Source organism: Pseudalkalibacillus decolorationis, from assembly GCF_024609785.1.
In the GTDB taxonomy this organism is placed as follows: domain Bacteria; phylum Bacillota; class Bacilli; order Bacillales; family Fictibacillaceae; genus Pseudalkalibacillus; species Pseudalkalibacillus decolorationis.
The window spans coordinates 1-57,671 of sequence record NZ_JANHJQ010000015.1 but is presented as its reverse complement, the minus strand read 5'-3'; the positions used below and the strand labels follow the sequence as shown (position 1 = coordinate 57,671).

At 37.8% G+C, this 57,671-nt stretch carries 50 protein-coding genes and 2 pseudogenes; 25 read left to right on the top strand and 27 right to left on the bottom strand.

What is annotated here, in order from left to right; translation table 11 throughout:
- Positions 1 to 160: 160 nt before the first annotated feature.
- Positions 161 to 2,029, bottom strand: coding sequence for an LTA synthase family protein (locus NON16_RS15175; RefSeq protein ID WP_257350237.1), 1,869 nt, complete (start codon positions 2,027 to 2,029; stop codon positions 161 to 163).
- Positions 2,030 to 2,762: 733 nt separating this feature from the next.
- Positions 2,763 to 3,842: an acyltransferase gene (locus tag NON16_RS15170; RefSeq protein ID WP_257350236.1), complete on the bottom strand. Its 1,080-nt coding sequence runs from the start codon at positions 3,840 to 3,842 to the stop codon at positions 2,763 to 2,765.
- Positions 3,843 to 4,228: 386 nt separating this feature from the next.
- On the opposite strand from NON16_RS15170, the gene NON16_RS15165 reads away from it, so the two are divergent.
- Complete coding sequence (locus NON16_RS15165; protein ID WP_257350235.1) at positions 4,229 to 5,362, top strand: IS30 family transposase; 1,134 nt, start codon at positions 4,229 to 4,231, stop codon at positions 5,360 to 5,362.
- A 105-nt stretch (positions 5,363 to 5,467) separates the two neighbouring features.
- On the opposite strand, the gene NON16_RS15160 is transcribed toward NON16_RS15165, so the two are convergent.
- The 10 genes from NON16_RS15160 to NON16_RS15115 all read right to left on the bottom strand — a co-directional run bounded on the left by NON16_RS15160 (position 5,468) and on the right by NON16_RS15115 (position 17,305).
- Positions 5,468 to 6,025, bottom strand: a complete 558-nt coding sequence (locus NON16_RS15160; RefSeq protein ID WP_257350304.1) for a cell wall-binding repeat-containing protein — start codon at positions 6,023 to 6,025, stop codon at positions 5,468 to 5,470.
- Between the two features lie 44 nt (positions 6,026 to 6,069).
- Positions 6,070 to 6,846: an NlpC/P60 family protein gene (locus NON16_RS15155; protein ID WP_257350234.1), complete on the bottom strand. Its 777-nt coding sequence runs from the start codon at positions 6,844 to 6,846 to the stop codon at positions 6,070 to 6,072.
- Between the two features lie 409 nt (positions 6,847 to 7,255).
- Positions 7,256 to 7,744, bottom strand: coding sequence for a VanZ family protein (locus NON16_RS15150; protein WP_257350233.1), 489 nt, complete (start codon positions 7,742 to 7,744; stop codon positions 7,256 to 7,258).
- Positions 7,745 to 7,965: 221 nt separating this feature from the next.
- Positions 7,966 to 9,402, bottom strand: coding sequence for a hypothetical protein (locus NON16_RS15145; protein WP_257350232.1), 1,437 nt, complete (start codon positions 9,400 to 9,402; stop codon positions 7,966 to 7,968).
- Complete coding sequence (locus NON16_RS15140; RefSeq protein ID WP_257350231.1) at positions 9,395 to 9,955, bottom strand: sigma-70 family RNA polymerase sigma factor; 561 nt, start codon at positions 9,953 to 9,955, stop codon at positions 9,395 to 9,397. The genes NON16_RS15145 and NON16_RS15140 overlap by 8 nt, the downstream gene beginning before the upstream one ends.
- Positions 9,956 to 10,370: 415 nt before the next feature.
- A complete protein-coding gene (locus NON16_RS15135; RefSeq protein ID WP_257350230.1) occupies positions 10,371 to 12,035 on the bottom strand; it encodes a DUF4091 domain-containing protein in 1,665 nt (554 codons plus the stop codon).
- A 42-nt stretch (positions 12,036 to 12,077) separates the two neighbouring features.
- On the bottom strand, positions 12,078 to 12,908 hold the full coding sequence (locus NON16_RS15130; protein WP_257350229.1) for a carbohydrate ABC transporter permease: 831 nt from the start codon (positions 12,906 to 12,908) through the stop codon (positions 12,078 to 12,080).
- A 28-nt stretch (positions 12,909 to 12,936) separates the two neighbouring features.
- Positions 12,937 to 13,881 carry a carbohydrate ABC transporter permease gene (locus tag NON16_RS15125; RefSeq protein WP_308216619.1) on the bottom strand — a complete coding sequence of 315 codons (945 nt, stop codon included), beginning with the start codon at positions 13,879 to 13,881 and terminating at the stop codon, positions 12,937 to 12,939.
- A 121-nt stretch (positions 13,882 to 14,002) separates the two neighbouring features.
- Positions 14,003 to 15,262: an ABC transporter substrate-binding protein gene (locus tag NON16_RS15120; protein WP_257350227.1), complete on the bottom strand. Its 1,260-nt coding sequence runs from the start codon at positions 15,260 to 15,262 to the stop codon at positions 14,003 to 14,005.
- A gap of 228 nt (positions 15,263 to 15,490) precedes the next feature.
- Complete coding sequence (locus NON16_RS15115) at positions 15,491 to 17,305, bottom strand: bifunctional metallophosphatase/5'-nucleotidase (RefSeq protein ID WP_257350226.1); 1,815 nt, start codon at positions 17,303 to 17,305, stop codon at positions 15,491 to 15,493.
- Positions 17,306 to 17,699: 394 nt separating this feature from the next.
- On the opposite strand from NON16_RS15115, the gene NON16_RS15110 reads away from it, so the two are divergent.
- From NON16_RS15110 to NON16_RS15085, 6 genes are all read left to right on the top strand, one after another.
- Positions 17,700 to 18,026 (top strand): hypothetical protein, encoded by a 327-nt coding sequence (locus NON16_RS15110; protein WP_257350225.1) that lies wholly within the window; start codon positions 17,700 to 17,702, stop codon positions 18,024 to 18,026.
- Between the two features lie 96 nt (positions 18,027 to 18,122).
- A complete protein-coding gene (locus NON16_RS15105; RefSeq protein WP_257350224.1) occupies positions 18,123 to 18,485 on the top strand; it encodes a DUF4870 domain-containing protein in 363 nt (120 codons plus the stop codon).
- A gap of 631 nt (positions 18,486 to 19,116) precedes the next feature.
- Entirely contained in the window at positions 19,117 to 20,757 is a 1,641-nt protein-coding gene (locus NON16_RS15100; RefSeq protein ID WP_257350223.1) for a DUF6583 family protein, read from the top strand.
- An 85-nt stretch (positions 20,758 to 20,842) separates the two neighbouring features.
- Positions 20,843 to 22,042 (top strand): ABC transporter permease, encoded by a 1,200-nt coding sequence (locus NON16_RS15095; protein WP_257350222.1) that lies wholly within the window; start codon positions 20,843 to 20,845, stop codon positions 22,040 to 22,042.
- Positions 22,039 to 23,199, top strand: a complete 1,161-nt coding sequence (locus NON16_RS15090) for an ABC transporter permease (protein ID WP_257350221.1) — start codon at positions 22,039 to 22,041, stop codon at positions 23,197 to 23,199. Before NON16_RS15095 ends, NON16_RS15090 begins: the two co-directional genes overlap by 4 nt.
- On the top strand, positions 23,192 to 23,896 hold the full coding sequence (locus tag NON16_RS15085; RefSeq protein ID WP_257350220.1) for an ABC transporter ATP-binding protein: 705 nt from the start codon (positions 23,192 to 23,194) through the stop codon (positions 23,894 to 23,896). Before NON16_RS15090 ends, NON16_RS15085 begins: the two co-directional genes overlap by 8 nt.
- 206 nt (positions 23,897 to 24,102) lie before the next feature.
- Here the strand turns inward: NON16_RS15085 and NON16_RS15080 are convergent, their stop codons facing one another.
- Entirely contained in the window at positions 24,103 to 24,885 is a 783-nt protein-coding gene (locus NON16_RS15080; RefSeq protein WP_257350219.1) for an SGNH/GDSL hydrolase family protein, read from the bottom strand.
- Positions 24,886 to 25,169: 284 nt separating this feature from the next.
- On the opposite strand from NON16_RS15080, the gene NON16_RS15075 reads away from it, so the two are divergent.
- On the top strand, positions 25,170 to 25,334 hold the full coding sequence (locus tag NON16_RS15075; RefSeq protein ID WP_257350218.1) for a hypothetical protein: 165 nt from the start codon (positions 25,170 to 25,172) through the stop codon (positions 25,332 to 25,334).
- A 228-nt stretch (positions 25,335 to 25,562) separates the two neighbouring features.
- Here the strand turns inward: NON16_RS15075 and NON16_RS15070 are convergent, their stop codons facing one another.
- Positions 25,563 to 26,417, bottom strand: coding sequence for a LysM peptidoglycan-binding domain-containing protein (locus tag NON16_RS15070; protein ID WP_257350217.1), 855 nt, complete (start codon positions 26,415 to 26,417; stop codon positions 25,563 to 25,565).
- A 793-nt stretch (positions 26,418 to 27,210) separates the two neighbouring features.
- Between NON16_RS15070 and NON16_RS25855 the strand changes: the two genes are divergently transcribed.
- The 14 genes and pseudogenes from NON16_RS25855 to NON16_RS15005 all read left to right on the top strand — a co-directional run bounded on the left by NON16_RS25855 (position 27,211) and on the right by NON16_RS15005 (position 34,444).
- Positions 27,211 to 29,028 carry a T7SS effector LXG polymorphic toxin gene (locus NON16_RS25855; RefSeq protein ID WP_257350216.1) on the top strand — a complete coding sequence of 606 codons (1,818 nt, stop codon included), beginning with the start codon at positions 27,211 to 27,213 and terminating at the stop codon, positions 29,026 to 29,028.
- A gap of 22 nt (positions 29,029 to 29,050) precedes the next feature.
- On the top strand, positions 29,051 to 29,629 hold the full coding sequence (locus NON16_RS15060; protein ID WP_257350215.1) for a suppressor of fused domain protein: 579 nt from the start codon (positions 29,051 to 29,053) through the stop codon (positions 29,627 to 29,629).
- A 363-nt stretch (positions 29,630 to 29,992) separates the two neighbouring features.
- Positions 29,993 to 30,199: a hypothetical protein gene (locus NON16_RS15055; RefSeq protein ID WP_257350214.1), complete on the top strand. Its 207-nt coding sequence runs from the start codon at positions 29,993 to 29,995 to the stop codon at positions 30,197 to 30,199.
- A gap of 183 nt (positions 30,200 to 30,382) precedes the next feature.
- A pseudogene (locus NON16_RS15050) lies at positions 30,383 to 30,541 on the top strand (pre-toxin TG domain-containing protein); the annotation flags it as partial.
- Positions 30,542 to 30,555: 14 nt separating this feature from the next.
- The gene (locus NON16_RS25685) at positions 30,556 to 30,759 is read left to right on the top strand and encodes a DNA/RNA non-specific endonuclease (protein ID WP_372508821.1); all 204 of its coding nucleotides are present in this window, start codon (positions 30,556 to 30,558) and stop codon (positions 30,757 to 30,759) included.
- 11 nt (positions 30,760 to 30,770) lie between these two features.
- Positions 30,771 to 31,247, top strand: a complete 477-nt coding sequence (locus tag NON16_RS15045; RefSeq protein WP_257350212.1) for an antitoxin YezG family protein — start codon at positions 30,771 to 30,773, stop codon at positions 31,245 to 31,247.
- 119 nt (positions 31,248 to 31,366) lie between these two features.
- Entirely contained in the window at positions 31,367 to 31,783 is a 417-nt protein-coding gene (locus tag NON16_RS15040; RefSeq protein WP_257350211.1) for an antitoxin YezG family protein, read from the top strand.
- Positions 31,783 to 31,935, top strand: a complete 153-nt coding sequence (locus tag NON16_RS15035) for an antitoxin YezG family protein (protein WP_257350210.1) — start codon at positions 31,783 to 31,785, stop codon at positions 31,933 to 31,935. The genes NON16_RS15040 and NON16_RS15035 overlap by 1 nt, the downstream gene beginning before the upstream one ends.
- A complete protein-coding gene (locus NON16_RS15030) occupies positions 31,905 to 32,261 on the top strand; it encodes an immunity protein YezG family protein (RefSeq protein WP_308216618.1) in 357 nt (118 codons plus the stop codon). Before NON16_RS15035 ends, NON16_RS15030 begins: the two co-directional genes overlap by 31 nt.
- A 121-nt stretch (positions 32,262 to 32,382) precedes the next feature.
- A complete protein-coding gene (locus NON16_RS15025) occupies positions 32,383 to 32,856 on the top strand; it encodes an antitoxin YezG family protein (protein WP_257350209.1) in 474 nt (157 codons plus the stop codon).
- Positions 32,857 to 32,980: 124 nt separating this feature from the next.
- The gene (locus tag NON16_RS15020; RefSeq protein ID WP_257350208.1) at positions 32,981 to 33,442 is read left to right on the top strand and encodes an antitoxin YezG family protein; all 462 of its coding nucleotides are present in this window, start codon (positions 32,981 to 32,983) and stop codon (positions 33,440 to 33,442) included.
- 59 nt (positions 33,443 to 33,501) lie between these two features.
- The gene (locus NON16_RS15015; RefSeq protein ID WP_257350302.1) at positions 33,502 to 33,696 is read left to right on the top strand and encodes a DNA/RNA non-specific endonuclease; all 195 of its coding nucleotides are present in this window, start codon (positions 33,502 to 33,504) and stop codon (positions 33,694 to 33,696) included.
- 25 nt (positions 33,697 to 33,721) lie between these two features.
- Positions 33,722 to 34,132 (top strand): antitoxin YezG family protein, encoded by a 411-nt coding sequence (locus tag NON16_RS15010; protein WP_257350207.1) that lies wholly within the window; start codon positions 33,722 to 33,724, stop codon positions 34,130 to 34,132.
- A 123-nt stretch (positions 34,133 to 34,255) separates the two neighbouring features.
- Positions 34,256 to 34,444 carry an immunity protein YezG family protein gene (locus NON16_RS15005; RefSeq protein ID WP_257350206.1) on the top strand — a complete coding sequence of 63 codons (189 nt, stop codon included), beginning with the start codon at positions 34,256 to 34,258 and terminating at the stop codon, positions 34,442 to 34,444.
- 68 nt (positions 34,445 to 34,512) lie between these two features.
- On the opposite strand, the gene bioC is transcribed toward NON16_RS15005, so the two are convergent.
- The 5 genes from bioC to bioA are packed head-to-tail and all read right to left on the bottom strand — an operon-like array spanning position 34,513 to position 39,332.
- Positions 34,513 to 35,382: a malonyl-ACP O-methyltransferase BioC gene (gene bioC, locus NON16_RS15000; protein WP_257350205.1), complete on the bottom strand. Its 870-nt coding sequence runs from the start codon at positions 35,380 to 35,382 to the stop codon at positions 34,513 to 34,515.
- A complete protein-coding gene (locus NON16_RS14995) occupies positions 35,379 to 36,122 on the bottom strand; it encodes an alpha/beta fold hydrolase (protein ID WP_257350204.1) in 744 nt (247 codons plus the stop codon). The genes bioC and NON16_RS14995 overlap by 4 nt, the downstream gene beginning before the upstream one ends.
- Positions 36,119 to 37,315, bottom strand: a complete 1,197-nt coding sequence (gene bioF, locus NON16_RS14990; protein ID WP_257350203.1) for an 8-amino-7-oxononanoate synthase — start codon at positions 37,313 to 37,315, stop codon at positions 36,119 to 36,121. Before bioF ends, NON16_RS14995 begins: the two co-directional genes overlap by 4 nt.
- A gap of 30 nt (positions 37,316 to 37,345) precedes the next feature.
- Positions 37,346 to 38,041 (bottom strand): dethiobiotin synthase, encoded by a 696-nt coding sequence (bioD, locus tag NON16_RS14985; protein WP_257350201.1) that lies wholly within the window; start codon positions 38,039 to 38,041, stop codon positions 37,346 to 37,348.
- Entirely contained in the window at positions 38,034 to 39,332 is a 1,299-nt protein-coding gene (gene bioA, locus NON16_RS14980; RefSeq protein WP_372508824.1) for an adenosylmethionine--8-amino-7-oxononanoate transaminase, read from the bottom strand. Before bioA ends, bioD begins: the two co-directional genes overlap by 8 nt.
- Before the next feature lie 634 nt (positions 39,333 to 39,966).
- Here bioA and NON16_RS14975 point away from each other — a divergent pair.
- Complete coding sequence (locus NON16_RS14975; protein WP_257350198.1) at positions 39,967 to 40,299, top strand: hypothetical protein; 333 nt, start codon at positions 39,967 to 39,969, stop codon at positions 40,297 to 40,299.
- A 251-nt stretch (positions 40,300 to 40,550) separates the two neighbouring features.
- Here NON16_RS14975 and NON16_RS14970 read toward each other — a convergent pair whose 3' ends face one another.
- Positions 40,551 to 41,657, bottom strand: a complete 1,107-nt coding sequence (locus NON16_RS14970; RefSeq protein WP_257350197.1) for an N-acetylmuramoyl-L-alanine amidase family protein — start codon at positions 41,655 to 41,657, stop codon at positions 40,551 to 40,553.
- A 592-nt stretch (positions 41,658 to 42,249) separates the two neighbouring features.
- Here NON16_RS14970 and ppc point away from each other — a divergent pair.
- Positions 42,250 to 45,009, top strand: a complete 2,760-nt coding sequence (ppc, locus tag NON16_RS14965; RefSeq protein WP_257350195.1) for a phosphoenolpyruvate carboxylase — start codon at positions 42,250 to 42,252, stop codon at positions 45,007 to 45,009.
- A 120-nt stretch (positions 45,010 to 45,129) separates the two neighbouring features.
- Here the strand turns inward: ppc and NON16_RS14960 are convergent.
- Together NON16_RS14960 and NON16_RS14955 are read right to left on the bottom strand one after the other, a co-directional pair.
- Positions 45,130 to 45,549 (bottom strand): annotated as a pseudogene (locus tag NON16_RS14960) (M15 family metallopeptidase); the annotation flags it as partial.
- A gap of 463 nt (positions 45,550 to 46,012) precedes the next feature.
- Entirely contained in the window at positions 46,013 to 47,098 is a 1,086-nt protein-coding gene (locus NON16_RS14955; RefSeq protein WP_257350194.1) for an acyltransferase family protein, read from the bottom strand.
- A 543-nt stretch (positions 47,099 to 47,641) separates the two neighbouring features.
- Between NON16_RS14955 and NON16_RS14950 the strand changes: the two genes are divergently transcribed.
- Positions 47,642 to 49,324: a NucA/NucB deoxyribonuclease domain-containing protein gene (locus NON16_RS14950; RefSeq protein WP_257350192.1), complete on the top strand. Its 1,683-nt coding sequence runs from the start codon at positions 47,642 to 47,644 to the stop codon at positions 49,322 to 49,324.
- Between the two features lie 953 nt (positions 49,325 to 50,277).
- On the opposite strand, the gene NON16_RS14945 is transcribed toward NON16_RS14950, so the two are convergent.
- The 5 genes from NON16_RS14945 to NON16_RS14925 all read right to left on the bottom strand — a co-directional run bounded on the left by NON16_RS14945 (position 50,278) and on the right by NON16_RS14925 (position 57,430).
- Complete coding sequence (locus NON16_RS14945; RefSeq protein ID WP_257350191.1) at positions 50,278 to 51,735, bottom strand: glycoside hydrolase family 1 protein; 1,458 nt, start codon at positions 51,733 to 51,735, stop codon at positions 50,278 to 50,280.
- Between the two features lie 30 nt (positions 51,736 to 51,765).
- Positions 51,766 to 53,646: a beta-glucoside-specific PTS transporter subunit IIABC gene (locus tag NON16_RS14940; RefSeq protein ID WP_257350190.1), complete on the bottom strand. Its 1,881-nt coding sequence runs from the start codon at positions 53,644 to 53,646 to the stop codon at positions 51,766 to 51,768.
- A 413-nt stretch (positions 53,647 to 54,059) separates the two neighbouring features.
- The gene (gene licT / locus NON16_RS14935) at positions 54,060 to 54,896 is read right to left on the bottom strand and encodes a BglG family transcription antiterminator LicT (RefSeq protein WP_257350189.1); all 837 of its coding nucleotides are present in this window, start codon (positions 54,894 to 54,896) and stop codon (positions 54,060 to 54,062) included.
- A gap of 381 nt (positions 54,897 to 55,277) precedes the next feature.
- Complete coding sequence (locus NON16_RS14930) at positions 55,278 to 56,351, bottom strand: AI-2E family transporter (RefSeq protein ID WP_257350188.1); 1,074 nt, start codon at positions 56,349 to 56,351, stop codon at positions 55,278 to 55,280.
- A gap of 260 nt (positions 56,352 to 56,611) precedes the next feature.
- Entirely contained in the window at positions 56,612 to 57,430 is an 819-nt protein-coding gene (locus tag NON16_RS14925; protein ID WP_257350187.1) for a purine-nucleoside phosphorylase, read from the bottom strand.
- Between the last annotated feature and the right edge of the window lie 241 nt (positions 57,431 to 57,671).

The following is a 57,671-nucleotide window of genomic DNA, read 5'->3' as shown; positions in this document are numbered from 1 at the left end:
ATATATTATCGACAGGGTTTTCCATATATTTATTAAAATATTATCTTTTTAGTAATTTCCCCTTTAAAACATCAACCTGAACTGGTTAAGTTATCTGTATTTCCACTATTTAATAAAAAAAGTGACCCGGAATACCGGGCCACAAAAATAGATTTAAGCATTATAACTTACCGTCTCTTAAAATTTTTATCAAATCATTTTCTAATAGACGGTCTGACATCTTAATTCCTTTCTTGATCCGTTCATAACCTTCCCGGCAATTTTGAACATCAACTTCTTTTCCACTACTAACTTTAATACAACTTCCTTGCTCAAACTCCCCAGTTGGAGACATGGTGAAGTCATAGTTATCCGAAAAGTAACTGTAAGTTGGAAAACCATGTCTAAATCCTACAAAGCCTTGTTCTTTAGAATTCAGATCAACTCCCACCTGGTACAAATCTTGTTTAATCCCTAATAAGGAGATAACAGTAGGAGCAATATCAACCATCCCCCCAATAATATCCTTCGTTTCTCCAACCTCTTGACCAGGATAGTGAATAATCAATGGTATGTTAAACATTTCTTTACGGTCAAATTTCACCCCAAGGAGATTCTTTAACTGTTTGGATTTATCAGGCAGTAAACCATAGTGATCGCCATAATAGACAAAAACAGTCTCTTCCCACAATCCACTCTCCTTAAGTTTCTTTATAAAATCACCTAAAGCGTCATCAGCATACTTTGAACTTTGTAAATAGTCCCCAACTGCTGTGTCATTAAACTTATTTGGCAGGTCTAAATATTGATATTCATCAGGTAACTCAAAAGGCCTGTGCTGACTTAGAGTAATAATAAATCCAAAAAAATTACCCCTTTCAGATTGCTTTTTATAGATATCAGTCATTTGGGAAAATATACTTTGATCTGATATTCCCATTCCCAGCTTGTGACTTGCATCAATATCAGGGTGGTTAGTGCTATAAAATTCTTCAAACCCTTGTGCTGGATAAGCTGCTTTTCTATTCCAAAATTCCGGCCGGTTCCCGTGAGAGGCAGTAACATAATATCCAGCCGTATCTAATATTTGAGGTAAAGACTGAAACACACCGTCTACATAACCCTTATATCCGCTTGTATCCTTAGGAGGAAAAAGGGAATTATTAACGACAAACTCTGCATCAGAGGTATTTCCTTTGCCAATTTGGGTGTAGATATTATTATAATAAAAGCTATTCTTTATTAACTTGTTTAAATTTGGAGTTATCTCCTGACCAGCAATTTTTTTATTTATAACAAAATCATTTAATGATTCCGCTTGAACAATAATCAGGTTTTTACCTTTAGCAATTCCGTAATAGGGTGACCTCAATTGACTTTTCTGTTTTTCGTTAAAATAAGTTTTAATTTCATCTAATTCTTTTATACTAGTATCTTTACTAAGTACTGGAGCTACCCTATTTTCATCTAGTGTTTTCGTAGCATTAAAGATATGTGCAGGGAGCATTCCTGCTTTAGCTACTTTATATTGGTTACTATATTGGGCTTCAATAGTAAAAATAGTCAAGCTACTAATCCCTAATATTCCTGTACAAAAAGCAGCTGTTGCTAATTTAATCGACTTTCGCTTAGGTTCTTTATTGGTGAGAAGTAATATTGAAAGTAGGATTATGAGAAGAATAAGATCCATAAAGTAAATAATATCTTGGCTTTGTATTAGAGTAACTATAGAGTTACCAACTTCCGCAGCTTGACCAGCTTGCTCTAATAATTTGATAGATAATATGTCATTATAATACCTTTCGTATACAACATCACCATATAAAAGAATAGATACTAATGCATAGAGGAATATAGAAAATATATAATTAATCTTCCGGGAAGAAAATAGAAAGATACTAGCTAATAGCATTGTTAAACCTAATCCCGATAAAGCCTGTAAAAGAATATTAGATTCATTCAACATTTCATATGAAAACCAAATATTTTTAAAAGTCCATGCAGTAAATATAATAAACATCATTAAAGACGATATAAGCCATTTACTCATAATAAAATCCCTTCCTATTGCTGAATGATTCAGTTACTATTGTAACAAAATCTTTACAAAAAAGTAACAATTCAAATATAGAAAGGGAAAAATATTTAATTTTTTGAATTAATTGGTGTTTTGAATTCATCCACACGAACTAGTTGAACATCTTAAATCTCATGAATAGAAATTGATATCCCTTAATTTCTATCAAGGAGGAGCATCCTATTTTCCAATCCTAATCTGTTTGGGAAAATAGGTATTACGGTATGAAAGACCTCAACACTGCTCACGGCCACTCATCCTCCCATAATATCACTTAATTGAGATCCAAAAATTCCTTCGATCTACGTATCCAAGAGAAAGTGGGGAATATCTCCTTAGCTGGATATCTTATCCCCGTATGGAAAAAGCAGCACCAATCCGCACCACGTACTTCACCATTGCCAGTACCTTTTTCATTCCACTTAGTTACAGAACACAATATTAAAGCAAATTTATATAAGATAGAGATGAGATGCTGGTCCCAAATGAAAGGCAACCGCGGTAATTTATATAAGCAGTAGTTGACAGGTAATTAGTATGTCTACATTAACAAAGATAATGGTTACTTGATTGAATCTGCCCAAACGTTAAAAATAAATATGAAAATTAATGAGATGAAAGATCCCTTTGCTTATTAAATGTTAGGCCGCAAGTGACTGGAGCCTTTTCTATGGAGAAATGATTTTTCTTGTACCTTCATTATCTACTAAACTCTTACAGGTTTATTGCTAGACTGCATTCGAGGTACTGGTATTATATACTGAACTATTGATAGCCGCCTTAATACTTGAACAATTCCTATCGATAGAAGTAAAACAACCATAAACATCAATGGGAATCCGTAAGTAGTCCAAAATGATCTTGGTAATATATTTTGAAGAACCAATAATACCAAAGGATGGACAAGATAAATTCCCATGGATAACGTACCAATTATTTTAAAAGATTCATAAAATAGGGGAATCTTTTTTATTAATGGAAAAAGGCCGATTACCGCAATAGTTAATAGCGGTATATTAATTAAATTAGACATTCTATTAGAAGGAATAGATCCTAACGTTTTGTATTCATAAACAGCCAATACATAGATAGTAAACAATGAGATGATCATTAGTCCTTGCTTTTTTGCTAGTCCCATAATCACATTCCAATTATAGGATAAAAATCCACCAAAAATGAAATAGAAGATCCATGTAAAAAAGAATACCCGGTTATTTAATAGAGCCCCTATCCCCTCTGTTACTGAAATAAAACTTGATAAATTGGTGAAAATAACACTTATAACAAAGGAACTAACTAGAGCAATAATCCATGATAGGTTCGAACGAATCAGTTGGAGAAGTGGGAATAAAATATAAAATTGAATAACAATTACCATAAAATATAAATGGTAGAAAGTCTCTCCAAATAGAAAACTCATCACAAAATCACTATTAACATGAATTTCTACATTAAGAAAGAATACTTTAACTAATAAATAAAACACACTCCATACAATGAATGGCATAACAATTTTTGTGAATCGGGATTGAACAAAATGGAACTGATCAAAACCTTTGGACTTTACTTGTTGAAACAGTAAAAATCCACTAATCAAAGCAAAGGTTGGAGTGCCGAAACGTCCTATTTGATTTAAGAAAAAGGTAAGCCAATTATAGGTTTCATTATGTTGGTAAAAGTAACTTGCACTAAGGTGTACAAGTAAAACTCCTACACATGCAAATGCACGTAAAAAGTGTATTTCCTCAAAAAATTGATTTTTAGACTGACCAAGCTTCTTATTCATCGATTACAACTCCCTAAAAGTTCATCTATTCTCTATTTCGTTCAGATTAGGAGCTTAATGACCATTGTTTTTATTACATATATTGTAAAGTGGGTCTGGTTCGTAAAAAAAAGAGCACAATATAGTTAATTTTCCCTTTTATACATGTATTACTACTCACTCTATTTACTCAAGCCGTACAAAAAGTTTATTAAACAACATCATAAGTAACATTTTCAATGTTTATAAACTTTATTCTGTTTTCGGATTAACCTTCTGTATATTTATAAAACAATATAAAAAAGCGGTTAATTGTAAAATGAAGTGCAACACATATAAATAGAAAAACCATAGTGAGACCGTGTATCATTAATGTCGACGAAAACGATTAACTCACGGAGGTCACTATGGCTCAAACTCATTCTAGCACAAAGGCTCGCTCCTTTAAACATCTTAGCGATTCCGAGAGAGGGGAAATCTCTGCCTATCTAAAATTAGGTCTCTCTCTTCGTGAGATTGCGAAAAGAACAAATCGCGATGTAAGTACCATCTCTCGGGAACGCAAACGGGGTTCTGTTACACAGCTTGATACCAATCGAAAGCCAAGTATGAACTATTTCTCTGATACCGGCGCCCGTGTCTACAAAGAAAATCGTCAGCACTGTGGAGCTCAATCTATCGTCATGAAAGCATGGGAATTCCTTCAGTTCGCAGGGAAGAAAATATTAGAAGATAAATGGTCACCAGACGCGATCGTTGGTTATGCGAAAAGAGCCACTACATTCAACGACACTTATATCCCGTCCACTAAAACGATTTATAATTTGATCGATCAAGGGAAGCTGTCTGTCAGAAACCTAGATCTTGCCATGAAAATGCGCCGATCCACTAAAAAGAAACCCTCTCGTAAAAACAAGCGTATTCTAGGGCAGAGCATTGAAGAACGATGTGACTCCGTTGAGTCCAGAGAAGAATTTGGACACTGGGAAATTGATACGGTTATTGGAAAGAAATCCAATGATGAAGCCTTACTTACCCTTATTGAGCGTAAAACACGTAAAGAACTTCTTTTACGGATCTCAAGCAAGAGTGCTTCCAGTGTAGAGTCTGCTTTAGACNTACTTACCCTTATTGAGCGTAAAACACGTAAAGAACTTCTTTTACGGATCTCAAGCAAGAGTGCTTCCAGTGTAAAGTCTGCTTTAGATACGATTTTTAAACCATACAAAGACTGCCTTCCTCAGATCTTTAAAAGCATTACGGCTGATAATGGATCTGAATTTAGTGAAATGGCAGCATTAGGGAAGAAAAAGGGGATTTCTATTTACTTTTCACACCCTTATGCTTCGTATGAACGTGGCACGAATGAGCGCCACAATGGAATCATTCGCAGGTTTATAAAGAAAGGACAACCGATTCACTCCTACTCAGATGAGACACTACAAGAAGTAGAAACGTGGATGAATGAATTACCGCGGAAAATTTTAGACTACCAGACACCGGATGAATTTTTCGCAAGTTGTGTAGCTTTGGTGGCCTAGGCCACCAAAGCTACACAACGGAGGTTCTCCCTATGGCCTTATAGGGTGTTGCATTTAATATTGCAATGTACGAATATAAAAAAGCTGCAGAAAGCAGCTTTTTTATTATTGACCATTCAATTTGCTATAAAGTTCTGGATTGATTGAACCTGTTCCACCTAACACGTTAAACGATGAAATTCTTTTTGCTTCAATAACATCTCTAGTAGCTTCAGGGAGACGATTAGGCCATGTTAATAACATCGGTGCATTTTGTTTAGCTGCCAACACAGATCCGGTTAGGGCATCAGCAAAAGATAACCCTGTCGCAACATATGCCTGTCCTGGTGTTTGGTGAAGTTGTGTGATTACATTAGCAGCGACTTCAAATCGATTTGCTCCACCGATACGTTGTGGTTCCGGTAGTTGGGAGTATACACGAGAGCTTACACTCGCAGTCCCGCCAACTACAATAGTACCGTCTACATTTTCTAAAGCCTTCTTTGTAATATCCGGTAATTCATTCGGATTTGTGAGTAAAATTGGATATCCATGTCTTGCCGCATAAGGTGCTATTGCAAGTGCATCGGGGTAATTTAATCCATTTGCCAAGATCCCTTTTTCAGCATTGCCTACGCGACTCGCAATGTTGAAAGAAACAGCAAATCGATCATCTCCACCAATTCACTCAACCTGTATGCTAGAATCGATACTCTTAATCTCGTTAATTACTGAATCGTTAATACTACCTTTCCTCCAATAATAACTACCCTTGAAGGGCTCAAGCGATTAATTTCATCCTTCGTTGCTGTAGCAAGTTTATCTGATAAAGACAATAAAATTGGTGCATCTTGTTCATATGCGAGTGGTGCAGCTGAAAGTGCATCAGCATAAGCATTGTATTTTGCTAAGAAAACTGTTGTTGCCCCATTTCTCCATCCATCCTGAGATACCTTGGCAGCAACCTCGAAACGGTTGGTCCCCCCAAATCGTTCAGCTGTAGTAGGAAATGATAACGATTTCACTTCTGGCTTCGGTTCAGGTTTAAGCGTAGATGGTGATATAACTCGACGTGCAGTTACATATCGAGAACCCCAATAATGAGGTGAAAATGCATCGGCATATTTTACTCCTGATGACTGAGCATTCAACATTCTTCCACTTCCAGCGTAAATGCCTACATGATTTATTCTACCGTCAAAGTCAGTATCATAGAATAATAAATCCCCAACCTGTAGATTGGATTTTGATACATATTTGCCTGATCCTGCCTGACCCCCGCTTGTTCTAGGTAAGTCTATACCGTGGCGACTAAAGACCCACTTCGTAAAGGATGAACAGTCGAAACTGCTCGTATCCCCATATGCTGCTCCGTAACTGTAAGGTGTTCCAATGTACCGTTCCCCTGTTCTAATAATATCAGATGCAACAGATGCAAATGCTATCTGGGCTGTTACTGGTATTATTAGTAGAAATGAAATCAGTACAGTAATTATTTTCTTCATTCGATATCCTCCAATTACGTTATACTTTATTTAGCAATTGGGAAAATGAAAGATTTAAAGAAAGTTTCGTATATTTTAATTTTAAAAGATTCGTAGAAATATGTATTATTTAGGTCCATAGTTATGTTTATGTTTCACCCTATTGCTAAGTAAAATGTTATCACAAACGAGAAAATTTCGAATGTTACAAAAACATTACAAATTCGACTTTATTCGTAATAAATCTGGTGAATTCTACAAAATACATAAAATTAAAAGTAAGGTGTCAGGCGAAATACTAGTTAATATAAAGAAAATAAGATATAGAAGGAGCGAAAATATCTGCTCGATTAATTCCATTTTTACAATCACTCCCGGTTAATCTAAGGTAAAAAGTGTATTAATGTATTTTTTCTCGTATTTAATCTACTTACTCCTTATCCTTGTTTACTTTCTGTACAAGTAAGTTGGCATTAAGTGCTCCGATAATAATTCCAACTGTATCCAAAAGAACATCCTCAGTATATGGTGAGCGATTGGCTGTAAATCCTTGATGAAATTCATCTGATGCAGCATAAATAAAGGATAGAAGTAATGCTGTTGTTTTTATATACTTTATCTTGGTAGTGCAAAAGATCGCCCGGTATATTAATAGGAATAGGATAAAATAAACAGAGAGATGTGCCAATTTACGAAGGAAAAATTCAACGAAACCAGCTTCCCCCAGCTGATCAACACTGACTTCTTCTCCAGCATAATCAAACTCTAAATTACCAAATAAACCGGATACCCAATCTAGTGGTATTTGATCGGAAAGGAAAGGTTTAATATCTTGTTCTTGATAGGGTTGGGAGGAGGAATAAAAGATTATACCCACCCATATTAAAACAGGTAGCCAATATAGAATGAATTTTTTCATGTATATCCACCTTTAATCAAACGTTTGTTTCTTCATTTTACCATATAGAAAGCATTATAAGGGTCTGGAACAGGGTTAAATGCAGTGTTTTGAGTTTTGGTTCCTAACACCACGAAGAATATATCAAGGGGTTGAATCTTAACGAAATAACAGAACCACCAAAGGGTAAAAAAAGAGGGTCAGGCACCGCAATGCTAAATGGTGGCTGATACCTCTCTCCATTATGGCCGTAGTTTGATAAATTGGAATTCTTTATCACGAAAGTGGAATTCTATTTTAAAGTTACGACCTTGGTAACTATAAGAATAAGTTCTTCCCAATCCTCCAGGGTCTATCTGTTTTTTGCCGAGCCTTTTCAATAATTCATTTTCGCTTATAGTTTTTACAGGTTGTAATATAATCCCCCTAACTTTCTCTCCTTTGAAGAAAATTTCGAATTGATTATACCTTAACGATGGTAAGTCGTCACTTTGAGGTGTTCCTGGATCATCCTCAATTGGCTCTCCTAATTCCTTGATGACATCTTCTTTTGATCCGGCTTTAATTGGGTTAAATATTTGCAAATTGATATTTGTCAGTTCAGCCGCTAATTTATCAGGAGATTCTGTTTCTAGTGGTGATTCTTCAGCTTGAGTATTACCTTCTTCTTTTTTCGTTATATTTTTTTCCTTTTTGTTATCCTCTTCGTTCGCTGATTCTACTCTTTCAAGTTCAGGATTCGTATACTCCTTTGGAATAGCTAAAGTGAATTGGCTTTCTTTAATCGATTCATTTAGAGTGAGACTATTCATTTCTACCGTTCGCATCATTTTCCTCTCACCATCTAACAATTCGAACTTCAACCATATGCCAGTCTCTCTATGCGCCCAAACCTTCACGAATCTTTTTTCGCCTTTTTCAGTTGTAAAACTTCCTTTGATTACAATTGAGTTTGCTCCATCCAACACCATTTGTTTTACAATTGACCATTCATCGAAATTTTTCAAGTATCTTTCAGCCAACCCCCTTGGATAAATGTATTCCAAGTCAAGAACGGTATGGGGTATAAACTCTCGATCATGCTGAGTCTCACTATATTCCTTCATTTCATGAAACAATTGTATCGTCTCTTTGCCTTTTCGAAGCGATTCTTCATTCAGAGCCTCACTTCTTTTGTGGACATAATAGGCAGGTTTTGCTCCATTTCGTACAGCAAAATCAATTTTGAATTCAGCGGGGTTTGGATATTTCACCGTATAAGTTCCACTTGCTGTATCAAAGTTTGTAGAAGCATTAAGCATTCTGTCATAGATTTCTTGTTTAGATATTTCAGGTTTCTTTTCATCCTCAGCTGGATCTTGGTCTTTTAGTTCTTCAACAGGTTTATTAGGTTGTTCCTTCGGAGTTTCTGATGGTGTATTAGGTTGTTCTGTTGGTTGTGTTGAATGTCGATTTTCATTAATCATCAAAAACAGAAAGGAGCAAAATACAAGCATCCCAATTACTGAAAGTGCTGGTTTGTATACCTTTCCGAACATGGAACTAGAAGAAATAGTTTGCTGTTGTTCTTCTTGTATCCGTTGTATAATTTTGTATTCAGATGATTGGGTATAAGGATTTTCACTAAATATGGTCGAGTCAAGTTTTTGTTTTAAATGTTTAAAATCGTCTTTATTCATAATAACCTTCGCTCCCTTCAAGTTTATCTTTTAACAGTGTTCTAGCTCTTCTTAATCTTGTCTTAATTGTGGATTCATTCATTTGCAGTAAGTTGGCTATTTGTTGGACGCCAAGTTCTTCATAATAATGCAGAATGATGACTTCACGATATTTGATTGGTAACTTTAAAACAAAATATGCTAGATCATCATCTGTCTCACCTTCTGATGATTTTTCCCTATTATTTTTTGTAGAGATAATGTTCGATAAAATGACCCTCTTAAAATAAGATGACTTCAAATAGTCCTTACTTTGATTTGCAGCAATTCTGTATAGCCAAGTTTTTAAGGATGAATCCCCTTTAAAAGAATCGTACTTACGGAAAGCTTTGATAAACGAATCTTGTACGACATCCTCCGCAGTGCTCCAGTCTTTAACATAACTAAAGACAAAATTCGTCAACTGTTTACCATACTTTCTAATTGCCTCTTCAATTACTGTGTTAGCGTCTGATTCTTGGTTATCTGTTACAACCTTTTTTAATTCAATCTCCCCATTAGAAAATTCCCCCATTTTTTGTTGCCCCCTCCCGTTAATCCTTTGACGATGATAATCACTGTTTTGGATTCATTAATAAAAATATTTTTTCATAAGTTGGTCCATTTTTATAGTAAGGACATTTTATTATTAACTTTCATATCCCATTTTTTGTTATACATGTTTTTCATATTGTAGCGCTTGTATATTCCAAGAAAGAAATTACGATTAGGATATATTTGATGAGATTGTATTTAATGTTAAGAAGAAATGGATGGATGTTGCTGAATTTGCTACTTGTTATGTACTACCTCTAAAAAGTGAAGATAATAATGTCTACATTCTTCCATTATATGAAATCGTTAGTGATGGATAGATAATTATCCAGTAATCACCAAAACCTGTGTGATAAATATCAACACAGGCTTTTTTAAAGAATTAACATTTCAAATTATTTGTTGACACTCTCTTCAGCTATTCTCCGATTGACCTCCTCCCGTATTTCCAATAACCATTCACTGTCACATGGATACTTACTGAAGGATATAGGCTGATCTAATTTGTCCTCTAGCAATTCTATAACTTCATTTTTCCCTATTAGTTTCTCTAACAATTGCAATGCCCTTAAGTCTTGAAGAGCTTCAAAAAACACTTCCATCCTTATTGATTCAATCGGTCCATCTTTTCCAGGGTAAACAAGAAAGGGATCTCCCGATGGAAATGCATAACCTGCATCCGTGTTGCGAAAGGGATCGATTTGCCTGCGAGAGAATTGTGAAAACCAAAAATTATAACCCCAATGGAGGAATCCTTCTATATTAAACTTGTACAGTTGCATTCCGATAATGCGATTTCTTGCTGATGGGAAATTAATAAAACGATTGGAAACGTGCTTGTATTGTGAACAGCAATAATATGTCCATAGGTTCGGGACTTGATTTTCTATAAATGGCTCAATGTGATTGTTGGCAGGAATAGGATTTCTTATAATACCTTTCTCATAAAATTGAAAGTCTGATAATGCATCAATAATCGGGAACTTAGATAAATACCGATAAATGATTTCACTTGCCTGTTGATAGGAATCCAATTGGTTCAAACTTGGCTCATCAGAAATATGGAAATAAACCCGATTCTCAAGATCTTGTTCCTCTATAAACATAATGAGTTCAGGGAAAAATTGTGAGAGGAACAGTTTGTAATCCTCTCCCGCTGCGTCCGTTTCCCATCCGAAAATTTTCTTTACGTCACCGTTTTCAGTTGCAACGATTTTCGGAGCGTGTTCGGCTCCCCACTGCGTAAAAAAGTGAGCGAATTCAAAGTATTTAATCCCCTTCTCTGTACAGAGATCAACCCATCTGATTAATTTATCAAAAGAAAAATAATAGTTCTCTCCGACTTTCTCAACGTCTATTAGCTGAACAGTCGGCCGCTCTCTTCCTACTTCTGTATCAAGAGGTGGCGTGAACAATGGTGTTAGGATCATGTTTATGCCGTGCTCTGCTGCAGTTTGCACATATCGTTCAATTAGACTCCAGTGTTCTTCACTGAAGATGTCAACATCATACTGAACTGCTATACAATCGGTATGAAACCATTCCGTATGGATAAGTTTTTGTTCAGGTAACTTCTCTGGTATCACTTCAAGTTCAAACGTTTCCTGAGCAAGACTTTTTCCAGCGTCTGTTTCAAAATTTATTTTTATCGTATGGACACCTGGTTTCATCTTTTCGCTAACATTTACGGTGATCCAAACGGAACGCCATTGATTTGGAAGACCTGTAATTCCATTATCATCAAGAGGATAAAGGGGGTCGGGATAGAGCCCTGGTGTCGATCGAAGTATGTTATCGTCAGGATCGTGATAACATGGTAATTCGCACGGGATTAGCCCTACCGATCTAATACTCAAAGATTCCTGAAAGTCGGTTTCAGCAGAAACTTTTATCGAACTCAATATGGTTCCGTCATTTCGATAGGCTACCTGGAAAGAATACACTTCATTGAGGAGAGCCGACCCTCTTTTTGAGGCCGGCTCCTGTAATTCTTCATCTGCAAACACTTTTACTAGAGAACTTAAACATCTAGTTTCCAATTCTTGGCCATTATTTATCATCTCGGTTCCCCTTTACTGTTAATGTTATTTTTCATATCGTTACTATCCTTTTGAACCCGTAAACGTAATCCCTTCAATAAAATGCTTTTGTAAAAAAACAAATATGAGAATGACAGGCCACAATGCAAGTAATGAACCAGCCATTAGTATTGAATAATCTGTTACGTGTTGACCTTTTAGATAGGCAAGGCCTGCTGATAATGGCATCATTTCCATTGAATTGTTTACAATTAGCGGCCACATTAAGGATTTCCAACTAAACAGAACAGTTGTAATCGACAATGCGATCAAGCCAGGCTTTGCTAATGGGAGCATGATCTTCCAGAAAATCTGGAAGTGATTACATCCATCAATCCTTGCCGATTCCTCCAACTCTTTTGGCAGTGTCATAAAGAACTGCCTCATAAGAAATGTGCCAAATGCGCTAAATACTCCTGGGGTAATTAATGCTTGCAAGCTATCTAACCAACCGATTTTTTCCATTAATAGATATTGAGGGATCAAGAAAGCTTGTGATGGAATCATCAACACCGACAAAAATAAAATAAATAAAATATTTCGCCCTGGGAAATTGATTCTCGCAAAAGCATAACCTGCCATCGAACAGAGCATTAATTGTCCTAATAAAATTCCACCTGTCATGATTACTGTATTCACATAAAAGTTAGTGAAAGGCAATGATGTAAATACTTCTACGTAATTTTCCCATTGGATTTTGGATGGAAAAATGACGGGAGGTACCTTCGTTGCCTCTCCTAATGTTTTTATAGACGTAAGTAACATCCAAATAAATGGACCTACCATAACAAGAGAACCGACTATTAAAATGATATGAACAGCGGACTTTTTATATTTTGATCTTGATGTAGCCATTGATACACCCCTCTCAACGAAGATTCATTTATTCGTAATGAACCCATTTCCTCTGTAATTTCACCTGAATAATGGTGATAGTAAAAATGACGACAAATATTAAGGACGCAATTGCCGATGCGAATCCTTTATTATTCAATTCAAAGGCTTGCTCGAAGAATAAAACAACAAGAGTACGTGTATCCTGAGCAGCAGGACTTGTAGGTTCAATCATCATAAATATTAAATCGAATATCTGAAGTGCTTCTATTAAAGATATAATTGTCACAAAGAAAATGGTCGGTGTCAGTAGTGGTAAAGTAATGGTGAAAAACTTTCTTATTGACCCAGCACCATCAATTGAAGCGGCTTCATATAAGGAGGAAGGTATTCCTTGAAGTCCTGATAAAAAGAAAATCATATAGTACCCAACTTGCATCCAAACACTCACTAATATAATGGATAATAAGGCAATGTCGGGATTTGTAAGCCAATTTGGACCCTCGATTGAAAAAAGGCTTAATATGTAATTGATAAGACCGTAATTAGAGGTATATAACCATTTCCAAACCATTGCAACCGCTGCTGGGATCGTTACAACAGGAAGAAAATAAAGGGTACGATAAAACGACATTCCTTTTATTTTTTGATTTAATAGTATAGCTATGAAAATCGCAATTGCTATACTAATAGGAACTGAAAGAGCTGCAAATATAAATGAATTCTTTATAGCCCCGATAAGATCTGGATCTTCTAACATTTTTTTATAATTTGATAACCCGCTCCACTCGTAATTCCCGAAAGCTTCCCAGGTTGTGAAACTAAAATAAAAGGTTTGAATACTCGGCCAGATATATAATGCTATAAGACCGATTAACGTAGGCCCTATCATTAAATATCCCCAAAAATAGTCGCTTCGTTTTAAAGGGCTTCTAGTCTTAAGCTGGGCCTTTGTACTAACCTTGACTTTGTTTTTACTTAATGACCTATTTATACTCAAACCCAGTCACCTCAATTTGTAAGATTAAGGTTGACCCAGCATCAGAATAATCAAAGCTCTCCACTACTAAATAAATTGGAGAAAACCAGACACTATAAGGTCAACCCATTTTAGTTTACTTTTCGAGTACTTTTTCCACTTCTTCATCTAATTTCTTTGCTGTCTTCTCTATACTTTCTTCCCCAGACCATGCTTTAGGTAAAATATCATATTCAAGTTTTTGCCATTCTGGAGTGTTTTCGTTTGCAGGATACGGTACCGCATAATCGAGCATGTCAATAAAGGCTTGTAAATTCATTTCAGGAATTGCTTCCACCCATTTTTCTTGAGTCCCATTATAAGCAGGGATAAATAATCCACTTTCAGAAAACATTTGGTTCGCCTCTTCAGACGCTAGAAATTCTAGCAGTTTCCACGCCTCATCAGGATGTTTGGAATTTGCAGCAATAGCATGTCCAACTCCATGAATGACGGTTGCTCGTTTCTCACCTTTTGGAAGTACAGCAACATCCACTTTTTCTTTTAGTGATTCATGATATACACCCGCCATCCAGGAACCATCATAAATCATCGCCACCTTTTCAGATTCAAAAAGCTGCTGAGGCTTGGTATCTGTCATTTGGGCCAATGTCGGTGAAACTTTGTGCTTATGGATCATATCTGTCCAAAATTTTAATCCTTTAATTGTGTTCGGGTCATCATAACCTGATTCTTTTTCGTCTTCAGACAGAACATAACCACCTGCTTGATAAATCGTGTTGTAGTATCCCGCTTGGTTGTTTAAAGTAGCAGTAATTCCATATGTACCTTCCTCTTTGTTCGTCAATTTTTTAGCCGCTTCAATAACCTTATTCCAGTCCCACGTATCATCAGGATATGCTACTCCTGCCTCGTCAAACATCTCTTTGTTGTAAAACAAAGCAATCGTATCAAAGTCTTTTGGTATCGCGTAATTTGTTTTCTCGTATGTGTAGAGTTCTACTAACGATTGTGGGTAGTTATTCAGATCAACCTTCCCTTTTTCAAGATACTTATCAAGCGGCAATAGGATTCCGTTCGAAGCATATTTGTTAAAGTTAGGTCCGTTCATCCAAAAAACATCTGGTAAAACGCTGCTACTTGCCGCGGTCTCTAACTTTGTCCAGTACTGATCCCATGGTGTAGGTTGTAATTTCACGTTGATATTTGGATTTTGTTCCTCGAACTTCTTAAGAACTGTTTCATATGCATTAGCTTGTGCCTCATCCCAAAAACCTAAGGTAATCGTAATACTCTCATCATTACTAGATCCATCTCCACTTGTATCTGTTTTGTATGCACACGCTGTCATTAAGAGCAAGAAAATAATCATTAATACCGAGAACAGTTTTCGCACTCTACATCTCCCCTTTTTAAAATAGTTTCAATTTACATTTCTTATCAATTGTTAAACGCATATTGTACTTTCCTTTACATTTCGAATTATACAGTTGGTAGGTTGTTGGGTCAACACTATTTTCGGAATATTTTAATTAGTTAGATTTGTGGGTTTGCACATAGAAAAAACACCCTCCGAAACATACGTAAAGAACATGATTCAGAGGATGCTTTTCTTACCTCATCTTTACTTAACCGATGTAACCCTATTCAAAGCAGGGGGTTGGATAGCCTTCTGTTGTTTCAAAAAGTCTAAGAACGCCCAATGGTCACTCTTTACTCGAACTGGGTCTTTATATTCTTTGAAACTTGGGTATCCATCGCTACCTCTGATCAGATATGCAAGTGCCGCAACACGATAAGAACGATTCGGATCAAGTGTCTTTCCATTAATGACGATATTCTCCGGGTCAACTCGCTGACCTACAGGTTTTGTATTGTCATAGGAATAGTGAACATTATACGATACAGCTAGGGGATGGAAACTTACACTTTCATCAGATTGGACTCTCCATTGTTCTTCAAGAATCTGATCTATTTGCTGACCAGTTAAAGATACTACAACGATAGGATTTACATAACCATGAGCTTGCCATTGCTCTCCGAAAAGGATTTGTCCATCACGATCAGCAGGGTTGTCGCCCTTAGCATATAGTAAATCACCACGGAGTGGACTCGAGGCTGTCAGAGCAAAATCAGCTGGTTTTTTTCGGGTTTTCTTCCCAGTAGCATAATGAGCATCAGCCGCGACGTTAGCTAATGTACTTTCCCCATCCTCACTACGAGCTCGAGTAAGGTCACCGGTAAGCTTAACTACTGGTTCTGCCCAACGTTCTCCGCCTCGCTCTACCCAGTAAGAGACCATCTTAGAGATTTGTGGATCTGCAGGTACGTCTCGAGTCACCGGGTGGTTTGTTGAGGTTGTTCTTTCTCGTACAACGTCCTTGCTGACCGGGTCAATCCATAAATTTATTTCACTTAAAAGCTTACCATGGTTTGCACCTTCCACCACGGGACGCGGGTCACCATTCGGATCGTTAATCGAGCAATTAAAAGATGCATGCCAATGTCCGGTTACGATTGCATCAATTGCTGGTGTGGCTTGTTTAGCAAAATCAATTACTGGACCATACGGATCGATGCATTGATTATAATAACCATAGTCTGATCCACCCTCATGGACTACCGCGACAATCGTTTCTACACCTAATTCTTGTAATTCCTTTGCGTAGCGGTTAGCTGAGTCTAACAATGGATCCGTCGTAAGTGCACCTTCTTGAAATGAGGTCGTACCCAGTATTGTAGTGGGTGTGGTAAGTCCGATAAAGCCAACTGGGATTGTACCACCGTTACCATCGGAAATTTCTTTAATCATGTAGGGCTTAAGTACGTTCTGTCCCGATTTAGCATCACGTACATTCGCACTAATATAATCGTAATCAGCTCCCTGGAACTGGTGTCCAGTCGAATCCTCAAAACAACTGTCAACTCCACGGGTACCAAAACACTTTCCTTTCATCATGTGTTTTACCAAGAAATCTTTCGTTATGTCGAATTCATGGTTACCTGCTACAGAAAGGTCGAGGTCAATTTCATTTAGGAACTCGATTGTTGGTTCATCCCTAAAAGCAGCAACTTCGAAAGGCCAACCACTAAAGTCATCACCAGCCGACAAACGTATTGAATTGCTATGACCTTCCTCTAATTGATTAAGATGCGTTGCTATATAAGCAGCCCCTCCAACAGTAAGAGGTCCATCAGGAGTATCAATTTGACCGTTTGACTTATCATTCATAGCCCGGATATATCCATGGAAGTCTGTCATTGCAAGTAACTGTAGGTTTACGAGATCGGATTCTTCTGATGATGCACTATCAGTACTAGTATTCTCAGTCTTAGATACACTTTCCACATTTGCAGAGGCCTCTAACGTAGATAAAATGACTCCACTAATCATGACAGCAAACAACAACATGAATAAACGCTCTAAAGCGATTTTCAACTCGATTCCTCCCAATTTTTAATTACCTAACCTCCGGACATTTTCGAAACCTCCACAAACTGATATAGCCAACATTCACCACCTTTTTACTGAACAAACTCTTTTCCAATCACTATTAATTTTCATAGATGTAACTATTTTATTTAGCAACCCAAATTATACTGTCGTCAGGTTGTTGGGTCAACACTATTTTCAGAAAATTTAATAATTAGTGCTTGAGGTTTATAAACCATCCATGAGATATATTTGTTTACATTTGGGCCAAAATAAAGTTATCCTACTACTCTCATTTTATTTTCAAAGAATTGTTTTATTATGAGACCTTTTTACTTGTGAAACGTATATAAGAAGTGAAAAGTTGTTTAAATAATAAGGAATGAAGGAGAATAAATGAATGAAAACGTATAAAATCTTGCAGTGGGTTACAGGGCTTTGTGAAGCATTTCTAGCTATCCCTATTATTGGAGGAGCATTTGTTTTCGGAAACTTTTATATACCGCTATTTGTAATGTTTGCGCTCCATATTGTCACGCTCATGTATGCAAAGAAGGAAGCACGCAGTAGCGCTCAAAGTGCGGGAAGTATTGTAGGGATCATCACTTCATGTATTGCTTGGATCCCTATCGTCGGTTGGATCATGCACTTAATTACAGCGGTAATCCTATTAATTAGCGCAGCGATTAAAGACAATAAAGAAGGAGAAGTTGAAGTTATCGACTAAGCGATCACTCAAGTGCTCCAAATGCCACCACCGATTAACAAGGTCGAAAATCGGTGGCTGGGCACTCATCTTCATCACTGACGGGAGGGATAAGAATTGGATTATCATGATGAGCATTTGTCGAAAGATGCAAAGAATTGGGGGATGTTTGCGCATCTGTCCGGATTTGCAGGGTATTTAACCTTTGCATTAGGATTTGTACTAGGACCGCTAATCATTTGGTTAATGAAACGGGACGAATACACGTATGTTAATTACCATGGAAAAGAAGCAATCAACTTTCAAATCAGCTTTTTAATCTATGGATGTATTGCAGGTGCACTGATGGTTGTCTTAATTGGATTTGTTTTGTTACCAATCGTTGGTATTCTCCACTTGATCTTTACGATTATTGGCAGCATTCGTGCAAGTGAGGGCAACTTTTATCGATACCCACTTACAATCCGTTTCATAAAATAAAATAAAATAAAGAAAACTCAGCGATTGCCGAGCCTTTAGGCGAAGTCAGAGCCGTAGTTGCGCTTATACTATAGAAAGTATTTTTATACTATAGAAAGTATTTTTATACTTTCTTAACGTGCGAAAAGCGGAAAGCGCCCTGTTTAGGTGCAACAGGCGTTGGAGATTTCTGGACAAGAATGCATTTTCCAGAGTGATACCCAGAAATTGAAACTGCCTCGAGCACCTGGACGCTGAAGCTAGAGGTTTAATCTACGTAACAGAATATTATACTTTATTACCTTTCTGAAAAGGGTCTTTTGAACCATTAAAATAGCTTGTATTAATTTATTTGACAATGAAGCATCTACTAGCTTGTTAATTCCTGTTGGAATGACTTTATTTAACCTATTAAACTCACGTTTCCAGAATGAAATCGCTTCCACTTTCGGTCAAGATATTTCGATTAATAGTAATATGTTCCCTACCTTACTATTTTTTCAAATATATGGTTGAAAAGGGTTTGGCAAAGGTGTAGGATAATAAAGGCATGAAATTTTTCCCTTTTAATACAAGGGATTTACTAGCTTGTCTGCATGTTTTAATAAGGAGTTTCATAATTTAATAATACCTACATAATAAGGAGGACAAAATGAACGAAACTAGAAACGAAACAAGTGCAACATTAGAACCATCACAATCACCGAAGAGAAGTAAAAAGCCACTAATTATATCCCTGGCTGTTATCTTTATTCTCGGTATCGGGGCAACTGCTTATGCTATGTTCTTTAACCATTCTGCCAAAGAAATGTATTTCCTTGCTGAGAGTAATACATTTAATGAAACATCTGAATCATTTAATGAAACCTTTGCAGTAAATAAAGACCTAGCAGAAAAAACATTAGAAGAGAAATCAAAATCAACTACAGATCTTGGGTTTAAAGTAGAGGGTCTTGAAACGATTGATCCATCAATGGGGATGGTCGCTCCAATCGTTAACCAACTTAAATTAAACACTACAACCATGATTGCTCCGAAAGAATCTAAAGGTTTAGTTGAGGTTAACCTTGGTTTAGAAGGAACGGACCTTGTTAAATTAGAAGCTTATCAATCTGATAAACTAACTGGATTAAGTGTGCCGCTTCTTTATGACAAGTATTTATATTTCAAAAATGAAGACTTCGGAAAGTTAATGAAGAGATTCGATCCATCCTACATGGGGCCAGAGAAGATGGATAACCTCATTCAAATGCAAGTCGAAGCGATGAAAAGTCAAGAAAAGCTTGCTGAATTCCGTGAAGAGTATGGAAAGTTCCTTCTTGAAAATATTTCGGAAGAAAGTGTTACTGAAGGTAAGGGTGAGCTTAAAGGTGAAACATACACGAAGCTAACACTTGAACTTTCTGAAAAAGAAGTGCAAGATCTTATGAAAAAGCTAATCGACAAAGTTCAAAAGGATAAAGAATTGAAAGAACTGCTCGTTGATATGTCCGCGGGTTCTGGTCTAGCAGCTAACCCAGCACTTGCTGTTAGCGAAGGTGAAACGGATAAAGATAAAGTTAAGGAAGAAATGGAAAAGGCTTTAAAAGACATGGAAGACAATCTTGATAAGTTAAAAATGCCTGACGGTTTCAAGAGCACAATCCTAGTTAATGATAAAGACTTAATTGTTAAGCGTGATATTGATTTTAAAATTGGCGAAAAAGAAGAACTTGTTACATTCGGATACTCAAGCCACGCTTTGCGTAAAGATGAAGTAATTACTGATGGAAAATGGGCGCTTCAAGTCTCTCCTAAGAAATCTGAAGGTGGAGATCTCTTTAAGGCTGTCGTTGAACTTAAGGGTGAACCGAGTAAGCGTGACATTAATGGAACTTTCTCGCTTTCTGAAAGTGGAGAACTTTCGGGCAGTGTTGATTTCGACGCTACAATGAGTGGAAAACCGGAAGATATGAAGATTGAGTTCGAGGTGGCTGTAAAAGGCTCCGACCAACCGATTCCTCCTGTTAAAGGTCATTTCACTCGAAAGGTGAAGGATGAACTTGATAAAGGGACCTATTCAGCTTCTGGAGAATTTGGTATTGAGGTAGATGCAGGCATAGGGAATCCAATTAGTGCTGTCATTGATTATAAGAACAAAACAGAATTCACAGACGAATTGAAGTTTCCAAAGCTTGAAGATGAAGGTGAAAACATCTCAGAACTAAGCGATGCAGAGCTTCAAAAGATCGCTGCAGAAATTCAAACAAAAATCCAACAGCTTATGATGAATAACCAACAGCTGTTTAACTAAAACGATTAAACGGAAGGATGACTTAACGGCGTAATAACCAATGAGTCATCCCTTCTCTTTTACATACTTAAGATAGGTGACAAACATGAAATCGACTGTTTTAGCACGTATGCAATTGAAGGAAATTTTGCGACAGCCCATGGCTTGGGGTGTGCTTTTTTTGCTTCCGCTCGGGCTTGTTGCCTTCCTTGTTTATGGACTCGAAAATCTAATGAAGTCCGAATCCCTCCTTCCTCCGTTTGATGTAGCGATTGTCGATGAGGATGATACCGTCGAAACAAACTTATTGATCCAACAATTTCAAGAGGATGAAGAGCTTGAGGAGTTAATTACGTTCCGGCATGTGAACGAAAGTGATGCTCAAGATCTTCTTACTGAAAATAAAGTCTCCGCCATTCTTACAATTCCGGATGGATTTACAAAAGGAATACGGATTGGTGAAAATAAACCTGTTCTTGTGATTGGTAATGAGCAGCGGCCGATTCAATCTGCGCTCTTTCATGAAATGATGAAAAGTGCTGCCGATCTCGTCAGTGCTGCACAAAGTGGTGTCAACACTATTTATGAATTTAAGAACCGGGAAGGGTCAGCTGGATCTGCGGAAATTAACGCATCGATTAAAGAATTTACGTTGTTTGCGTTCGGCCGAGAGAAAATGTTTGAAAAGGAAGAAATAGAATCATTTAGTGGAGTTACCCCGCTAAAATATTACAGCACATCGGGTTTGATTTTATTGCTATGCCTAACAGGATTGTTAACGATGGGCATTACGATGTCTTCTAATGAACGAATTGATGAGCGGTTGCAAACGTTCGGTGTTTCATCCGCAGCCCAAGTCGGTAGTCATTTCTTTACCCATTTCACGATTTTATTAGCCCAAACCGGAATCCTCATTAGTTGCTTTTTCTTATTCACCAATTTGGAGGTCACTGGTCAGCTTGGTTGGGGTCTTCTTACTCTTGGTGCTACCATTGCGGTCATTAGCGCCTGGTACGCCCTGCTATCTTCCCTTCCATTGCACGAGGTAATGCGATCATTCACTGGTTTAATTTTTCTCGTTCTTTTTGCTGCATGTGGAAGTCTTATTTTCCCTCAAGCGTACTACACTGGGATTTTAGAATGGATAAACCTTGGTACTTTGAGTCACTGGTCACACACAGGGCTCCTCCACTCTATTTTTGATAGTAATAAAGAAATCCTTTATCCAAGTTTACTCGTAATGTTAGGCATGATCGGCCTATTCTTATTCACAGCTTACGTGTTTAGGCAGGTGAAGCATAGATGAACATGTGGCATATCTGGAGAACACGCTGGAAAATACATGTTAGTCAACGGATACAGTTCCTTGTATTACTGATTGTGCCTCTTCTCGTCTTCTGGGGTGGAGATCAACTGCTTAAATCTAGCTCTGGACAAGTGAAGATTCCAATCGTTTTTGTAGCTGAACAGGAAAACGATACGGTCAACTTGTTGATTGAACGAATATCGAATAAAGAAACCATTTATGCAATCGAGCGTTCTAAAGAGGAAGCAAAACGACTACTTGAAACGAACCAGGTCGAAGCTGCCGTTGTATTTACTGATGATATTGAGGAAAAACTCCGAGCCGGGAAAATTGAGGATGTTATTAAACTATGGGAGTCCCCTTCCGCAATTTCTATTGGCTTGATTGAGGAGTTTGTTGCCTCAGAGGTGATTCGACTTGCGAGCAATGGAAAAGCTGCGACCTATCTTGAGGATGAACTAAACGGTGAAGATGTTTACGCTGAGGCTTGGGCGTATGCAGACGGCCAATGGGAACCTAAGCCCCTAATGACTATTGATTATAAAACAGGTGGAGAAGAATCAGCTACTAGCGAAACGGACTCCAAGACCGATAGTAGCAATCCCTCCCCTCTCCTATACGGCTTACTTAGTGTCTACATCATGCTCATCAGTTTTTTCCTGATTACATGGGTTTTTGAAGACCGTCGCAATGGTGTCGCTTTACGGAGCGGCATGTTTGGGGTTAGTCGCTTAACACAACTTTCTGCAAACATATTAGGAACCTTTTCATACACTGGTTTCACAATGATACCCGTTAGCATTTATTTTATAATCAGTATGGATGGTAATTTAGAGCGACTGGCTTTGGGTATTATCGTATATCTGATTGCATGCATCGGGATTAGTTTCATGATCAGTCAATTTATTCAGTCGAGAATGCTTTATCAGTTGGTGGCGATCGCTATTACTGTTTTTACCAGTCTGATAGGCGGAAGCTTTCTACAGATAAGTGAGTTTTCATCAATGTTCGAAACAGTTGCAAAGTATACCCCACAACAGTGGTTCTTAAATGGAATATTTACAGGGGAGATTTCAACGTCGATCATCATTTTAGCAGCAATTGGACTCGGATCAATGATTATAGGCTTGGGAAGAGGAGTGTTACGCCATGATTGAACTAAGGAACATCACGAAGCGATATAAAGGCAAGGAGGTTGTAAAGGATGTGGACCTCTTTATCCCTAAAGGAGCACGTGTTGGTTTGGTCGGGCCAAATGGCGCTGGTAAATCAACGCTTATGAAAATGATTGCCACCCTTGTGAACCCGAGCAAAGGCGACGTTCTTATCGAGGGCCAAACCGTTCGGCAAAAAAAGAAGAGTATCCGTAAGCGAATCGGTTATGTACCCCAGGACATCGCCTTACACATGAACTTATCGGTCAAAGAAAATCTAACGTTCTGGGTAGGGATGGCTCCAGGGAAAATTACGGATACAAGGATTGCCCAGCTACTTGATATGGTTGGATTAACCCCACACCTAAGTAAACGGGTTGAGGCGCTATCAGGCGGGATGCAACGGAAGCTGAATATAATGATTGCTTTGTTACACAATCCGGATTATTTGATAATGGATGAACCGACTGTTGGCATCGACATCTCATCCAAAACTGACATTATCCGTTTTCTCAAACATCTAGATAACGAAAAAACGATTCTGTTCTCAAGCCATGACTTGTCTGAAATTGAACAACTCTGTCAATATGTGCTTGTGCTAGACGGTGGGGCCCTTCGACATTTTGGAACCATTCATGATTTACCAGGTGTAGACCCTGTCCACCACCTTCTACGTGAACTACACATCATCCGGAGTTGAGCAATAAGTAAACATAGCAAGGGAACACTCCTGCATAGCCACCTTATTCAAACGTTTGATTGATTGCGGCATCCCACGGCTACCAATAGATGATCTGCGTTAAACAAACGTTTGATTAACATACGAAAACCCCTCATTTCGAATCTCAGAGTGAGGGGTTTTAATATGCTCTACCGTACTTATCTACTGTCCTAAAAAGTAATCAGCTAAATAACTGGCCCAGATCCATCTGTCAACAAATAATTCTTGATTTCCGCATTGTCACTATCAGGCCAGTCTTCCCAGTGATTTAAGTAAATATGACCCTTCTCTTTGGCAAATTCCTTTAAGCTTTCCACTTGGCTCAAATATAAGCTTGGTTCGAAAACAGGATGTGGTGGTTGTAATAGTAACACCATTTCCCCGTTTTGCTCTAAAAAACGATTGTTCATATATCGTATACTTGCCAGTGTATCATCGATGTTGATATCTGCGTTGTCATTTAAAAGGAACGGTTCCAATAAGACTATATCTGGACTTGTCTCTACTACACTATTAAATTTATCACCGTAAATGATTTCAATCGACCAACCATCCCCAAAGCTTGTAGGCACTATATCAAAAACTTCTGTCCCATATGCTTGGTTTAACCTCTCCTTAAAAAGGGAAGGCCAAGGAGTAGACCCTTTAGTTTGAGCACCAGAGCCGATAATTGCAAGTTTAATGGGTTCTCCGGCATCTATTTTTTGTAAAATAAGATTCTGAAGTTCGGATGTCATGTTACCAGTTAACTCTTTATAGTTTGGCTGCTTGGAACCGTTTTTTGTTGGTTTCTTTTTTGATTCTTTCGACTTTTTCTCAGCAACATTTTCGGTTGTGTTTGAGGTGTTTTCAGCACTTGCTATTGACGAAAGATGATTGTCACTAATTTTGGCTTTCCAATAAAAATGACCAAAAATAATACTTCCTATTGATAAAGTGACGATAAGTATGTATAGTAGTTTTTTCATATTTCTTCTCCTTAAAATTCGACAAATAATCTCTATGTTTTTATATACATAATTTTGCTACAAATTAGGGGTTTTGTCAAAAAAAGATAGAGTTATCATAAGGAAAATATTAAATAGAGCGACACCTTTTAATAAGAAATTAGTATCATTTTATCAAAACGGTTTGAATAGTCACTTTTAACTACTTATTTCGACAAAGTTTTTACAATATACTATTTTACACATAGTAAAATTTAACCTATACTAGACTTATATCATATTTTACTTGAGAGGTGAGTCTAAAGTTGGATAAAGATCAACTTACAGTTGTCCTAGTGAATCCTGGACAAAATCCAATCTCAACCTACATTCCGAACGATTTAGCCCATTTTGAACAGCTTGTCGACGGACCTGTTTGTGTCGAAAAATTTTTCATAAGTGGGTACCGATTAGTATGTAGTGTAGATTAGAGGAATGTGAACAAATAAAGAAACGACTAAAAGAACGATCAAAGAGACGTAAGAAAAAGAGCTTCCGGTCGTTTTTCTCAAAATAAAACTCTTTTTCATCCCTACCAAACGATTGTGGTGCCTATCGTATTTGATATTTTAATATAACTTCTTTTTCTCGAATACTCCAAATGCTTTATTATGCAAAAACCCTTTTAGACCTTCTAGAAGGGTTTTTGCTTATGTTTTTTAGTTAGGAATAATAAACTTTTGTCCTGGGAAGATGAGATCGGATGTTAAGTTGTTGGCATTCATTAATGCACTTAATGACACACCATTCTCAATGCTGATTTCCCAAAGTGTATCTCCAGGCCTTACAGTGTATGAACCGCCGTTTGAAGTTGTTTCTTTGGATGGTGCAGGGTTACTTGTAGCTGGAGCACTACCTGAAACCTTTAAACGTTGTCCTGGATAAATAAGATAAGAAGGAATATTGTTCAGTTGCTTAATTTTTGAGATTGATGTGTTGTATTTAATACTGATCCCCCAAAGTGTATCTCCTCGTTTAACTACATGAATAGATGTGTTAGAAGAACTACTTTCGTTTGGAGAAGACGGTTCTGGATTACTTGGTGCAGGTGCTGATGAACCTGAATTTAATACGCGACGAGCTGTCACAAAACGGTCACCCCAATAATATGGAGAAAATGCATCCGCGAATGCTACCCCTGTAGAACTCTGTGCTCCAAGCATTTTGCCATTTCCAGCGTAAATGGCTACGTGGTTAATCGATCCGTTGTAATCGGTATCATAAAAGAGTAGATCTCCTACTTGTAAGTTCGATTTTGACACTTTTGTCCCAACTGTTGCCTGCGCTCGACTTGTCCGCGGAAGATTAATCCCATGTTCCCTAAAAACAGTTGCTGTAAAAGATGAGCAATCGAATGAACTTGTATTTCCAATAGGTGCACCGTAACGATAAGGCTTTCCTAAATAATCATCACCACTGTTGATAATTGAACTCCCTGATGCTGCAAATGCTTGTCCTGCCCCCGAAAATACAATCCCTGCCGCCAATGCTACCGGTAAAATCTTTTTCTTCATTACTTTTCCTCCAATTGGATTGTTTATATTTGGTAATAAACCAATTGGGAGTTAGCTAAAAAGTAGAGTTCTTACATTTTATAAAAGTAATTAGGACTATGCTGCACTTCTGAAAGATTATGTATATAACAAGTTCTACTTTTACTACCTCTCCCCTATGTTCTTAAATATCGTACCATAGGAAAGTAGTTTGTTATTTTACAAGTTCATTACAAATGAAGTAGAATATACTAGTTTTTTGCATTATTTTGTCATATTAATGTAATCTATTAAACGTTATTCCCTATAAAATCTAATATTTTTTAAAAATGAGCAATTTAAAGGTACTTTATATCGGCGTCTTTTTTACTAATTTAAATAAAAAACCATATTGAACTATCCTAATAGTCTAAAAATACGACTTCTTTCACCCACATATAATCTATATTTCGTTGGATTGCTTTTCCCATTCTATATTCTCCTGTCTAAAACCGGACAAAATGATTTCCATTCTCGACTTTTCTAACAATGAACACTTCGTACTAATATGAATACCTGAATAGTATATTTAGCATATGTGTATTGGATTATTTTCTTTAAATCCGCTTTTTTCCATAGAACAAGTGTTAGAAGATGTTTACTATAAAGGTAGGTTATTTTTGGAAAGCTTAAGAGGGTTAAGACAGTTCCGGATTTTTTATCCTCCCTCTACCCAATTAATACACCATCACGATTACATAATTAGCGTAATTTTTTATAAAACGACCAAACGTAAAACGATCACAAGATTCTATAATGAAAGGCAGACGGGATTGTGAATGTAAATGGGAGCACTACAGGAGCAAGATCTACAAGTGTCTATGAGGCAAGAACGTTATTGGATACGATGGCAACACGCAAGAATGAATATGAACAGCTAAGGGATCAGCTAGAAACGTTACAAACTGCTTTGAAAAGCATCGTCAACCTCGATAATGAATTTCAAGGAAAAGGCGCGGATGCAATAAAAGGCTTTTTTCGTATCCAGGCTGAAGTCGTTGGTGACTGGATCCAACTTGCCAATGCCAATATTGTTTTCTTTGGAGCAATGGAAATGGATGCCGAAGAGAAAAAACTTTCTGGTGATGCGATTGTTGAAGTGCCATTTCTCGAAAGCGACCTTTTCCAAAGTGCACTTAGAGCCGATCAAATGGTAGCGGATCAACAACAAGCACTCCAGAATATTTTTAGCCGTATTAGCGACATTCATCAGATGGACGTCTTTTCACGAGCGGGCTTTGATTCCCAAATGGAAAAGGCGGAAAAGAAGCGGAGAGACACGATCGACGCGGTCAATCAACTGGACGAAATCTGGATGGGTCAGTACGTTCCCTTACAGGATACAGAACGGGTGATTAGTGAAAAGTTCAAATTACTAATGGAATCGTCTCGACAAGGGAATCAAATTTCTCCAATTCACTTTAATTCAGTTGCTTACCAAACAAGTGACGTGCACGAACAAATAAAACAGGCTGAGAATCGAACCGAGCAATACCTGAAATTCAAAGAAGAACAAGCGAAGGCACGTGAACGAATTAAAGAACTCGAGGAACTAGAAAATCGACCATGGTATGAAAAAGCGTGGGATGGCGTTAAGACCTTTACAGGGGAATTCACCGGATATTATGATTACCTTAGAGCAACTGAAGGCGTCGATCCGATCACAGGTAGAAAGCTAACCGCTGCTGAGAGAGCGACTGCCGGGGCAATGGCCGCTGCAGGATTCATTCCAGTTGTCGGCTGGGCTGGACGAGCGTTTAAGGGCGGAAAAGCGATTTATAAGACTGCCAAAGGAATGAACGCCGCTGAAAATGCATTGGATGCTTATAAGAATTCAAAGGCTTTTTCAAAACTGGAAAAAGCTGAATTGGGACTGTATGGGCTTGTCTCTGCCAACGGATTCGGTGAATATTTTACTGGAAAAGATATGTTCGGGAACGAGTTGACAGAGGAACAACGTCAGGCTGGCCTCTATCAGGGCGTGTTTGGTTCAGTCTTCGCGGCAGCTCCATTTACGCCACAAGTCGCTCGAGGTTCCAAAAAAGTCAGCCAGCAAACACTTGAAAAGGCTCATCAAATGGCGAACAAATCCAAAGCTAGTATGCAGGACTTCATGTACAGTGTACGAGGCGGCATGGATTCGTTAATACCACCTGGAATGCAACCAGCTATGGCAGGCATCGGCCCAAGGGTTCCTATGAACACGATGAATTCTTCTTCTGTGAAAAAGGTAATTGAGAGTACGATATCGAAGTTTTCAGTTAAGGGTATTACGAGTAATAAAACTTATAAAAGACCTTCAGGATACCGAAAAGGCGTTAGAGACAAAGTTTGGGAAAATGCAAAAAAATCCGATGGTGAAGTTAGAGATCCATTAACTAAAAAAGTAATAAACAAAGATGAACAATGGGATATGGGGCATAAACCGGGTTATGAGTTCAGAAAACATCAGCAAAGTGCAACTGAAAGAGGTATCTCACGAAAGGAGTTTCTGGATGAACATAATAATCCAGATCACTACCAACCAGAACTCCCATCCTCAAATAGAAGTCATCAAGGAGAAGACTTGACTGATGATTATTTCGGGGATTAATTGATAGTTGGAGGGATTTTTTATGAGTATTTCAAGTGAAAATAAAATAATTGCAAAGTCAGCGTTACAAGCATTTGGTGGATCACCAAAGGTAAATAAATATTGGGATGACCAACATAAAAGCAGTATTGATATATTATCTGCTAGCGATAGACCTTATGAAGGTGTTTCATCATATTCAACTCTTAACTTATCAGACTATTCAATTGATCTATTAATAGACGAAAAACCTCTAACAATAGAGATTGTTGGTGCATGTTATACAGAGTTTAATTTATTCTCGAATGTTTTATCAACATGTGCATTTAATATAATAAACTCAAACTATTCGTGTGCACCAGGAGTGATTTTTAGAGATGTTCTAAAAATGTATTACCCGAATACTGAAATGGAACACATATTATTTGCCCCACCCTTTTTGTGGGAGGAGTCATTAAAGACGATTGAATTTTCAAATAAATGCGTTACATGGTTACTTGCTGTTCCTATTTCTGAAAAAGAATATCATTACGCTGAAGAACATGGGCCCGAAAATTTAGAAAAATTATTTGAACATGAAAAAATAGATATATTTAACATTGAAAGAAAATCTGTTCTATAAAAAACATATGAATATAAAATCTTGATTGGTATGCTTTCCCTCAAGGCTTTATTTGTAATTTCAAAATTGAAGTTATAAAATTAAAAATAGTTTTAGATATAAATAAAGTTTTTGAGAAAATAAATAGTTTTAAAGATAATGCAACTGAATTATCTCATTTATTAATAAATGAGGATTATGATAGTGTTTTGGACCTTTCCCCTTCCCTGTATGTAAACTTTGATAATAAGGAATTAAATTATTTTCACTATATCCTGAACCAGCTTCTTGACTTCACAGAATATGTACCTAAGAAGGAACAATACTGGATTATAGATGTAGAAAACTTTTTAGCTAAAAATTTCAAATAAAGGAGATGGGAATATGTCCGAAAAGCTAACAATATTAAAAGATAAGTTCCAAAAAGGGGAATCAGATGAAGAAGTTGAAGGATTAACGATAATAATAGACGGAAAAATAAAAGAGGTTTTTGACGAAGTAATAAACACCCAAAAAGAATATAGCGAATATACCGAGGTTATGAGAGATGTTGTTTTTACCGGATTAAGAAGCATATTAGATAATAAATAGATATGTATAAAAACGGAAGTTCCTAAACAAAAGTTTATTCATTCGTACTAGATGGAGTGGAATGAAGTTTGAATTATTCCTTTGAAATAAATAAAATCATAACTAGCCATTCAAACCAAAATTTGTAAACCACACGAGTTTTAGTAGATAACTCGTGTGGTTTTTTATTTATTAAATCTTCTCCTTACTGGATATTATGATTACCTTAGATCAACAGAAGGCGTCGATCCGATCACAGGTAGAAAGCTTACCGCAGCCGAACGAGCAACCGCCGGTGCAATGGCCGCTGCAGGATTCATTCCAGTTGTCGGCTGGGCTGGATGCGCGTTTAAAGGGGGAAAGCGATCTATAAATATATGGTTCCCATGAATGGAAAACTCGTAAATCAAGGATCTTATAAGCGGCTAGAAAACCAATGGAAAAGTGCACCTGAGTCAGGTCAAGAAGTATTTGTAGATGTAACACCAAAATTCAAAGGAGATTCAACAAGGCCCAATGAATTTGTAATTAAGTATAAAATTGAAGGGAAAGAAACAATTAGGCGATTGGATAATCCATAGGAGGTTTAATCATGGAGACAAAAGTAATGGAAAATATATATCAAGAAATAGCCTATAATTTACAAAGCATGATTCCTGGGGCTTGGATAAAAATTCACCTCTACGCAGAAGTCTGGAAAGGTTCAAGACAAGTATATTTTTATTTTTATCCAGATGGAAAAAGCGAGCCTATTTATAGCCTTGACATTATAAAAAAATATAACGTAGATGAGGAAGCCATTGAAGAACTAGAAGATAACTTATATGATTGTTTCACAGAGTTATCAGAAGAGTTTAGTAACCAGAATCAAGAGAAATGGACGAATCTCACGTTAACAATTGATACCACTGGTGAATTCAATATTGATTACAACTATGAAGACTTATCTGAAGTTGACCCTTATGAGCAACAGATTATTTGGGAATACAAGAATCTAGGAATCAAAACCAAAGGAAAAAGACCCCAAGCAATCATTGAGAAGTACATTGTTGAAAATGAAAAAAAATAATAGTTATTACTATGCCTTGCTAGGTAACTACCTTCCAAGATATTTTTATTTATCGAGTTTCTTCCTCCACATTAACGGATTTGATGGAATTATACAGAAATCTTAGGAGTGAACTTTAAATGAGAACAACTGAAATGGAAGATATATATAACAAAATAGCAATAATTATTAACAACAACATTCCAGGAGAATGGAGTAAATTATACCTTTACGCCGAAGTCCGTGAAGGCTATAGGAAAGTTTTCTTTTATTATTATCCTAGTGCTGATACTGAACCAGTTTATAGCCTTGATATTACTGATAAGTTCAATCTCAACGAGGATGAGTTTGATGAATTAGAAAACCAGTTATATACATGTTTTTCAGGGTTACGTGAAGAATTCAAGAAGCAAGAACAAGAACCTTGGTCAAATTTAACCTTTATTTTAGATAATATTGGTTCCATGAAGGTAGACTATGATTATGAAGATGTTTCAGATATCAGTCCCGTTGATAAGCAGAATAATTGGGAAGAAGAATATCTAGAAAAAGAATAATGGAAACTAAAGAGATGGAAATGCTTTATGAGAAAGCAGCAAATATTTTAAATGAAATGATACCAGAAGCATGGAATAAGATCCTTCTTTACACAGAGGTTAGTGAAGAGGGCAGAAAAGTATATATTTTTATTATTACCCCAGCAACCTAGATGAACCAGTTTATAATCTAGATATCACAAATAGATTTATCAATTATGAAGATGAATACGAAGAGCTAGAAGATCAATTATATGATTGTTTTACGGAGTTATGGGAAGTGTTTAAGAATCAAAAGCAAGAAAAGTGGACAAGTCTTACATTTATACTTGAAAACACAGGAGAATTTAACATTGAATATAATTATGAAGACATTAGTGAACAGGATTCATATGAGCAGCGAATTATATGGAAGTATAAACATTTAGGTATAGAAACTAAGGGGGAAAGGCCACAAGCAATTATTCAAAAGCACATTACCGAAAGCGGAAAAAGTTAATGTTGTTAAGCTATGACTTTGAGAGTTACTACTGCTTTTTTCACCTGATTTCTTCCTATACATTAATGGATATGATGGATACCAGTCTGACTTAGCAAAAAGCTCTTAGGAGTGTACTTATTTGGAAACAACTGAAATGGAAGAACTATATAATAAAATCGGAATAATTATTAACAACATCATTCCAGAAGAATGGAATAAAGTATATTTATATGCAGAAGTAAGTGAAGAACATCAAAATGTATTTTTCTATTATTATCCAAAAGATAACCAGAACCCAATTTACAGTATGGATATCACAGATCAATTTAACATTGATGATAATAAATTTAAAGAACTACGGTATGATTTACCTGATTGTTTCGATGAATTATGGGAAGAGTTTAGAATTCAGAAGCAAGAGCAATGGACAAACCTAACTTTCATACTTGATAATACTGGAGAATTTAAGATTAACTATGAGTATGAATATCCTTCAACATTCGGACCATACGCAAAACAAGTTATTTGGGCATATAATACCCTTGGAATTAGAGTTGGAGGAGAAATGGCCGAGGATATCCTTAGGACTTATCTTCATAAGGATAATAAATAAAATTCTTTTAAAATCCGATCATGTCTTCATCAGGTCTCTTATGTATTTTTGTATTTTACAATCATATTCTTTCACACTTTCAAAAAATAGTGAACTCAACTTAGTAAATGGAGCAAAGAAAACAATGGAAGAACTATATCAAAACATCGGTATTACGCTTAATGATATGATCCCGGAAGCATGGGGGAAAATAGCCCTTTTTGCAGAATTTCGAAGTGATCTTAAACGTATATTTTTCTATTATATTCCATCAGGAAAAACTGATCCAGTATATAATCTTAACGTACCTGACCTATATTCTATTAATGAAGAAGAATATCAAGAATTGGAGTTTCAACTTTATGATTATTTTACAGAACTGTGGGAGGAATTTAGAAACCAAAATCAAGAACAATGGACGAATCTCACATTAACAATTGATAACACCGGTGATTTCAAAATCGATTACAACTACGAAGACCTATCTGAAGTGGACTCCTATGAACAACAGATTATTTGGGAATACAAGCATCTTGGAATAAAAACAAAAGGAGAAAGGCTCCAAGCAATCATTGAGAAGTACATTGATGATAATGAAAGAACATAATAGTTATTACTATACCTTGAGAGGATTACTGCCCCTCAAGGTACTTTTCGTTTGGATCAATATATACCAATAACGGGAATGCTAAATTAAATAGGAGCGAGTACAAGGTATTAGAAAATGCTTGGAAGAAGGCTTTAGAGGAAGGTAAAACAGTTGAAGTTAAAATTGAACCTATATACAAAGAAGATTCTGCAAGACCTTTAAAGTTTGAAATTGAATACAAAATTGATGGGAAAAGTATGAAGGCAATTTAACTAATTATAATGGAGAGGATTAATATTGGAAACTAAAGAGATGGAAATTATTTATCAAAGAGTAGCAACCATATTAAATGAAATGATTCCTGAAGATTGGAGAAAAATTTTTCTCTATTCTGAAGTAAGAGAGGGGTTCTCACAAGTATTTTATTATTATTATCCTTTAAACAATAAGAAATCTATCTATAATCTGGATATTATAGATAGGTTTGATGTAGATAAACGTTATCATAAAAATTTAAAACAGGAATTATATGAATGCTTTGAAGTCTTATGGAATGAATTTAGGTTGCAAGATCAAGAACAGTGGACAAATTTAACTTTTATTTTAGATAACACTGGTCAAATGAAAGTCAATTATAGATATGATGATATTTCTCAACTTAGTCCTGTTGAAAAACAAGAAGAATGGGAAGCAGAATATTTAAAGTGATACGAATCTTAATTAAGTCCAGATTTTCTAAATATGATCGATGTATTATTTAACCCGAGTAGTGGAAAATAATCTATCTATTCGGGTGTTCTTTGTATATATTAAACGATTAATAAACTTTAAATGGTCTCCCTACTCTCCCCTAATGATTTCAATATCGATTACAACTACGAAGACCTGTCTGAAGTGGACTCCTATGAACAACAGATTATTTGGGAATACAAAAACTTAGGAATAAAAACAAAAGGAAAAAGACCCCAAGCAATCATTGAGAAATACATTGCAGAAAATTTAAAGCAAAGTAATAGATAATATACTATACCTTGAGAGGTTAACTATCTCAAGGTATTGTTTGATTCGAGCATATATACCAAGCTTTTCTATGTTTTAATATCAACACCTACTGTTTCATCTACCCCATCATTATGTAACAGTCCTATTTTCTTAATGCTTAAAAACAAACAATCATACGTTGCTCGGATTCCATTTTCATCACGGTAATTTGTTTCGTACAATTTGATTAATTCCCTGAAGAAGGACGGGCGTTGGATCGAGTTTGTTTTATTGCTGTTGCTTGCTCCAATTTTTTGAACCGATGTAAAAAAGGCGCGTGCGTTTTGAAAATACTCCCGCTCAAATTGCTGTGTGCCTGTGATTTCATTTGGAAACGTACTTTTTGATACAGCTAATGCTCGTTCACATAGACCAACCAGTTCTGTTTTCGAATAAAACGCTTGCCCTGGAGCACTGCTCGTTTGGAGTTGTAGTTTTAATTTCGCCTGTACGTAGCAGGTATGGAGTTCCTGAAAAGTTTTTGCTCCAAAGGTTGAAAATGTGAAAACGCCCCCCGATTTTAATAAGGTATACAACTGTCCAATCACCTTCTTAGGATTATTCAACCATTGAAACGTTGCATTTGAAATGATGATATCGTAGGTTTTGTGGAGCATCATTTCTTCGATATCACCACATAGATAGGTGACCCTCTTCTCCCCCATCCTTTCCTTCGCCACCTCAATCATTCCTGGAGCTAAATCAATAGCAGTAATTGTCGCGTGTGGAAATACTTCACATAGTATCCGAGTCAAGTAACCGGATCCACAGCCAATTTCTAGAATATCAATTGATTTATCGGATTTCGGAAGTGAGCCGATTAATTGGTTCGCCATCTTTTTCTGGACATTGGCGTACTCATCATATGTCCTTGCATGGTCACTAAATCGTTTTCGCAAAAGTTGTTTATCAATCATTGCTTTTCATCCTTTTGCAGGAATTTTATAATTAGCTGAATGCACTCATCTGATTTTGTGAAAAACGAGATATGCCCTGCATTTTCGATTTCGTGAAATTCAGCGTTTTCTCCCAACTGTTGGTTTATCAAAGAAGAGGCTGTAGGAGGACAAATCGTATCCTCTACACCATGAATCAATAAAACCGGTGCGTCAATTTGCGAGAGAGTTACTCTTGTATCTGTTTGTAATAGATAATCTAACCCCGTACATAGCGAATCCAGATTATCCCCTTGAAACTCACGTTGTACAACCTCAATGAATTGTCTGTCCAACCCTTTCTCCCTCTCAGCTACAGAAAACATTTCTTCGTAAAAAGTTGTCAGTGTTTTCTCCTGATTGCGTTGTAACTGTTTCTTCATACGTTCGACAAAACGTGGTTGCCAGCCACTCGGGTAGTCCTCATCCCTTGTAAAACGGCTCGTCCCACCAATGAGTATTAAACCCTTAATCTGTTTTGGATACTCGCTTGTAAAATCAAGTGCCGCTAATGAACCTAGTGACCAGCCAAGTAAATAAACAGGCTCTTTAAACGAGAGTACTGTTTCCTTCACGCGTTCTTTAAAATCAGTTATTAGACCTACATTTCTCCATTCCACATAGGAAAGTTGAGTATTTTCAGAAAGAGGTCCAGTTAACGATTGAAACCCTGCCTTCTCCATTCCCCAGCCTGGTAGCATTACTAGATGCGTTTTCTTCATCCGATCAGCCCCATCTTTTTCCCGATATCAGCAATTCGATTCAAGGACCAATCCAGATCTTCCTTCTGATGTGCAGCGGTTAAGGTAAAACGAATTCTTGCTTCATTTTCTGGAACGGTTGGCGGTCTAACAGGAACAGCAGCTATTCCTTCTTTTTGCAATGCCTTAGCAAACATCATTGTTGTCTCATTTTCTCCTATAATAACCGGCACGATTTGCGATTCACTCCCACCTATATCAAATCCGAGATCAATGAGTGCCTCTCTAAAATATCTAGCATTCGTTTGCAGTGAAGCACGTCGTTCAGGTTCAAACTGTACAATCTCAATCGCAGTCTTTGCAGCACCAAGGACTGCTGGAGGCAAGGCCGTTGAATAAATGAAACTACGCATTCGGTTCGTTAAATAGTCGATGAGCCATTTCTTTCCGATCACATAAGCCCCGAATGAACCAAGTGCTTTGCTGAAAGTACCCATTTGGATATCGATCCGATTCTGTAGATTAAGGTGGTGGGCATAACCTTCACCGTTTTTCCCATAAATGCCGCTTGAATGGGCTTCATCGACCATTAATATTGCGTTATACTGTTCCTTTAATTGAATAAGCTCTACTAAGTGGGCGAAATCACCATCCATACTGAATAAGGAATCTGTTACGATGAGCTTCCGTTTATCAGCAGGAGCTTTTTGCAGTAATGATTCCAGGTGTTTTAAATCATTATGCCGATATCGCTGGTGCTTGGCACGACTCAAGACGACGCCATCGACAATACTTGCATGATTCAGTTTATCGCTGAAAACATAGTCACCACGACCTAACAAGGCAGAAATAATTCCAAGATTCCCCGTATAGCCACTGTTTACAATTATCCCCGCTTCCGCCCTTTTCCACTTAATAAGTGCTGCTTCTGTTTCCTTATAAAGCGGATGATTGCCGACGATTAAGCGTGAGGCTGTGGCACCTGCACCGTATTTATCTACCGCTTCAATCATTGCTTTTTTCAACCGTTCATCGCCTGCGTACCCTAAATAGTTGTTGGAAGCTAGGTTTAGCATTTTCTTTCCATTAATCCTAAGCCATGATTGCTCAGCGGATTCGGAAGTAACGAGGTGGCGCTTTTGCGATAATGCCTCTAGATCAGCAAGCTCTGCCTTAATTTCCTCTTCCCATTGTGACTTCTCTTGTACCTTCAAAACCGTCCCTCCCCTCTAGTGCAACAAAATTTATACTTTTTTATAAAATCGTTGAAGATCAAGCCGCTCTTTCGCCATCTCTACAATTTGCTTTCGATCCGGGTTGTCCATCCACGGCAAAACTCCGAGGACTGGCACTCCAGAAAATTGTTCTATAATGGTTGGGTTCGTCTCTTCTGCTACTCCTGCTTCATCCTCTTTCAACCCGTTAATGACAACACCCAGAACCTCTATCCCCGCCTTTTTTGCATAGTCAATTGTTAGCAGGGTGTGATTCACAGTTCCTAGGTTAGGGCGTGCTACGATAATTAACGGATATCCAATCGCTCTTGCTACATCTGAAACAAGGTAATCCTCACCAAACGGAACGGCTATTCCACCCGCTCCTTCTATGAAAAAGAAGTCATGCAACGGTTTAATGTCTTCCCAAGCATCAAGCACTTCATTCATGGAAACATGTTGACCTGAACGACTTGCTGCAACATAAGGAGCAAGAGGTTCTTCAAACTGAAAGGGAGTAATCTTTTCTAAAGGACTACTGTCTCCTGCCATCCTTTTAAGATAGGACGTGTCACTTGATGGATCTTCACGTTTAATCCCGCTCAGCATTGGCTTAAATACACCTACGTCCATCCCATTTTCCTTAAGTACAGCGGCAATTGCACCTGTGACAAACGTTTTGCCAACCTCGGTATCTGTTCCCGTAATAAAAAAGCCGCTACCCATTAACGGTTGCTCCTTCCGTAACGGTTTGAATCGCTTCTTTCATAATTCCGAGCATTGCTTTCAGATCATCAGGTGAGCTTGCTAGTGGTGGTAATAAGGCTATGACATCACCAAGCGGTCGAGTCAACATACCGAGCTCCCGCATTTTTAACGAAACCTGGTAACCCGTGCGATCCTCCCATTTAAATGATTCTTTCGTTTGCTTGTTCTTCACAAGTTCGATACCAGCCATAAAGCCAATTTGTCGGATGTCGCCAACATGCTCCAGTTCCTTAAACCGCTCCAATTCATTTTTTATTAGATTCGATTTCGTTTGCACGTTTTCAATAATTTGGTCGTTTTCAAATAGATCAAGGTTCGCGAGGGCAACGGCACAACCGAGCTGATTACCCGTATAAGAATGGCCATGGAAGAATGTTTTGAGCTTCGTATAATCGTCGTAAAAGGCTTGATAGATGTGCTCACTTGTTAACGTGGCCGCGATCGGAAGATATCCACCTGTAATCCCCTTTCCGGTTGTCATGATGTCAGGTACGACCGCTTCATGATTACAAGCAAACAACTCACCAGTTCGCCCAAAACCTGTCGCGACTTCATCCGCAATGAGAAGCACATCATACTCCTTACATAACGATTGCATGCCGGCTAAATACCCCTCTGGCATCTTAATCATCCCGCTCGCACCTTGCATCATCGGCTCAACGATAAGGGCAGCAATTTCATCATGATGCTTTTCAAGAACTCTTTTTAACTCCTGCAAACACTCATCCCGACATATTACTTCAACACCGCTTTCATGGCGATAGACGTATGGGTAAGGCACTTTATAGCTATCAAAAAGAAGCGGCTTATAAACCTTGTGAAAGATATCGACGTTCCCGAGGCTAACAGCACCTATTGTATCGCCATGGTATCCGTTCGACATCGTAACAAATTTTTGCTTCTGTACTTTACCGATGTTCTGCCAATATTGGAACGCCATTTTTAATGCAATTTCCACTGCTGAAGCCCCACTATCCGAGTAAAAAACACGGTCCAATCCTTTTGGGGTCATTTTAACTAGTCGTTCCGCCAGTTCAGTAGCCGGAACATTCGTCATTCCAAGTAAAGTCGAATGGGCAATTTTATCAAGCTGAGCTCGAATCGCTTCATCCAGCTCCTTTTTCCGATGGCCGTGAACATTGAGCCATACCGATGAAAAACCGTCATAATATGTATTTCCCTCTGTATCTTTTAAAAGAACCCCTTCCCCACTTTCGATGATTAAAGGGTCCTTATCGTAATCTTGCATTTGCGTAAACGGAAGCCATAAATACTGCTTACTTTTATCAATTAGTTCATTATGTTTGTCCAACTGGATCTCCCCTTTTATATGTTAACTTATTTTGTTTATAGGTTAACATATTTTTCGAGTGTAATCATTACTCTCTTAATCTTCTTCTATCCTCCTTACTAAAAAAGGTAGATTAATGATTAATTGAAATCTACTATACAGGGAACGTTGATTATCTCCTCAACCACAAGAGTTTTGTTTCTACTAATAGTGCGTGTTCAAAAAGGAGGACAAAAAGAGCCGAGAAGTTCGAGGCGTGAAAATTTCGAGGACCAGAACGACGAGCGGTACTTGCATAAATACTACGAGTTGTACCGAGGAAGCTTACTTCCAAGAATACGCTTGTAGACGCAGGTACATATGGAACTTCGACTAAGTACTTCACGTCCTGTGAAAACGTCGAAGTCAGCACGTCCTGTGCAAGTCCGGAGAGATCGAATAACGAAGAAATTCGACAGCTATTTTTACCGGACTTTTTGAACAACCTCTAATATTCAGTTGTTTGATTTTCGCAAAAAAGATATTCCTAATAATATGATTGTTCATGTGGCTAATCTGCATGATATACTATTCAATAAAGGTGGTGAAAAAGATGGAAGAGAATCAAGTTTTGCAAGCCATTAAAGAACTCCAAGAACAGATGAATCATCAGTTTAGCCAACTAATTGGAAGGATAGATAAGCATGGAAACAGGATGGATAAACTAGAAAGCAGCATGGGGAAGCTTGAAACACGAATGGACAAGCTAGAGAGCGGCATGGGGAAGCTTGAAACACGGATGGACAAGCTAGAGAGCACAATGGACAAGCTTGAAGAGGGACAACAAGTTATTCGTGATCATATGGATTTGTTTGTTAAAGAGCATTGGGAAAACAAGGCTGATATTCATAAAATCAAGCAAACGATACGAATTGTGCAAAGCTGACCCAAACAACAAACCTTGCTATATATAATACTCTCTCTAACAACCTCATAACCATCTACAAAACCACCATTTTTATTTAATTAACAAAAACTCTGGAACAAACCTAATAGTCATTTTCCTACCTTATAAATCTATGATCAAACCAAACAATACTACCAAAGCAAAAATCCCCTTCTGCGCTAAAAGCGGTTCTACCAACTTTTATACGAACAAGAGGATCCTAGTTGTTTACATTTCATAGTGAATTAATATCAATCATTAAAGTGGTTCATCACACCTTGGGTAATCGCTTGGGCAACATTTAATTGATAGTTGTTTGTTTGTATAACGGAATAATCATGTGGGTTTGTAAGGAATCCCAACTCAACAAGGACCGCTAAATCTGAATTTTCCCTAAGTACGTGAAAATCTCCATATTGGACTCCATCGTCTTGCATTTGGGTTTTACCTACAAGTTGCTGTTGAATCTCGTCCGCCAATGATCGATCGGCTCCTCCAGCATAATAATACGTACTGACGCCGTTCACACCTGATAGCGGATAAGCGTTATAGTGAAGGCTGATAAATGCATGTGTATCGTATGACTGACTAATGTTTATTCGTTCCTCCAGTGCCAAAAATTGATCCCCAGATCTAGTCATAATCACCGTTGCTCCTGCATTACGTAATTGTTTGGCAACAGTGTGCGCAGTTTTCAATGCGAGCGTTTTTTCAAATGAATAGTCAATTCCTATCGCACCTGGGTCAAAACCTCCATGACCAGCGTCAACGACAATGTTGTAACCTTTCAATGAGTGATTACTAGAGTTGCTTGATGTTTGGGGTTGAGGATTCGTTTTCCCTCTTCCTTTTGAAGATTGTGCAATTAGCCAACCTGCAATCCACCCCGTCTCCCCGTTCTCCAATTGGACTAATACCCAATCATTCTTTTGTTCTATTTGTTGAAAGGATTCACCCTGATAGGCTTGGTCGATGATCGAATGATTCGTTCCAGGCCCAGTTCGAATATATACCCCATCAACAGCAACTGATATCTCTTTACCCCTTAATCTTTCATCAGAATTGTTAGACGCTTTCTTAGATTGATTTGACTGATATAAAAAATGCGAGGCAACCCAGCCAGTTTGTCCATTGTAATCGATCCTTGCCCATCCGTAGCGTTCTTCATAAACCGTGACAACTGAATCTGTTTCTAAAGAGCCTATGTAGGTTGCATCCATATCGGGTTCGCTCCGAACGTTCAAGGATGTTGCACCTACGCGATAGTCCTTACCATCCTGGGCGTAAGCGGTTAATGACGATTGGAATGAAAACAAAAAGATAATTAAGAGTCCGAATAACAAACAGAGTTTCTTCATAGCAGCCTCCCCTATCGAATTAGATTGTACCTCTAGTACCTCGCCCCAATTTCCACCAAAATCCACTACAAATCTGGTAAAAATGTAAATCTAGTAACCTATTTCACATTATTGTAGCATTACGACATTTTTTTACAATATTCAAACTATTATTCGATCTAAATTACCTATTCACTTATTTTGCAATTTGATAGATTAGTAGCCAGTATTGTCAATCGGACAAGTCTTTAAACCTAGATTAGCAAAAAGCCTTCTACCCATTTTATCGGTATAGAAAGCCTTCCTTTTTAGAGAAATTAATAAATATATAACTGTACAACTTTACAACTCTCGATAAAAGTTTTAAAAAAAATTTTAAAACGGCAAAACTGATATAAAAATGATATGATTTCTACCCGTCTAGTCCCTGTCCCCTCTATATACGAACCCTATCCGAAATGTTTCAAAACCCTCTTAAAGCAAGCGCTTACAAGGGTTTGGGAGTTATCTCATTTATTTGACTATAAAAATTATTTTGATAACATAAGAAAAATATAAGTGATGTCATTATCATAGTAGCTCCAAAAAAAAGACGAAATAGGATGGTGAAAGTGTGACAGTCCAAATTCAAAAACAAGACCATACAACACCCTTACGCCGTGATGTGAATCTACTTGGTAATTTGCTCGGTGAAATCCTGATCCATCATGGTGGGGAAAAATTATTCAACAAAGTCGAAACAATACGTAAATTGACTAAAGATCTGAGAAAAAATCGTGAACCCTCTATGTATAAAATGTTAAAAAGTGAAATCCAATCTTTACAACCACCGATGCGTTCACAAGTCATACGTGCATTCTCAATCTATTTCCATCTCGTAAATATTGCAGAGCAAAACCATCGTATACGCCGACGCCGCGAATATCAACTTTTTGAAGATCAAGGTGTCCAGCCTTATTCAATTGAGAGTGCTGTTCTGTCGTTGAAAGACCATAATATCGATAAAGAGGTGATCCAGGGTGTACTCGATCAATTGTCATTGGAATTGATCATTACTGCACATCCTACTGAAGCAACGAAGCGTACGGTACTCGAAATTCAAAAACGTATTGCAACGATATTAATGCAGCTCGAACATCCCCAGTTAACGAAGCATGAGCGTGAACATATTCAAGAAAGCCTGTTCAACGAGGTTACCGTTTTGTGGCAAACCGATGAATTGAGACATCGGAAACCGACCGTCATGGATGAAGTACGAAATGGCCTCTACTATTTTGATCAGACCTTATTTGATGTACTCCCTGATATCCATCAGGAGTTAGAGGATCGTCTGGAAGAAAGTTACCCTGAGGAAAAATGGAATGTGCCAAACTTCCTCCGCTTCGGCTCCTGGATAGGCGGTGATCGTGACGGCAACCCAAATGTTACTCCAGAAATCACATGGGAAACATTGAATAAACAACGGGCTTTAGTATTACAAAAATATGATGTCGTACTCGTTGAATTAATGAAACGGTTTAGTCATTCTACAACTCGTGTAAACGTAAGTGATGAATTATGCGCTTCTGTTGAAAATGAGGAACCTCTCCTTCCACAAGAGAAGAGGTGGCGTATAAAAGAAGAAATGTATCGTCGAAAATTTGCGATTATCTTGGAACGCCTGCGTCAAGTAGGTAAATCGGAAGCAGGTTATCAATCGGCTGATCAACTTTTAGAGGATCTTCATTTAATTCAAAGCAGTGTGAAAAACCATCAACCGACGATGCGGGAATTGAAAATGCTACGTAAACTCGTTCGCCAAGTGAAACTATTCGGCTTTCATTTAGCAACCCTCGACATCCGTAATCATAGCGGAGAACATGAAGCTGCCATAACGGAAATTTTGCGAAAAGTAAATATTCATAGCGACTATGGCAATCTTTCTGAGTCCGAAAAAGTCGAGCTGTTGGAAAGTATATTAAAAGATCCACGACCTATCACATTACTAAATGAAGACTATAGTGATGACACACAGGAAATGTTAAAAGTCTTTCAAGTGATTCGTGATGCACATAAAGAGTTCGGTAAAAGTTCGATCGAAGTTTATTTAATCAGCATGACAGAGTCAGCAAGTGACATTTTGGAAGTCTTAGTGCTTGCTAAAGAAGCGGGGATTTACCGTCTACATTCAGATGGACGAGTAGAAAGCAACTTGAACGTCGCGCCCCTGCTTGAAACGGTAGATGATTTGATAGCAGGGCCTGAGATTTTAAAAACCTTGTTTGAAATGGAGGTCTACAGCAAACACTTGAACAACCTAAACAATCATCAAGAAGTTATGCTAGGCTATTCCGATGGTAGTAAAGACGGGGGTCCACTGACGGCCAACTGGAAACTTTACAAAGCACAGCAAGAAATCCATGATATGGCCAGAGAGTACAATGTCGGTTTGAAATTTTTCCATGGGCGCGGTGGCTCGCTTGGTCGAGGTGGGGGTCCTTTAAACCGAAGTATTCTATCTCAGCCTGCTGAAACATTAGGCGACGGTGTAAAAATCACCGAACAAGGAGAAGTTTTATCTTCACGCTACCTCCTGACTGATATTGCCTACAGGAGCCTTGAGCAGGGAGTTTCCACTTTAGTCGAAGGTGCTGCCCATGTTTCCAAAGACACGGAACAGGTACACAACCGCGAGGAAAAGTGGGAACAAGCTATGGACGACATTTCAGATGTGTCTCTGAAAAAATACCAATCTCTTGTTTTTGAAGATGAAGACTTTCTAACATACTTCAATGAAGCTACTCCGCTTCAAGAACTTGGTGAATTGAATATCGGTTCTCGTCCTATGAAACGTAAGGACAGTATGAAATTTGAAAATTTAAGAGCAATCCCATGGGTATTCGCCTGGACCCAAAACCGCCAAGTGATTCCAGCCTGGTATGCTTCAGGTACAGGATTGATGAACTATGCTTCCCGCAGTGGTGAGCACTTGAAGCAGTTGCAGCAAATGTATGAGAACTGGCCTTTCTTCCGTTCCACCATTGATAATTTGCAAATGGCTTTGACCAAAGCGGATATTCATACGGCCAAAGAATATAAGGCACTTGTGAGTGATCAGGTTCTTGGAGAACGTATTTATCAAACGATCATCGATGAGTACAATACGACGAAACAGGTCCTCCTACAAATTACGGGTGATCACGAACTTCTCGATCATCAGCCTACTATTCAAGAATCGGTTAAGCTACGGAACCCATACGTGGATCCATTAAATTTCTTACAAGTAGAACTCATTAAGGATCTTCGTCAAAATGAAAATGGAAATGAAGATACACTTACAGAAGTATTACTCACCATCAGCGGTATTGCAGCAGGTTTGCGTAATACTGGTTGATCTATAGTAAAAGCTGTCGGCTAAAACCGGCAGCTTTTATTAGTGTGCCCAGCACTATTAATTCGGATTAGAGGAGCCTGAAAACAAGCTCCTCGGTCATACCATCATCAAAATCAACAGTTATACTTTCCCTAAATACTCTTCAAACGTTATTCCTTTCTGATGAATCTCTGCAGCAATTTCCTTCCCTACATATCGAAGGTGCCACGGTTCATATAAATAGCCTGTAATATTTGACTTTCCATTCGGGTACCTGATGATAAACCCATATTCATGAGCATTTTGTTTCAACCACTGTCCCTCAGGTGTCTGGGCAAAGGATTCCACTAACATAAAATCAGCTGAAGGGGAACTAACATCCATGGCTAATCCGGTTTGGTGTTCACTTTCCCCGGGTCGTGCACTATACTTATTGGCTTGTTCTTCGCCCTTTTGTCGGACATTAGCTGCAAAAATCGCTTTTTGTCGGGCATAAGAACGGTATCCGGAAACCGCATATAATTGTAAACCTTCCTTTTTCGCACTGGTAAATAATTGCTCAAGGGCTTGAGCTCCCTAGGCTCTCATTTGTTTCTTAGGATTAAATTCTTCAAATGGGAACGGGACATTCGGAACGACTAAATCACCAGGTACATATGTTAATGGAAGTACATTCGTTTTATTGACAAGTGCAAGTACATGTACTATAAATACGGATACTAACGGTAAAGTGTAGGGTTGTAGAATGTCATAAGAAGCTAACTACCATGAGGGCTGACCTAAAACATCGATAAAAAATTGATGTCGGGTCCGCTCCTTCTCTGTTTTACCTGATTTTTGATTTGAAACGTTAAGGTCCAGTTTCCCCATAGCGTGAGTAGACCACCCCCTTATTTTCAACATTATTTTATTTTAGTATTTCTATTCGTTAAATACTAGCAGAACACCACTACTAGACTTCTCTTTTGAAAATTCCTTTTCTTCCCCATATCCCATCATTACAACTTCGGTTTTATCATAGCAGCTATGTTTGATGTCCAGATCTCTCAACTTCATGTTTTGGTAGTGTATTTTTAATTGATTTGTAGGGGTTACAAATGTACCGTGTCACTTTTACAAATAGATTAGAACCTAACACATAACATATCGCTACATTAATAGAAAATAGGAAAAGGAGTTGTACTTCCAGATTCCAGTTTTCTGTAATGTTGTACTTCCCAATCAAGAATACAAAAACAGGATGAAACAAGAAGATCGTCAACGAATGATCTCCCCACTTGGTTATGATCGACGTTCTTTCACTAATGAAATTTAAAATCATAAGGCAAATCCATCCTGCAATGATGTAATGCAAAGAAACGAGGATTAAGTAATTGTTGATATCTTTTTCTGCACCTAAAAACATGTCCGTTCCATAGCTGCCTCTGAATATATGTTCCATTACAGGATTTTCTTGAATGTATAAGAAAATCAAAAGGAAAGATAGTAAAGTAATACATACCTTTATTCCAGTACTCTTAATTAGATGATATAACTTATTCAATCTCTTTTTTGTTAAAAAGAACCCCGCAAAATAAAACGATGCAAAAGATAAAGTCCTTTGATAGCTAAAGGTGTACGTTGAGAAATCAGTATAATAGCGACTCGCAAACCCCACCAGATCATTTGCATACCATCTAGAAATGAACCCTACTCCAAAAATCACAATCAGTACAATCCACTTACCTAATGACTTTAATTCCAGTTTCGAAATCAATAACGCTACTGCATACCAGAAAACAAGGCTTACAATATACCATAAATGAAATTGTGGGATCTCATAAAGAAAGGGAGATGTTAGTTCCTTCCCTAAATAATTTCTGTACCAGTTAAAAAAGGTTTGAAAAGTCAAATAAACTAAGATCAAATTTATCATTTTACTTATGTTCACACGTTTGGACAAATACCCACTAACAAAGATGAAAAGTGGCATATGGAAAGCATAAATAAACACGTACAGATCTTTGTAATCACTTTTGTAAATTTCAATTATGTGACCGAACACAATTAAAAATATCAATAAACCCTTCACATTACTAAGCCTTATATCTTTGTTCAATATGGTTCCCACAGAATACCACCTCCGGAAAAATTCCTATTTTTGATCACATATTCATAAATCAGCTATATTAAACATGTCTTTTTGGACAGTCGTTTTTTGGTGATTGTTCGTCTACTTCTTTCGATTGACCTAAATCATTTGAAGTTATTAAAAGGTGTCGTCATTGTGAAAGGCATAGTGATACTCGTACTAAATAGTCTTAAAGTCCAGCTAATTGATACCTTAAAAATAGGCAAGTTGGAGGATCTCAAGCGGTGCTATACCACCCAAAGACAAAGGTTTATCGACCTGACGCGCAGAGTAAATCATTAAAGATTTTTTGTGTGAAAAAAGCGGGTCCATTGAATCGCCTCCCTTTTTCCTATTTAAATATTATTTTGTTAATAAATGTAGGTTAATGGAATTGTTTACTATGGAATGTATTGTAAAAAGTTTTTTCTTGTAGTAATCTGTCAGCGATTTAGATGGTATCAAAATAATAGATCTAGTTCATTAGTTGTAAGACAAGTACTATTTATTCATTCCAAATCAAAAAAATGAGGGAGGAATTTGATGTCCAGGTTATACAAACATCTGATTTCAGTTGTACTTCTGTTATTTTTGGTAACAGGAATAATTACCCCTGCACAAGCACAGTCTGATCCTAGTGGCGAAGGATATTGGCTCCCAAACGACAAGGAAAAGATTGAAAAGGCAACCGAGCTTATGAAGCAAGGAAAATCCATAGGAGAGCTTGGGATTAATCCAGATCAGACTCAGCCGAAAGAAGGTTTTCAGACACTGGATGAATTGAGAAAGGAGGACCAGCAAAGCTCTTCGACTTACGAAGTAAATATCGGACCACCAGAATTCACTACACTAGGGTGGACAGCGCCAGATTTTGAGTATGATCACATACAAACGGTTTCAGAGTGCCGAGCTAGTCCAAAAAGTGGTTCAGAAACAGGTTATATTAAAAATCGATACTCTTTCTGCTGGTCTCATGTGGCGACTTATCAAGTACCAGTAAAATGCCACTTTGGGATATGTTTGTACGAAGGTGTTCAATTTCAATTCACTGAAATAGGGTATGGTTCCAACGAAAGCCGGAAAATGCGGGTATACTACACCCTTGATGATATTAAAGTTACCCATCCGTCCCTAAACGGTGCTAAGCTCAAAATAGATATCGTATGTGAAGCAAAATTAAATCCTGGGGATTGTAAACCCGACCCGAGATTCCCGCCTACTGAAAAGACGATTGCGCAATGGAAAAATTCCAACTTCGGCAATGAAATCTTCCTATCAGAGGAACCACCAGCAACGGAAGCCAATCCTGATCGTGTAGGATATATGGAATTTTGGCCAAAGCTTACGATAAAACACGCACCAAGGAAGTTCACCAAAACGATTGACGGTATCAGACAAACCGTTCGTTTCGATTCAGCTAAATATATGTTTGCCTTCCCAGATAAGTATTACCCGCGGGGAGCTGTTTTCAGTAAAGCTACCCCAGTGATGGAAGTTCCGATTACGGAGCCAGAATTTGCCGCATTAGAGGAAGCTGGTGAGCATTGGAAATTTGCGATGGAAAATCCAGAACAAACGAAGCCTCAGGTACTCGGAAAGAAAATTCCAGGAGCAGTAGGGGAACGCCCATTGACACGTATGTATTCCAAACGGCATCGAGATAAATATAATCGAAACAGAGATAAGACAAGCAGGGTCTGCAAGCGGGAATTCGGGAAAAGTCCTCCAGGAAAACAGTGTGACGAGTATCCCTTTGCCTCAACATGGCAAGGGTCGGCTACGAACGGTCAAGACTGGTTTTCGATCCGGATGATTTCCAAGGATTCCAATGAGGCCGCAGGAACTTGGCTTGGAGCTTGGTACGCCTATACACGCATATTAGATCATGATCCTTTTTACGTACAGGTTGAAGCACCAGAAAAAATAGCTACGATTCGATCTGAAGGTCAACCTCAGGAGGGTCAGGACAACCGTTCTAGCGATAATTTCTCGATTCAAGATATTCCCCCATACGCTACAAATCTGGAATGGAGGATTGTAGACGGGCCGACAGATGCAAAATTTGATGTTATGCATGACGACAGCTTTGGAATCGATGAAACCATCTTCAATGATCTTCAAAACAAATCAAAAACAGAAATTGAAATCAGTGACGGCTTGTACATCGCAAACCCTGAAAATACCGATGGAAAGAGCTTTACCGTTGAGGTGTATGCGATCCCTTAATATATAAAAAGCTTGGGGAACAAAATCGCTAACGCCCTATATCTATACAACAAAGTTTCATACAGAAAGAACGGATCGGCCATCGTGTGGAGATCCGTTCGTTTTCTTGTACATTAGGAGTTTAAAATTTTTTCATCAAGGGGGAAAGTGAAATCGGGACCATTTTACTATGCGTGACCGATATATCGGATTCCGTGACCGATATAATTCAATCTGTGACCGAATATCGGATTTCGTGGCCGAAATAATTCTATCTGTGACCGATATATGGATTTCGCGGCCGAATTAATATTTTTGGAGGAGGTAAATGCATATTTATTCCCCAAAAAGGCATCTCACTCAACCGTTATTTTACTTTCCCACCTAAATGGGTTGTAACGGATGAACTTTACATCGTTAAGTTGACGTTCCTTCCATTTATTCCTCGTAATAGTCCAATACGTCATCAAAATGCCCACTACAAATCTCAAAAAGACGACACCTAAATCCAGTTCAACTGATACTATAATAAACCCACAACGCCATGGGTAGCCACGAAGGTCACTGGAGGCCACTGAGGAGGCTATTGCCTCTGGAAGAATCGAAGCGACCTCGAGCACCTAGGCGCTGGAGCTAGACATTGCATCTGTGCAGCAAACTTTTATACTTTCTTTACTTATAAAGAAAACTTGGCTAGCGCCAAGCCTTAGCGCTGGCGATCGCCTTAGTTGCGCTTATACTATAGAAAGTATTTTTTACTTTCATAACGTGTAAAGAAAACTTGGGAAAGCCAAGCCTTGGCGCAGGCTGAGCCCTAGCTGCACATATACTTAGGACCTAAACTTTTCCACAACGTCGATATACTTCCAGCTGACAAGTTATACTTTCTTAACGTGAAAAAAACGAAGGCTGCCTGAAATTGAGCGGCCTTCGTTTTTTGTATAGGGCAATTCCGCCTGCTGTTTTTTGCTGATTTATAGTTCCTCACCGTTACTTTCTATAACCTGTTTGTACCAAAAGAACGAGTCTTTACGGTATCTTTCCAATGTACCGTTACCTTCGTCATCTTTATCTACATAAACGAAACCGTAACGTTTAGACATTTCACTTGTTGACATTGACACTAAATCAATTGGTCCCCAAGATGTATATCCAATTAATTCAACGCCATCAGCAATAGCTTCTTTCATTTGTTCAATGTGTTTTCTTAGGTAATCAATACGATAGTCATCATGGATTGAACCGTCTTCCTCAACTTTATCGTATGCACCTAAACCATTTTCCACAATAAAGATTGGTAATTGATAACGGTCATACATTTCGTTTAACACAACACGTAAACCAATCGGGTCTATTTGCCAACCCCAGTCAGATGCTTCTAAATAAGGGTTTTTAAGTGAATTCATTAAGTTACCTTCCGTACGCTGTCCTTCTGGAGCAGCTGAAGATAACATGGACATGTAATAACTAATGGTAATGTAATCTACTGGATGTTGTTTAATAATCTCATCGTCACCAGTTGCTTTTTCAATCTCAATATCATTTTCTATAAAGAACCGGTCCATGTATTTAGGGTATTCACCGCGAGCATGTACATCTGTAAAGAATAGATTATCTTGGTTATCTTTTTGCGCCTTTAATACATCTTCAGGATTGGGTGTGTTTGGATAATGGCTCATTGTCGCTAACATACAACCCATTTTCCCATCAGGAATCATTTCATGTAATTTTTTAGTGGCAAGAGCACTTGCAACAAATTGGTGGTGTAAACCTTGATATTTAGCTTGCATTGGGTTGTCTTGTTTATCTGATAAGATCCCACCACCAGTAAAAGGACTAAGGGTAATCATATTTATTTCATTAAACGAAATCCAGAACTTTACTTTATCTTTATAACGGTTGAAGACCGTTGCTGCATAACGTACGAAATGATCAATGACTTCACGGTCTACCCAGCCATTATATTTCTCCGTTAATCCATAAGGTGTTTCATAGTGAGATAATGTCACAATCGGCTCGATATTATATTTTGCTAATTCATCTAACACATTCTCGTAAAATTGTAATCCATTTTCATTTGGTATTTCATCATAACCATTTGGGAAAATTCTAGACCAGTGGATAGAAAAGCGAAAAGCAGTAAAGCCCATTTCAGCAAGTAATGCGATATCCTCTTTATAACGGTGATAAAAATCAACCCCTTCACGTTTAGGATGACGTGCTGTCGATTCACCACTTAAATTTCTTCTGATTTGTTCTGAGGTAATTTCCATTGCATTGTCTTTTGTTCTTTGATCCTTAGGAATATATTCTACAAAGTCAGCCGCTGATAAACCTTTTCCGTCTTCGTCATATGCACCTTCAATTTGGTTCGCAGCAGTTGCCCCGCCCCAATAAAAATCTTCTGGAAATTTCGCCTTAAATTGTGCCATAATCTCTCTCCTCTTTTCGTTATAAGTTTATTATTTAACGATAGTTAGTATCGTATCGTTTAGTACTACATATCTTGATTCGGCTGGTATAACATCTAAATAATTTGCAGTATTGGTAATAATAACAGGTGTTGTTACTTTATAACCAGCATCTTTAATACCTTGAATATCAAACGTTATCAATTTGTCGCCTTTTTTTACAACGGTATCTTGTTCCACATGCGCATCGAAATACTTGCCATCTAACTGAACGGTATCTATTCCAATATGAATTAGTACTTCAACACCATCATCGCTTACTAATCCAACCGCATGTTTAGTCGGGAATAAGGTGGCTACTTTCCCATCAAATGGTGCTACCACGACGCCTTCAGCTGGTTCGATACCAACACCTTTGCCCATTGCACCACTTGAAAATACTTGATCGTCTACATTTTCTAAAGGAATCATCTCACCCAGTAATGGAGTTGTTAACTCATAGGTTTGTTTGGACTTCTTTTCAGTAATCGCAGATGTTTCTTCCGTTGTCATTTCTTCTTTGCTTTCTTCCCTTGGGTCAACTTCTTTCTTCTTGCCTTCTGTACCGAATATAAACGCTAAAATTGTTGCTGCTAGGAATGAAGCACCTATTCCAATAACATAACCTGAAATTGGTGAATAAGCTGGAATTGTAAACAGACTGTTAAATACGAACGTAGATACTCTTACATCAAATGTTGCTACAATTGCACCACCGATAGCACCACCGACTAATAATAATGGAATTAATTTTCTATACCTCAATATCAAACCGTAAAGAATTGGTTCTGTTACTCCCGCAAACAATCCTGATAAAGTTGCAGCAATAGATAATGAACGTAAATCTTTATTTCTTCTAGCACGTAAGAAGATACCAAACGCAATACCCATTTGAGCAAATGTTGATGCTGCTGTAATTGGCCCAATTATATCTCCTCCACGAGAGAAATTATCAATCATGATTGGTACGACACCCCAATGCACACCTAAGATAACTAAGAATGGCCAAATACTTGCAATTAAAATACCCGTAAGTATGGCTGATTTATTTAATAAGAATGTAACAGCAGTTCCAATACCTAAACTAATGTACTCAGCAAATGGGCCGAAAACTAATGAAGTTAATGGTACCATTACCAATATACCTACCATTGGTACAAAGAATAATTGAATCGTATCTGGTGTATATTTTTTAACTAATCGTTCCAAGGGTGCATAAACAGCGATTGCAATTAACATTGGAAATACAGTTGATGCATAATCCGTTGCAATAAGTGGGATACCCATAAAATTTACATCTCCAGCACGTTCTATGAGTGCTGTGAAATTCGGGTCTAATAAGCCAGCTCCAATAGTCCCCCCGACAAATGGATTTGCATTCAATTTCTTTGCCGCAGAAATACCTACAAAGATAGGGAGGAAATAGAATAGACCACTTGATGCTGCATTTAATACAGAGTAGGTGGTACCTTCCATATCAATCAAGTTAAATATATCAAGAATAGCAAGGAGCGCTTTTATCATGCCTGCACCAGCTAATGCTGGAATCAATGGCGAGAAGGTACCTGAAATATATTCAAAAACTTTTGCTGTAACACCAACTTTCCCTTTCTTATTTTCATCATTGTCAGCTGCATCTCCAGCACGAATAGTATGGTTATTCATAATTTCCGCATAAACCTTTCCCACTTTATTCCCAATAACCACTTGAAATTGCCCCCCTTTTTCTACAATTGTAAGAATATCAGGGAGAGTGCTTAATGTTTTTTTATCGACCTTACTATAATCATCCAGTTTAAATCGCAATCGTGTTGCACAGTGAACGAGAGAATTAATATTTTCTTCTCCACCGACTAACTCAACAATTTGATGACCTAATTGTTTGTTATCCATCATTTTTTCCTCCTTTTAAAGAAAACTTGGCAAAGCTAAGCCTTTGGCGCCGGCTGAGCCTTAGTTGCGCTTATACTATAGAAAGTATTTTTATACTTTCTTAACGTGTTAGAAAAGCGGAAGCGCCCTGTTCAGCCCCGAAGGTCACTGGAAGGCCACCGAGAAGGCTCGAACCAAACACTGTTTGGTCCTGCGTGGGAATACACAGGATGTAAATCAGTGTGTTGCCGCCGGACTGAAGTGATCCGAGAGGTTGGGTGCTGCAGCTAGACATCGCATCTATGCGGCAAATTTTTGCTTTACTTGTAAAAAAATAAAAAACCCGAAAAGAGCGTAAATAGACTTATGTCTAGTCTACCTATCATTCTTTTCAGGTTTTGCCTGCCTAACAGTAACAATCCTTAAAAACTATATTAACTTTTTTCTCGACTTGAAACCCTATGAATATGAATCATAAAGTAGGCTAACTCATCTTTAGTCATTTCCATTTGATATTGCTTTTTTAAATAAGCTTGTACCTTCTTCGTACATTCGTATGCTTGTGGGTACTGCATTTTAACTTGCTTATATAACGTATCATTATGTTCGTCATTCAGCTCACCACGTAGCATCCTGTAGGCGAAATAACGCAAATGGGTAATAAATCTGCTGTAATTCATCGACTCTTCTTCAAAATCAATACCGTAATGATACTTCACAATATTCGTGACATCACTAACGATCTTCGTCATCGCCAACGTCTCTTCCATCCCAGAACCATCTTGCCTTGCATTAAAGAGATGCATGGCAATGGATGCAGCTTCATCTTCAGGTAAACTTACACCCGTTCCCTCTTTTATCATATCCAATGCCTTACGCGCAACATGGTACTCGGCTTTACAGAACTTTTGCACTTCCCACATTAACGCATTCTTTATTGGCAGCCCATTTTTAAATCTAGAGACCGCAAAGTGGATGTGGTCGGATAATGACAAATAAAGTGAATCATTCAGCTCTGTTTGAAGCTCCTTGTTTGCCATTTCGATAATATCTTTTGAGAGTGCCATGATTTCATATGGAATTTCATCAAGTAACTCAGACAATTTATAAGAAAAGCTTTCAGAAGGCGTGATAAATGTTTTTTCTATTTTTTCAGTGTCTATCCGGTCGCCAATCTTTTTCTGAAAAGCGAGGCCTTTACCCATAACGACCATCTCAGTTTGATCCTCAGTTAAAGCGACATTATTATTAAAGATTTTCTTTATTTTCATAATTATCACTTTTCCTTCGAATTAAAATTAGAAAAGCGCAAGCGCCCTGCTTAGCCACGAAGGTCACTGGAAGACCGACGAGGAGGCTGTTGCCGCCGCAGAAGGCCTGAAGTGATCCAAGTGGTTGGGCGCTGAAGCTGGACATTACATCCATGCCGCAAACTTTTATACTTTCTTAACGTGTAAAAAAACCCGAATTAATTAAACTTATAGAAAGGTATCCCCATTACAAGTCTAATTATTCAGGTTTTGCCTGCTTAACAGTAACAATCCTTTAGTTAATTTTCATTATAAATGATAACGGTTTCTTTTGCAATAGCCCAGTCATTTTAACGACCGGAAACGTACATATTGGTCTCTTAAGAGGTAACCACCCCTGCTCTAACTTTCCTGTCTTTTAATTGATAGCAGCTGTTTGCTGTGTTGTACAATGACCTTTACAACAGCGTATGACGGTATGATTAAGATCATCCCTAGAACGCCTGCCAGATTCCCCCCGACCAGTATTAAAAGAATGATCGTTAACGGATGGATATTCAACGCTCTTCCCATTACTTGAGGTGAGACAAGGTTGCTCTCAATTTGTTGTGCGACGATCATCACGATAATTACGTATAACACCATCGTCGGCTCTTGGAAAAATGCAACGATGAGAGCGGGAATAACCGCTAAGAATGGTCCAAGGAACGGGATGACATTCATCGCCATCGCAAATAATGCTAAAAGTAGCGCATACTCTAGTCCTATAATCAGATAACCGATTAGGAGTAGAATCCCAACACACGTACTCACGATCAACTGACCTTGTATGTAGCTTGCAAGTGCTTTGTCCATATCTTTTAACACATGCCGAATTTCGCCTTCCTTAGATTCTGGAAAAAAACGAACGACATTAGGCGTAAACCGTTCTCTGTCACTGAGTAAGTAGAACAAGATAAATGGAACGATTACTAGTGAAAATACAAACCCGAATATACTTCCAAGGGCATTGCCGACAACTGTTCCTGTCGCAGCGAAGATCCCTTCTAGTTTGCTTCCAATCGTATCTACGAAGTCTTTTATGAATTGTGGAATTTGTTCCTGATTCTGTTGCCAGTAACTAATCCCCTCTTCAACTGCAGAAATCATATCAGGTACATTTTCTAACAATCGTACAAACTGAGTTTGCACAATGGGGCCGATAACCCGCACAATCATTGTCAATATAACAATGACAATAAGAAAAATAACGAGAATAGCAATCATTCTTGGCAGACGCCATTTTTCAAGTAATTCTGTCAGTGGTCTGAACAGGTAAAAAAGGATACCCGCAATCAAAAACGGTACGAACAATGTCTGCACAAATATAACCAAAGGCGTAAAAACAAAATTAACCTCGTTCATCAACCAGATGATCGTTAATATTAAAATGACACCAATTCCGAAGCGGAACCACCATTTATTTGAGATACTCATTAAATACTGCCCCCTATAAAACTATTAACTACTACATATACTATTATTATGGACAAAAAGTTCCTATTTTAATAGATAAATTAGTCATAGTTTTCAAAACGACTGCACGACTGCCTTATTCAAACGTTTGATTGATCGCTGCATCTCTTGGGGCACAAGAGTTTGAGTGCCTTAATCAAACGTTTGTTTATATTTAATCAAATCTTGACTACAGTATTTAAAAAGCCAAATTCATGTAAAGTTTAGCTTTTTTAATGCAACTACAGTTCTTGTATAATGCCTTTTAATAATGTTAAAAACTTATCCTTTGCCTCACCAACCGCTTGAACAACTTCTTCCGCTGTTATCGGCTCCTTTTGAATACCAGCTGCCATATTAGCAATGCAAGAAATCCCCAATACACGAAGGCCTGCGTGGTTGGCGACGATGACTTCCGGTACAGTAGACATTCCGACTGCGTCACCCCCAACAGTTCTCATCATTCGAATTTCCGCAGGGGTTTCAAGGGCTGGACCGCTCCACCACACATACACACCTTGCTGTAACTCAATGTTTTTTTCTTCTGCTGCCTTACATGCCAAATCACGCAATTCAGGGCAATACGCTGTCGATAAATCCGGAAAGCGGACGCCAAGTTGTTCGTCATTCGATCCTATAAGTGGATTTACTCCGGCTAAATTAATATGGTCTGAAATTAACATCAAATCTTTTGGTTCGAAGCTTTCGTTTATCGCACCGCATGCGTTTGTCACAATCAGTACTTCTGCACCAATCTCTTTCAAAACACGTACAGGAAAAGTAACGGCATCCAGACTATGTCCTTCATAATAGTGAAAACGCCCTTGCAGAACGGCAACTTCTTTCCCTAATAATTCACCTATAACAAGCTGGCCTTTGTGCATGTCTACGGTAGTAGCTGCAAAGTGTGGAATATCCTGATACGGAATGACAACAGCATTCTCAATTTCATCAGCAAGTCCGTTCAATCCAGAACCTAAAATTAAAGAAATCTTCGGACGGTAATCCGTTTTACTGTATATATAGTCTTTTGCATTTAAAATGTTTTCCATTTTGTGCATTTTACTTTACTCCTCCTCAAAACTAAGGTGTTTCACCACTTTAAAGAAAACTTGGCTAGCGCCAAGCCTTAGCGCTGGCGATCGCCTTAGTTGCGCTTATACTATAGAAAGTATTTTTATACTCCCTCTATAAAGTAAGGATTTTCTCCGTTATTCTTGTTATTTCTAAGCTTTTCACTCGATACATCTAATGAAATGCATCAAATGTATGGATAAGTCAGCCATATATGTTTCATTATGG

What these genes read in the sequence shown, in the direction of transcription:
- NON16_RS15175 (WP_257350237.1), bottom strand. Translation starts at nt 2,029, where the DNA reads ATGAGTAAATGGCTTATATCGTCTTTAATGATGTTTATTATATTTACT.
- NON16_RS15170 (WP_257350236.1), bottom strand. Translation starts at nt 3,842, where the DNA reads ATGAATAAGAAGCTTGGTCAGTCTAAAAATCAATTTTTTGAGGAAATA.
- NON16_RS15155 (WP_257350234.1), bottom strand. Translation starts at nt 6,846, where the DNA reads ATGAAGAAAATAATTACTGTACTGATTTCATTTCTACTAATAATACCA.
- NON16_RS15150 (WP_257350233.1), bottom strand. Translation starts at nt 7,744, where the DNA reads ATGAAAAAATTCATTCTATATTGGCTACCTGTTTTAATATGGGTGGGT.
- NON16_RS15145 (WP_257350232.1), bottom strand. Translation starts at nt 9,402, where the DNA reads ATGAATAAAGACGATTTTAAACATTTAAAACAAAAACTTGACTCGACC.
- NON16_RS15140 (WP_257350231.1), bottom strand. Translation starts at nt 9,955, where the DNA reads ATGGGGGAATTTTCTAATGGGGAGATTGAATTAAAAAAGGTTGTAACA.
- NON16_RS15135 (WP_257350230.1), bottom strand. Translation starts at nt 12,035, where the DNA reads ATGATAAATAATGGCCAAGAATTGGAAACTAGATGTTTAAGTTCTCTA.
- NON16_RS15130 (WP_257350229.1), bottom strand. Translation starts at nt 12,908, where the DNA reads ATGGCTACATCAAGATCAAAATATAAAAAGTCCGCTGTTCATATCATT.
- NON16_RS15110 (WP_257350225.1), top strand. Translation starts at nt 17,700, where the DNA reads ATGAAAACGTATAAAATCTTGCAGTGGGTTACAGGGCTTTGTGAAGCA.
- NON16_RS15100 (WP_257350223.1), top strand. Translation starts at nt 19,117, where the DNA reads ATGAACGAAACTAGAAACGAAACAAGTGCAACATTAGAACCATCACAA.
- NON16_RS15095 (WP_257350222.1), top strand. Translation starts at nt 20,843, where the DNA reads ATGAAATCGACTGTTTTAGCACGTATGCAATTGAAGGAAATTTTGCGA.
- NON16_RS15090 (WP_257350221.1), top strand. Translation starts at nt 22,039, where the DNA reads ATGAACATGTGGCATATCTGGAGAACACGCTGGAAAATACATGTTAGT.
- NON16_RS15085 (WP_257350220.1), top strand. Translation starts at nt 23,192, where the DNA reads ATGATTGAACTAAGGAACATCACGAAGCGATATAAAGGCAAGGAGGTT.
- NON16_RS15080 (WP_257350219.1), bottom strand. Translation starts at nt 24,885, where the DNA reads ATGAAAAAACTACTATACATACTTATCGTCACTTTATCAATAGGAAGT.
- NON16_RS15070 (WP_257350217.1), bottom strand. Translation starts at nt 26,417, where the DNA reads ATGAAGAAAAAGATTTTACCGGTAGCATTGGCGGCAGGGATTGTATTT.
- NON16_RS15060 (WP_257350215.1), top strand. Translation starts at nt 29,051, where the DNA reads ATGAGTATTTCAAGTGAAAATAAAATAATTGCAAAGTCAGCGTTACAA.
- NON16_RS15055 (WP_257350214.1), top strand. Translation starts at nt 29,993, where the DNA reads ATGTCCGAAAAGCTAACAATATTAAAAGATAAGTTCCAAAAAGGGGAA.
- NON16_RS25685 (WP_372508821.1), top strand. Translation starts at nt 30,556, where the DNA reads ATGGTTCCCATGAATGGAAAACTCGTAAATCAAGGATCTTATAAGCGG.
- NON16_RS15045 (WP_257350212.1), top strand. Translation starts at nt 30,771, where the DNA reads ATGGAGACAAAAGTAATGGAAAATATATATCAAGAAATAGCCTATAAT.
- NON16_RS15040 (WP_257350211.1), top strand. Translation starts at nt 31,367, where the DNA reads ATGAGAACAACTGAAATGGAAGATATATATAACAAAATAGCAATAATT.
- NON16_RS15035 (WP_257350210.1), top strand. Translation starts at nt 31,783, where the DNA reads ATGGAAACTAAAGAGATGGAAATGCTTTATGAGAAAGCAGCAAATATT.
- NON16_RS15020 (WP_257350208.1), top strand. Translation starts at nt 32,981, where the DNA reads ATGGAAGAACTATATCAAAACATCGGTATTACGCTTAATGATATGATC.
- NON16_RS15005 (WP_257350206.1), top strand. Translation starts at nt 34,256, where the DNA reads ATGGTCTCCCTACTCTCCCCTAATGATTTCAATATCGATTACAACTAC.
- bioC (WP_257350205.1), bottom strand. Translation starts at nt 35,382, where the DNA reads ATGATTGATAAACAACTTTTGCGAAAACGATTTAGTGACCATGCAAGG.
- NON16_RS14995 (WP_257350204.1), bottom strand. Translation starts at nt 36,122, where the DNA reads ATGAAGAAAACGCATCTAGTAATGCTACCAGGCTGGGGAATGGAGAAG.
- bioD (WP_257350201.1), bottom strand. Translation starts at nt 38,041, where the DNA reads ATGGGTAGCGGCTTTTTTATTACGGGAACAGATACCGAGGTTGGCAAA.
- bioA (WP_372508824.1), bottom strand. Translation starts at nt 39,332, where the DNA reads ATGCAAGATTACGATAAGGACCCTTTAATCATCGAAAGTGGGGAAGGG.
- NON16_RS14975 (WP_257350198.1), top strand. Translation starts at nt 39,967, where the DNA reads ATGGAAGAGAATCAAGTTTTGCAAGCCATTAAAGAACTCCAAGAACAG.
- NON16_RS14970 (WP_257350197.1), bottom strand. Translation starts at nt 41,657, where the DNA reads ATGAAGAAACTCTGTTTGTTATTCGGACTCTTAATTATCTTTTTGTTT.
- NON16_RS14950 (WP_257350192.1), top strand. Translation starts at nt 47,642, where the DNA reads ATGTCCAGGTTATACAAACATCTGATTTCAGTTGTACTTCTGTTATTT.
- NON16_RS14945 (WP_257350191.1), bottom strand. Translation starts at nt 51,735, where the DNA reads ATGGCACAATTTAAGGCGAAATTTCCAGAAGATTTTTATTGGGGCGGG.
- NON16_RS14940 (WP_257350190.1), bottom strand. Translation starts at nt 53,646, where the DNA reads ATGGATAACAAACAATTAGGTCATCAAATTGTTGAGTTAGTCGGTGGA.
- licT (WP_257350189.1), bottom strand. Translation starts at nt 54,896, where the DNA reads ATGAAAATAAAGAAAATCTTTAATAATAATGTCGCTTTAACTGAGGAT.
- NON16_RS14930 (WP_257350188.1), bottom strand. Translation starts at nt 56,351, where the DNA reads ATGAGTATCTCAAATAAATGGTGGTTCCGCTTCGGAATTGGTGTCATT.
- NON16_RS14925 (WP_257350187.1), bottom strand. Translation starts at nt 57,430, where the DNA reads ATGCACAAAATGGAAAACATTTTAAATGCAAAAGACTATATATACAGT.